Below are 52,015 nucleotides of genomic sequence, written 5' to 3' on the forward strand. Positions count from 1 at the left end.
GTGATCGGGAACAAGCGGTCATGGTCGTGGCTGAAAAGGGGCGTAGTTATACTAATCCAGACACCGGGGTCCGTTACCTTGTATTGGATAACGGTTATCGTTATGAAGGTAATCCTGGTGAGGCTGATTATCGCCAGATCCAGTTTCAGGAGTATGGCATCCGGTTACCCGAGCAAGAGAAAGTACAGCCGGTTAACGAACTATACTCTATCCCAACGGAAGCCTTAGTGGATGGTGATAATGCCGAGCGTGCCCAGCTTCATTGGCGTTTGTCACTGCCTGTATTGACACTGATTGTCGCGCTGTTGGCGGTGCCGCTGAGTAAAACGAATCCTCGTCAGGGACGTTATGCCAAGCTGATACCTTCGATTTTATTGTATATGGTCTATCTGTTGTTATTGACCAACGTGCGTAACTATCTTGAGAAAGATGGTGGCCATGTAGTATTGCTCTGGTTGGTACATTTGATGTTCTTCGGCATTGCGATGGGCATGCTGTTCTTTCAGGGGCGTTTGACACGCTTGCTGCGTCGACGGAGGCCTGAACATGCTGCTTAAACTGGATCGATACATTGGTAAGCAGGTTCTGCTCAGCATTCTGGTGGTGATGGTGATCGTTGTCGGCCTGGACTTTATGTTTCGGGTGATCGAAGAGTTACCCGAACTTAATGAGCGCTATACCACCTTGGTGATGCTGGGCTATTCAGCCCTGAATATGCCCGCAGCTTTCTATGAATTTCTGCCTTTGGGTTGCCTGGTGGGTTGTCTGATCGGTTTGGGTGGATTAGCCAGCGGCAGTGAGTTGACTGTTATGCGGGCCGCGGGTCTCTCTGTTTGGCAACTGGTACGGATGGTTCTAAAGCCGGTTATCGTGCTTTCGTTACTGGCATTGGTTATCGGTGAATATATCGCGCCATACGCGGGGGCCCTTTCTGAGAGTATTCGGGCGCAACACCTTAACCGGGGAACTGTTTCGGCCCGTACCGGCGTTTGGCATCGTGAGAGCGGTGAGTATATTCATATCAATGTTGTGACGCCTAAGGGTGAGACCCGAGGGATTACCCGCTTTGGTTTGGCGCCGGATAGCAGTCTCTCCTATAGCAGTTACGCAGAGAGTGGCCGTTATCAGAACGGTGCCTGGGAATTAAAAAACGTGACAGAAACCCGTTTTCTGGAAGAACGTACCCAGACGACGGTATACGGCACTCAGATCTGGGAGATAGAGCTGAACCCGCAGCGCTTGAAAGTTCTGATGGTCAAACCGAAAGAGATGTCGACCAGTGAGCTGTTTAATTACAGTCAGTATCTGGCGGAACAGGAGCTAGATAATGATCGCTTTATGCAAAGCTTCTGGCGCAAAGTGTTTCAGCCCTTAGCCATTATCGGGCTGGTATTAGTGGCCGTATCTTTTATCTTCGGTTCATTGCGCAGTGTTTCTACGGGGCAGCGGATTATTACCGGGGTGATCGTGGGGATGGTGTTCAAAATCAGCCAGGATATTCTCGCTCCGCTGAGTTCGCTCTATCAAGTAGCTCCGGTCTGGTCGGCACTAGTCCCCATTCTGATCTGCATGTTTTTAGGCGGATGGCTTATTAAACGGGCGGGATAGCTCGCAAAGAACGCGAGAGTGGCTAGAACGGAAGCTTTGCTTCCTGCTAGACGCGACTGCGTCGCTTGCTAGGAGCTAGAAAAAGCTAAGATCAAAAGAAAAAGCTATAACAGATTGACGCCTTCCTGAATGCTTTTTCTAGCAAGCGAAGCGTTCTAGCGTCTAGCCGTCGCGTAGCGACGTTCTTATATATTTCGAAGCGATAAGCTTTTTATTAGCTCCGATGGGTGCTTTTTACTTCTTCTTTTCGAGCAAGACAATCTGCGTCTCAGAAAAGCTGTCGTGCCAGGTGGCTTTGTTGGCTGAGAAGAGCATCCAGAAGAAGCCCAGGCCGAAGCAGGCGAATGATAGGATTGCGGTCATAAAGCGGATAAGGGCCTGACGCAGGCTGATATGTTTGCCGTCTATGGTTTGTACTCGGAGTTTCCAGGCTTGCATCCCCAGCGTTTGTCCCAAGCGTACCCAAAAGTAGGCGAAGAAGCCGAATGTCAGGAGGAATAGAACGGATTGAAACAGCGGGCCATCAACAACATTTCCGTTGTTCAGGCCGACGGCGGCAAAACCGGTGCACATCCAGATGGCAGCAACCAGAAATGCGTCGTAGATCATCGCTGCAAAACGGCGTAGCAGGCTAGGCTGTTGCAGTTCACCTTCAAATTCCGGAAAAGCTCTATTCATCTTGTTTGTTTCTGTCTCTGGCTTCAGATTTAGCATCTGGCTTTGTCCAGATGCATCGGTTTAACGTATAGGTTTAGCTTGATTAATTCGGCAGGTTGAACAGGGGGCGAAGTCGGGTTCCTAAGAGGCTTCCGGCAAAGGCCGCCATCAGCCATAGCCAGCCATGCAAACTGCCGGAGACTATACCACCAAAATAGGCGCCGATGTTACAGCCAAAAGAGATAGTTGCGCCGTAGCCCAGCATCACTCCGCCCAGCGTCGCAGCGAACCACTGAACAGCCGGTATTTGCCATTGCCAGCTAAATCTTCCGGCCAATGTAGCGGCCAGGAAAGCGCCCAGAATAATACCCATATTCATCACTGATACGGTATCGCTTAGCAGCGGTTCCATAAGCGCTTCTTCCCGGCCGGGCTGAAGCCAGTATGCCCAGAAATCTAATTCTAAATCTAACCCCAGCGTGAAGGTCTCTTCCAGCCAGAGATAGGCTTTAGCGCCCCAAAGGGGGTAAGCAACTGCAACAGACCAGGGGCGACCTGTTTCAGCCAGTACGATAAAGTTGAGCAGCGCCAATACCACGCCGCCCCAGATAAATGGCCAGGGGCCCTGAAGTAGGTTTTTCAGGTTAAAGCGTTGCTGGCGTAGATCCTGTTCAATCGTACCGTGGTGGCGTTTTTCCAGCCAGATAGATGCGCCGGCGATGGCTGCAAAAATTGCTAAATTAACCGCAATGGCTAAGCCAGTACCCAGTGATTCAATCATAGCTACCGGTGCAAACTGGGGCAGAGTAGTCCACCATTCGTAGTCAGCACTGGCCCACAAACCACCAACCATAAAACCGATCATGCTGGGAATCGCTCTAATCTGTCCGCCGCCTACATGATAGAGATTGCCAGAAGCGCAACCATTGCCTAGCTGCATGCCGATGCCGAAGATAAAGGCTCCGAATACTACAGACCAGCCTAATGGGCGAGTGTAACCTGCAACGTCATTGCCCAGCAGGGTGCCGCTGGAAAGTGCCGGAAAAAAAAGGCAAACGGCGACTGCCAGCATCAGCATCTGAGCCCGTATGCCTCGTCCACGACGATTGACTATCAGGTTGCGCCAGGCTGAGGTAAAACCAAAGGATGCATGAAACAGGGAAAGCCCGAGGGCTGCGCCAAGGATGAGTAGCAGCGCCTGGTGACTATCATGTTCCTGGATCAGATAGAGAGACCCAGTGACCAATAGCAGCAGTGCCAGTGACAGGTTACGCAAACGGTTAAATCGTGCCGTGAGGGGCAGGGTTTCACTTTGATTCATGGAGGTATCAGGCAGACAGCTGGTTAAAAGTTCGCCACTATAGCACTCTTCGATAAGAAATGGAGTTAGACGCAGGTATAAAAAAACCGGACACTTAGCCCGGCTTTTCTAATTGTCAGCGCCGTTTACTTGAATGGCGTTACATATTTGCTCTGGTAGTCCGCTGCTAATAACTTAGCTTGTTCCAGCTCTGCATCAGACAGTTTCATGACAATTCTTGATTGAATAGCTCTGGCGGTTGGGTTACCCAGCTCCAGCGCATTTTGCAGCCAAGCGTATGCGGTGATATTTGTCTGTTGGCCGGCATCGGAGCCGTGACTGTTGGAATACATAGCTCCCAGAAAGAACATTGCATCCATATGTCCCTGCTCAGCTGCTTTACGGTACCATTTCTCAGCTTGAGAAAAGTCCTGCTGAACACCGGAACCAAAGTTATAAGCTCGTCCCAGGTTATGTTGAGCTACTACCAGCCCCTGATCGGCCGCCATCAAATACCAGTTTAGTGCAGCAGAGGTATCGCGGCTGACGCCATAACCAAATTCATACATCTCGCCTAAGCGGTTTTGCGAGGCCGCGTCCCCGGATTCTGCAGCGGGTTCAACTGTTTTCAGCTCGACTTTATACGCTTTGTCTTTATACGTACGACGGCTGTTTACACACCCCAGATGGCCCTGATCGCCACAGCGATTGTATAGGCTTAGAGCTTTCTCGATATCAGCGTCAACGCCCCAGCCGAATTCGTGCATCTGACCAACCATATTCATGGCGTCTAAATTGTTTTCACCAATCAGCGGCTCCAGTTCAGACATCGCTGTGCTGTAATCTTGTGCTTCAAAGGCTTTGATGCCTTTTGCCAGACTAGCTGAAAATGCAGAGGCTGTGTTGAGAGTCAGTAGCAGACCGGTGGCGGCCAGTAGTAGTTTCTTACCCATCGAGATGCGCCCGTATAATTTAAAATAAAAATTTGGCGCCTATTATAGCGGCCCACTTTGCTGTCTTGATAGGGACAAAACAGAAGTTTTTGACCGGGACTCTTGGCGCAGATCACTTAATTGCTTAATTAGCAAGATCTAATGTTGGGCGTATTCTACAGGATCAATCTTAAAAATACAGGGTTTTGCTTAATTTCCCAAAAGCTCGATCATATAGCCGTCCGGATCGCGGACAAAAGCCAGAATGGTTGAACCATGCATCATCGGGCCGGGTTCGCGAACAACCAGGCCTCCATGTGACTTGATTTTTTCACAGGCGGCATATACATCTTCAACTTCGATGGCGATATGGCCGTAGGCGTTGCCCATATCATAGTCAGTTGTTTCCCAGTTATGAGTGAGTTCCAGTACGGTTGTTTCTGACTCAGGACCGTAGCCAAGAAAAGCCAGGGTAAACTTCCCATCGGGGAAGTCTTTACGGCGTAATAGCTTCATTTCCAGAATGTCAGTATAAAAAGATATCGACTTCTGAAGGTCTGTGACTCTGAGCATTGTATGTAAAAGTCGCATTTTGGGCTCTCCGGGTTTGTGGCCTTATAGCGATTCATCGTAAACTATCCCCAAGACAGATCAAATAAAGGAAGGTGCGAATAAGTCCAATGTCTTCTCTGCGGGTAATAGAACGGTCAGATGCGCGCAAGACAGCGCAGCGAAATGTCTGGACCTTTTTAAGCGGTCTGGCAAAGCAAATGGCCGTTATAGTGCCCGCCCTTCGGGGCTTTTAGAGAAGTCGGATATCAGTGTTAACAATTTTCGACGTACAGCTAGTATGTCTGTAATTGTTGCCTCGATCTCCAACTTCTCTTTAAAGCCAGAGGCGCATGAGACTTGTTCGAACCTTCCCAAATCATCGGGTATTCTGTTATCTGTATTGGGAAGTAAGGTGCATATATGTTTCAAGATATGTCTAAAGCCCTAAGCCAGTCTATGGGGCCATTTAAAGAGCTGGTGAATATTCAAACGAAGATGCTGGAAGAGCTGACACGCCAACAGATGGCCTGTACTAAAGCCTGCATTGACGCAACTGTAGCGCAAACCCGCCAGATGCAGGAGTGTAACTCTCCTGAAGAGCTGGTAAAGCTTCAGCGGGATTACGCTAAACAGTTGGAAGAGTCTCTAAAAGAGGCGAATGACAATAATATGAAAGCGTTGAACAGTGCTTGCGAATCTGTTGAGCAGTTGGCAAATGATTCTTTTGATGTATTTGCCCCTAAAACATAATTTTGTTTTTCTGGTTCAACCACTAAGTGAGTTTTGATGAGTAAGGAAATAGGTCTTTTTTACGGTTCGACTACCGGTAATACCGAGAGCTGCGCTGAGCTGATAGCTACCCGGATTGGTATGGAACGGGTTGAGTTACGAGAACTGGCAAACGATGGGTTGGAAGCGATTTCAGATTACAGTTATCTGATTTTGGGTATGCCAACCTGGGATTATGGTGAGCTGCAGGAAGACTGGTCAGATGTTTGGGCTGAGTTGGATGAGATCGATTTTAGCGGTGTTAACTGTGCTCTGTTTGGGCTGGGTGATCAGGTAGGCTATGGAGAATGGTTCCTGGATGCCATGGGAGCCCTGCATGATAAACTGGTTAGTCGGGGGGCTATTATGACCGGCTATTGGCCTATCGAGGGTTATCGCTTCGATGCCTCCAAGGCTCTCATCGAAGATCAGAGTCATTTTGTTGGTTTGGCGCTGGATGAAGACAGTCAAAGTGATCTGACAGCAGAGCGGGTTGAACGTTGGGTGCCGCAGGTTTTGACGTCCTTTGGTCTTTAATATTTAGAACCGGATCAACTACCGTTGATCCATAGGTGGGCTGCGATACTGAGAATGTACCCCAGCCCGATCGCCCAGCTCCATTTCAGGTGGCTGTAAAAAGTATAAACTCCCTGTGCCTGTCCCATTAGCGCGATTCCCGCTGCAGATCCGATGGATAGTAATGACCCGCCAACCCCCGCAGTCAGCGTGACTAATAGCCACTGGTTCATTGACATGTCAGGCTGCATTGTTAGTACGGCGAACATCACAGGAATATTATCCACCAGTGCCGACAGTAAACCGATCAGGCTGTTCGACAGGGTTGGTCCCAGGTTGTTGTAAACCAGATCAGACAGCAGTGTCAGATATCCCAGAGTTGAAAGCCCTCCTACTGCCATGACCACACCGTAAAAGAACATCAGCGTATCCCAGGAGGAGCGTTCTACCACCTTGAATATGTCGAAGCGTCTAATGACATCGGTATGATCGCCTTTCATCTTACTGATGTCTGCCAGGTTTTCTGAGTGATGGTTATGGATATGCCCGGTATCGCGGAGGTCGGTTTCAAATCGGCTTAGGTAATAGCCATACAGTTTGAGGACACCAAGCCCTGTCATCATGCCTAGTACCGGCGGTAGATGCAGCAAGCCGTGGCTGCTGATTGCCAGTAAAATAGTCAGAAGAAAGAGAATTAAAATGGGTATGGCGCCGGGCTTCATATGACGAGACTGACCGCGCCTATCCGGCAGGGGTTTAACCCGCTCAATAGCCATGCACATTATGCAGGCAGGTACCAACCAGTTGATCAGAGAGGGGATAAAGAGGTTGAAAAAACCACTAAAAGTGATCATCCCTTTTTGCCAGACCATCAGTGTTGTTATGTCGCCAAACGGGCTGAAGGCTCCGCCAGCATTGGCTGCGACAACAACATTGATACAACCTACGGTTACGAATTTAACGTTATTGTGGCCTACGGCCATCACTACGGCACCCATTAAAAGAGCGGTAGATAGGTTATCGGCGATGGGAGAGAGAAAGAAAGCCATCAGGCCGGTAGCCCAGTATATCTGAATCAGAGTAAGTTCACGGGCTATGAGCCATGCCCTTAAAGCCGCAAATACCAGGCGCTCTTCCAGAGTTGTGATAAATGACATCGCCGCCAGCAGGAAGAAGAATAGCTCAGCATAATCCAGTAGGTTGTGGCGAAATGCCTGGGCGGCGGTTTGGGTGTCTCCATCGAGCGTAAAGGCGAGCCCAACTAATAACCAGATCAGGCCGGCCGCAACAATTACCGGCTTGGATTTACGCAGGTGAAAGAATTCCTCACCGAGAACAAACAGATAGCTGATTAGGAAAATAATGACGCAGGTGATGCCGATAAAGCTACCGGTGTATGGGCTGCCACTTTCGGTGGCGGCGAGAACGGGCGAGGATAGTAACGCCAGAGATGAGCAGCATAGGATCAGCAGAGTATGCATTTTGTGTCAGTTATCTCGCGGTTCCCTTCGTTAGCTTCAATTCTTGCTGATAAAGGGGGTGAAAGTCGAGTTTTTTCAGTGCTTTTGATACACAGAGGCAGGTGAATCGGGTAAAATGTGCTGCTTTTTTAAACGCCCATTTTCCTTTACCGGTTCATTTTACGGATTCATCTTAGTTACTGGTACCTAGAAGCAGAGAGTTAAGCGAACACGATGGAAATCAATCCGATCACCAACAGCCTGAAAGATATCTCCGAACGTACGGAAGTTTTGCGTACCTACCTGGAATACCCAGAGAAGCAGGAGCGTTTGGAAGAGGTTACCCGGGAACTGGAAGATCCGGCTATCTGGAGCGAACCTGAGCGTGCTCAGGCCTTAGGTAAAGAGCGAGCTATGCTGGAAGGCGTGGTAAAAACCATCGATGATCTGACCGCCGGTGTTGGCGATGCCCGTGACCTGCTGGATATGGCCGTTGAAGAGGATGATGAGGATACCGTCGAGGAAGTGCGTGCTGAAGTTGGCGGCCTTGAAGAGCTACTGAATCAGTTGGAATTTCGCCGTATGTTTTCCGGTGAAGCGGACGGCAACAATGCCTTCCTGGACATTCAGTCCGGCTCCGGTGGTACTGAAGCTCAGGATTGGGCTGAGATGATGTTGCGTATGTATTTGCGCTGGGGAGAAGATAAAGGCTTCAAAACTGAACTGTTGGAATGTTCCGCTGGCGATGTGGCAGGTATTAAGTCTGCTACTATTAGTTTCCAGGGTGCTTATGCGTTTGGTTGGTTACGAACCGAGACCGGTGTTCATCGTCTGGTACGTAAATCGCCGTTTGATTCCGGTGGTCGCCGTCATACCTCGTTCTCCTCGGTGTTTGTGTCCCCAGAGATCGACGACAATATTGAGATCGACATTAACCCGGCGGATCTGCGAGTTGATGTATACCGCGCATCCGGTGCTGGTGGTCAGCACGTTAACCGGACCGAATCAGCCGTACGTATCACCCATGAACCTTCCGGTGTGGTAGTACAGAGTCAGAGTCAGCGCTCTCAGCACCAGAACAAAGATACCTGTATGAAGCAGCTGCGGGCGAAGCTTTATGAGCTGGAGATGCTGAAGCGCTCCGAAGCCGCGCAGGAACAGGAAGATAATAAAGCCGATATCGGTTGGGGCAGCCAGATCCGCTCTTATGTATTGGATGATCAGCGGATTAAAGACCTGCGTACCGGTGTGCAGAGCAGTAACTGCGATAAGGTGTTGGATGGCGATCTGGATCAGTTTATCGAAGCCAGTCTCAAAGCAGGCCTTTAAGCTACTGCGCTCGATATTACGGCGTTAAAAGTTGGTTCAGAATGCTCACTTAGTAAACTAAGCTCCGCTTCTTCACCAATTTTTGCCTTGTTCTATCTTCGCTCGTAACGCTTAAAGATTTGGTTGTAACGTAATAAATATCTGATTTGGTTAATGTAAAAGTGACCAGATCTCCGAGAATTAAAGATTTAACCATTAAAGGTTCCACAGAAAATGTCTGATAACACTCAGCTAGATGAAAACCGCCTGATTGCGGAGCGTCGTGAAAAACTTAACGGCTTGCGGGAAGCGGGTAATGCTTTTCCAAACAAATTCCGTCGTGATAGCTATGCTCAGGATCTGCAGGATCAGTATGGCGATAAAACCAAGGAAGAGTTAGCTGAAGCAGAGATCACCGTGAGCATTGCCGGTCGTGTCATGCTGAACCGTGGCGCCTTTGGTGTTATTCAGGATATGTCGGGTCGGATTCAGTTTTATGTGAATAAAGAAGCCCGTCCATTCGCTAAGTCACTGGACCTGGGCGATATCATCGGTGTAACCGGTATCCTGCATAAGTCAGGTAAGGGTGATCTGTACGTTGATTTGGGTGAGTATGAACTGCTGACTAAGAGTCTGCGTCCGCTGCCTGATAAACATAAAGGCCTGCAGGATACAGAGACCCGTTACCGCCAGCGTTACGTTGATCTGATTATGAATGAAGACTCACGTACAGTGTTTCAGATGCGTTCTAAGATTGTATCTGGCATCCGCAACTACCTGTCTGAGCGTCGTTTTATGGAAGTTGAAACGCCAATGCTGCAGGTGATTCCGGGCGGTGCTACGGCGCGTCCATTTATCACTCACCACAATGCACTGGACCGGGATATGTTTTTGCGCATCGCGCCGGAGCTGTATCTGAAACGCCTGGTTGTGGGTGGCTTTGATCGTGTCTTTGAGATCAATCGTAGTTTCCGTAATGAAGGCCTTTCTACACGCCATAATCCAGAATTTACAATGATTGAATTCTATCAGGCCTATGCAGATTACAAGGATCTGATGGACCTGACTGAAGATATGCTGCGGACTGTCGCACAGGATGTAATGGGTAGCACCACCATTATCAATACTGTTCGTAATGATGCAGGCGAAGTGCTGGAAACCTTTGAGTACGATCTGGAGAAGCCGTTCACTCGCCTGAGTGTCTTTGATTCTATCTTACAATATAACGACGATATTACTGCTGAAGCACTGGCAGATGACCATGCTGCCCGCCAGATAGCTGAACGTATGGATATCGATGTGAAAGATGGATGGGGTCTGGGTAAGGTTCAGATCGAGATCTTCGAAAAAACTGTTGAGCATCGTTTGCATCAACCGACGTTCATCACTGAATACCCTACCGAGGTTTCACCGCTGGCCCGTCGTAGTGATGCTAACCCGTTTGTAACGGACCGTTTCGAATTCTTCGTTGCAGGTCGTGAACTGGCGAATGGTTTCTCCGAGTTGAATGACTCCGAAGATCAGGATCAGCGTTTCAAAGACCAGGTAGCTGAGAAGGATGCCGGTGATGACGAGGCGATGCATTATGACGCGGATTACATCAACGCGCTGGAATACGGTCTGCCGCCGACTGCGGGTGAGGGTATCGGTATCGACCGTTTGGTGATGTTGTTTACCGATTCTCCGTCAATTCGTGATGTGATTTTATTTCCGGCGATGCGTCCAAGAGGCTAATGCGCCCTTGAACAGAACAAGCTAATCTAAGGGCTGCCTCCGGGTAGCCCTTTTTTGTCTTCAGGAAAGTCTCTATGAGTTGGTTAATACCGCAGCAGAAACGACATTTACCCGGAAAACGCTGGATCAGTATTATTCTGCGCTCTGTGCATCTGGTGGGCATTGCAGGGCTTGCTGGGGCCTATCTGTTTAATCAGCCACAATCGGTATGGTTTCCCTATTTGATTGTGGGAGTGGGCAGTGGTGTCTTGATGGTGGCCAAAGAACTCTATGTTGACTCTATCTGGCTGTATCAGTTGCGGGGTCAGCTGGTGCTGTTCAAACTATTGCTACTGGCTGCCGGGATTTATTGGTTTGCCCATCCTCAAGCCTGGATCTATATTCTGGTTATTCTGATTTCCGGCGTCATTTCTCATGCACCGGGTAAAGTACGCTATTACTCCTTTATCTATGGCAAAACACTCACTCGTGATGTGTGGTTAGGAAAGAGTAAGCCTAAGATTAGAGACTGTGGCGATAATTAATATAAAGAGTTAAGAGTATGAGAATTAACTGATAGTGTTGGAAAACGCACCGAGTTGGCAGCCATGGCTGGCCCCTGAATTTGATGCGCCTTATATGCAGAAGCTGCAAGCGTTCCTGCAGCGGGAGCGATTAGCGGGTAAAACTATTTATCCTGCATCAGAGAGCTGGTTTTACGCTTTGGAGGTTACACCTCTGGACCAGGTGAAAGTGGTGATTATCGGACAAGACCCCTACCATCAGCCGGATCAGGCTCATGGATTGAGTTTTTCCGTGCGTCCAGGTATCAAAACGCCCCCCTCACTGGTGAATATCTACAAAGAGCTGGAAACAGATCTGGGAATTCCCCGTGCCACTCATGGTTATCTTGAAAGCTGGGCCCAACAGGGCGTATTGCTACTAAACGCTGTGCTCACGGTTGAAGACTCTAAAGCCGCTTCTCATCAGAAACAAGGCTGGGAGGCGTTTACCGATCAGGTCATCGCCACCGTAAATGAACAGTGCGAGAATGTCGTTTTTATGCTCTGGGGAAGCTATGCCCAGAAAAAAGGCGCAAAGATAGATCTTCACCGGCATCTTGTACTTGAGTCTGTTCATCCATCCCCCTTGGCTGCTTACCGAGGGTTCTTTGGCTGTAAGCATTTCAGTCAGGCGAATGGTTATCTCTCGGCTAAAGGCCGAAGCCCGATTGACTGGCAGCTTCCGGAGATAATATAAGTAGCTAGACGCGACTGCGTCGCTTGCTAGAACGGCGCTGCGCGCCTGCTAGTGGCTAGGAGATCAAGAGCCTGCGGCCTAAGGTTAGTATTGTTGCTATGTTCGCAGGAAAAAACTAAAACAGTAAATTACTGATTGTGTTACGCTTTTTCGAGCCACGAAAGCGGAAGCTTTCCGCTCTGTCGACTGAAAGGAGACGCCCTATGCCCGATACGGTTCGTTTGAAAGTGTTCCATCTGGACTCTGATGCACAGGAATCTCTTTCTCAACTGTTTGATCTGCGGTTGGATGAGATCTGGGCGGGCGGTCTGCATACCTGTCTGGGCCAGGATATCAACCGGGCCTGTTGGTTGCGTTTTCGGTTGGGTGATGAGCAATGGATCGAGGTCAGTGTTGCCCGGCATCAGTTTAAAGATGGTTTTACCGTTGGCAGTTTAGCTGTTCAGATGGTTGAGGCTATCGTACCCAGTCCGGATCAATGTAGCTGGATTAGTTTACCCGTTGCCGCCCGACTGGAGTCTATCGATATTTATTCGCAGCGCGAATTGATCGATATTGTTGCTCCCGATCTGAATATTCCCTCTGAAGCACTTAACTATGACTCTTTGCTGGTTCTTCATCTGGATAATGGTTCGGCTATTATGTTGGGTATGGAGCAAGACTTTGTTGATGGAGAGCTGGTGGTTTTGCAGGCAGATCAGCCTGAGCTCCAGATAGGCGATAATTTGCGACTGCGCAGAAGCTTGACGGTTGAGAATGGTTCAGGGTAGTCAGAGCGCTGCTTGCTAGAATAAAAAAACCGCCTAAATAGGCGGTTTTTTTGTTTATACGATATTGATCAGGCGCGGCCGGTAAACTTACGATCTTCTACATTGACTTTGACGCGGTCACCGGTGGATATGTGCTCGGGTACCTGAATCATCAGTCCGGTAGACAGTTTGGCTGGCTTAGTCCGGGCTGTGGCTGAACCACCTTTGATCGATGGGTCTGTTTCGATGATCTCAAGCTCAACAACTCCGGGCAGATCCAAGGCAACCGGTGCGTCGTTGACGATCACAACATGCAGTCCCTGGGAGTCATCAGTAATGAACTGCAGTTCATCCTCGATGGACTCTTTGTTCAGGCTGTATGAACTGTAATCTTCGCTGTCCATAAATACATACTCATCACCGTCAGAGTATGAAAAAGTGACAGCGCGTCGAATAAGGTCCGCCAGAGTCAATATGTCTGAATCTTTAAAGGTTTCATCTATCTTGTGGTTGGTAGACACATTGTACATACGCATGCGATAGAGACTGCCGCCGGCACGGCCCTGCGGTACCGAACGCTCTATATCGCGAATAATATAGGCTTCACCGTTAATGTCGACTGCGGCATTTCTTTTTATTTCACTGGCTTTAGGCATCTTGTCTGGTCCCGGGGTAAAAATGTAAGGGTAATCTAATTATAAGTAGTTATTCATGTGCAAAACTAGGCTGTTGGTTGTTTTTCCTAGCGAGCATCGAGTCTAACTACTAGCAGAAGCCGAAGACTCTGTTCTAGTGACTACATCGTCTTTCGTTCAAACAGTTCTGGATCTAGCGCGTATGGCAGATCTAGTCGTTCCAAAGGCTGAGCATTGTCTTCCAGTGTCAAAGCCACTGTGGTGTCATCAAAACTGGTTTTCAGAATTACGGCCAGTAGTTCGCCGCTGTTCTCAGAAACCGGACTCATGGCAGAGCTGACTACGGTGCCGACTCCTGCGCGATCCGGAGTATTGATTTTAGTGCCAGGTACGGGCATGTTGCTGGCGTTGAATTTCAGGCGGTACATGGGGCGGTTAAGTTTGCCCCGATGTTGCAAGCGAGTAACGACCTCCTGACCGGTATAGCAGCCTTTAGTAAAGCTTACCCCGTCAAATGTCTGAAGGTTGGTCATCTGCGGAATAAAGCTTTCCAGTGTTTGGCTGCTCAGGGAAGGGATGCCGTAACGGATCTCTTCTGATAGCCATTGGTTGGTATCACCAAAAGCGGCATTTTTTAATAATGTCGGCAGTAACGCTTCAGCTTTTTCAATGTTGAGCCATAACTCGAAACGCTCTCCAGGAACCTTAATTAATAGGCCATCTTGGCCCTGGCTGAACTGCTCGGTTTCTTCGGGTATTGTAAATCCGGCTGCTTTCAGAAGGTCTGCAGCTGGTTTTCCTGCAAAGCCGAGACCGATAATAGTGTCAGACAGATCACAACTCTCTGCTTTGGAGAAGATCATATACTTCTTCAGGTTGGTCATCGCCGCGTCCAGTATTTGGCGTTCGGTGCGCAACCAGAAGCCATCCTCAGCGGGCATTAACCGGCTCAGGCTGATCATGCCGCCTTTGATGTTACAGTGGGCGCCAAGCAAGCTTCTGCCTGCGCTGACTTCTGCGACATCGCAGGAAAGTTGTCCCTGCAAGAATTTTTCAGCATCAGGGCCGACAACGTCAAACAGACCCAGATGAGTCAGAGGGGTTATTGTTGTCGAAGAGCTGTCCTCTACAGGTTCAGAAACCTGACAATGACCCAGCTCATCAACCTGAACACCCAGTGCGTTAAGTGTGTCTAACCAACTCATAATAAAACCTGAATAAATGTATGTAAGTACCCGCAAACCTGCAGGTTCTTTAATATTAAGCTCTTAAGCTTTTTCTAGCCACTCGCAAACGGTGAAACCGCGTCCGGCGAGTCGCGTCGGTCTGAGGTAGCTCGCTTACGAACTGCTGATAGCCTGCCCCAAACGAACCGGATCTTCAGCCTTTAGCGATTCTGACCATTCAATGGCATCTTTGCCAAATAACAGAACGACGGTAGAGCCAAGTTTGAATCGACCCATCTCTTCGCCCTGTTGAAGTATAACGGGCTCTGCTGGTGTCTGGTGGTCAACGCGCCAGCCTTTGTTTTGTGGTGGAGCCACCTGACCGCCCCAGACCGTTTCGATGCCGGCGACTATCATGGCGCCGACAAGAATCATCGCCATCGGTCCCTGTTCGGTATCAAATATAGCAATCAGACGTTCATTTCTGGCGAACAGATTATCAACGCCTTGCGCAGTAGTCTGGTTGACTGAGTACAGGTCACCGGGGACGTAAAGAGTTTCCCGTAGCGTACCGGTAACTGGCATATGTACCCGATGATAGTCACTGGGAGATAGATAGATAGTGGCGAAACGACCATTGATAAACAGTTCTGCCAGATCAGCCTGGCCGCCTAACAGTGTACTCAGTCCGTAGCCACGACCTTTTGCTTGAAGTATACGGCCATAATTAATAGGCCCTATCTGACTAATAGCTCCGTCTGCAGGTGATACAACAGCGGCCTCATCAAGAGGGCGCATGCCTGGCTTCAGTTCGCGGGTAAAGAAGGCATTAAAGTTTTCAAACTGCTCCAGGTCTTCTATGACCGCTTCAGACATATTGACCTTGTACTGTTTGGCAAATGTCTTAATAAAAGGGCGTCTTATCCAGTTACAGCGGCTTTCTGCAAGGTAGCCAACGGCGCGGGAGAGCAAGTGCTGCGGCAATAGATGTTGCAGCAGAATAAACAGAGAATCTTTCACAGTCAGTTTTCCGAAAATTATTTCGATCGATATTGGATAGTATTAAAAAAGTCAGGACTCAACCGGAGTATCTTCCCGGTTACCCCATTCAAACCAGGAGCCATCGTAGCAGCGTACCTTGTCGAACCCAAGGTGTTTTGTAAACAGATAGCTTAGCCCTGAGCGACGGTGAGTCTGGCAATGGGTAATAACTGTTTTGTCCGGGGTGACCCCAAGCGCGGCTAACTCAGCCCGAATTTCTTCAGCAGGGCGCAGTTCCGGATAATCCGTGGATATCAGTGCACGGGTCCATTCATAATTGACCGCACCTGGAATATGTCCGCCCCGTTTCACGTTGATTATTTTCTCACCGCTGAATTCAGCAGCTGAGCGAACGTCGAGCACGATATGATCCGGATCACCAAGGTGCTCGGTAATATAGGGAATGTCGGCGAGATAACCGGGTTTCTGTGTAACCGGATATTGACTGGGTATTGCTTCATTCTCTGTGGTTTCCACAGGGAATCCTGCCGTAGTCCATGCGGTCAGGTGACCGTTAAGAAAAGAGCACTTATTATGACCGATACCGTGAAGCGTCCAGATCATCCGTCCAGCCCAGGGGCCCATCTGATCGTCATAGACAACGATATGACGGTCTGGCGTAAGACCTAGTTCACTGAGCAGGGCGCTTATCTGGTCAGGTAGCGGGATTTTATTGCTAATATCGCCGCTGCCCCGTAACAGTTTCGCCGGGTCCATATGGATAGCACTGGGAATATGACCGCTTTGATAGTGCTTTGAAGATGACAGATCAACCACTAGTACGTCATGTTGATTCAGTGCGTCTGAGAGTTGTTGTGGTGATATCACCAGTGGCAGGTTCATTTACGGGCTCCGGCTCGCGTTTTGTATACTTCTTTCAGACAAAGCCCGGCGGCAGTGCTGAGGTACTTGAATTTTTCTTGGTGAAAGTTCTGAACGCCATCATGCTGACCTTCCCGGTCGGCATAGAGGATAGCAATAGGTTTGCTACCCGCAAATAGCGACATCATCAGGTAGTTCTGGTCGCTGACATAGCGACTGTAACTACCGGGGAGCATTGATTTTATCCGTTGGCGATTCTCTTTAGTCACCAAGATGCACGCTTGTTTTTCATACAGGCGGAAGAACAGACTGTTAGCAGCCAGTGGATGACTTGAAAGAAGTAAGGGGTGTCCATCTTCAAAACCGACCCCCTTAACGACTTTGATAGTGCCGCTTTTTGGCGGAATGATATTTAAGGCTAGCCGCTTAAGCCCCAAACCTTCTGTAAGCCCTCTGAGCAAATCATCCAACACCTGAGTGCCTTGCGTGTATTGGTCTGCCCGTTTAATAAAGCGCTCGGCGTACATCTCGTATATATCCTGATTCAGAAAATCAAACTCTGGCTCTTGCTCGGATATATCTAGAGGCTTTTTATCATCTTGCGCTAAAGTCGGTTCGTTATTTCCGACAAGAATGCTGTTGTTGTCTTTAGTTCTATTTTTACTTTCCTGATTATCCGTGCCGTCTGCCGCGTCATTAGCCCGTTTACTTTTAACCTTGTTGATCTGTAAAGCGGGGTTTGGAGACTGTTCGCCAAACAACTTTTTATCTGCATTGGTCAATCGGTATGCCGGATGTAGATCTGAAGGCAGCATTATCATCTCAGCGGCGGGGGCCAGAGTGCCTGCTACATGATAGTTCTGGGCCGCTACAGCGCAGTTCTTATGTAGCAGTGCCTGAGTTTGATTCAGTTCTGATCGCAGGTAATCATTGATGATATCGGTTATCTGTAGTGATGCTTCACTGCCCCAGTCATAGGAAGAAGCATGGGCCAGCCAGATGCTAAGCTTCACCGGGAAAAACTTCTGTTGGGTCAGATGATTAAGCTGGCGTAGATTATCACCATGTAAACGGGGGTCTCCCAGCGCTCGTTGGTGCAGCTGGGTGATCATCTGCCGGTTAAGGGTAAAATCCTGTTCCAGGGCTATTCGACCAAGTTGAGATACTGGCCATATATTTAGTAGTTGTTTAGAGATCGCTTCAAGGGTGCAGCCTAGCACCTGGGTTTCTGCAAGATCAGGGCTGATACCTTTATCCCGAATTAGAAACTGGATTTTGGACATATGAGATGGCGCTTCAAGCCAGAGCAACCAGTGTCCTATGTCATAGAATAAAGCTGCTTGATAGCTCTCTTCGGCAAACATGCTTCCGCGGGCTTGTTTAAGCCAGCTACGCACTTGAATGGCAGCATGCTGGCTGTTGGCGATGGAACGAAAATACATCTTCTGAGCGGTACTGGCGGGATTGAGGCGGATGCTGGGTAAACTTTTTACCAGTATTGAGATTTTCTGTAACCCAAGCGAGCCGATAGCGTGATCGATACTGGTGACTTCAGATTTTTTCTCATCGTGAAGCTTGCTTGCTTCCAATGCAGCGTGAAAGCAAAGCAAGGGGTCAGCTTTTATCAAGCGGCTGATATCGACAACTGAGCAATCTTTCTCACTCAGTTTTTTCTCTAACCGTTTGATTATGCTGAGTCTTACCGGCGGTCGTTTGTTATTTAGGAAACCACACCACTGTTCAGCATTTTGAGGGTTTTGTTGTTCGGTCATCAGCCCTGACTGTCCCCGCCTGTTTCAGTCCTGACTCAATGAATTCAGGATGTGTTTGTAACTATTTACTCGTTGTTCGCTGATCTTACCCTCTTCTATAGCTGTTTTGATAGCGCAGCCGGGTTCCCGTTCATGGTTGCAGTCTCTGAATTTGCAATAACCGAGGAAAGGAGTGAATTCTCGAAACCCATCAAGCAGGTTGTGTTCATTGATATGCCAGAGTCCAAACTCACGTATTCCGGGTGAGTCGATCAGGTCGCCCCCTTCAGGGAAATGGAAAAGTCTGGCGGTGGTAGTGGTATGAGTACCTTTGCGGGTGGATTCAGATAATGCCCCCACTTTGAGGTCTATTCCTGGTAACAGTGCGTTAATCAGCGATGATTTACCCACGCCAGACTGACCGACAAATACGCTAATTCTATTGTTAAGCTGTTCCTGGAGAGGTGCGAGGCCTTGTTGATCCGTTGAGGAAACGGTCATAACCTGGTAGCCAATAGAGCGATATAGCTCAATCATGGTCTCGGCACGGGAACGGTTTTCATCGTTCAACAGGTCCGTTTTGTTCAGCAGAATAATAGGTTCGATACCGCTCAGTTCAGACGCAACCAGATAGCGATCTATAAGGTTGTAATGGGCTAGAGGTTCAACCGCAATAGTAATAACAATCTGATCAATATTAGCGGCTACTGGCTTGAGTTCGCCATGATTATTGGGCCGTTGCAGAATGGTTGTGCGTGGTTGGTTGGCAACGACAACGCCATACTCAGTCCCAGCGCGCCAGATTACATTGTCGCCGGTAACCAGGACGTCGAGGTTGGTACGCATATAACAGCGGAAAATCTGACCGGCGGCTTCGCCTTCCAATGCTTCAACATCAACCTGACGGCCAAAGTGAGAGATTATCTGGCCGTGTTGCTCCGGACCCAGGTCTCCTCCCTCTAGTTGCTGATCTATATCCGAGTCTTTGCGGGCCGCCCGTTGGGTGCGCTCGTCCTGGATTTTTTGTACGCGCCAGGTCTGGCGTCGGTTAAGCTTTCGTTTCGACATTTGTCAGCTAAATCTGCTTTGGGGGTGAATTTGTACAGCCTGCTAAGGTATTCTATTCAGCAACAAATTTATAGTACTGACGTTAAGGAATACCAATATGTCACGGCAGAGTAATCTGATCTGGATCGATCTTGAGATGACCGGTCTGAATCCTGAGCATGACAGGATAATTGAAATCGCGACTATCGTAACAGATTCGCAACTGAATATTCTTGCTGAGGGCCCTAACCTGGTGATTCACCAGTCAGATCAATTGCTCGACAGTATGGATGAATGGTGTACGACGCAGCATGGGCAATCCGGGTTGACTCAGGGCGTAAAAGATTCGGACATTAGTGAACGTCAGGCTGAGCAGAATACGATCGATTTTATTGCCAGCTATGTGGATAAAGGCGCTTCGCCTATCTGCGGTAACTCAATTGGTCAGGATCGCCGTTTCCTAGTGAAGTATATGCCGGAACTTGAAGCGTTTTTTCACTACCGCAATCTCGATGTGAGTACGATTAAAGAGTTGGCCCGTCGCTGGGCTCCTGAAGTGCTTGATGGGGTGGTGAAGAAAGGCTCGCACTTAGCGCTGGACGATATTAAAGACTCAATTAATGAGCTGGAACATTATCGGAGAGCTTTTTTTAATGTCTGATGTGTGGTTATCAACCATACTTTCATAATGGGAGGTTCAATTGCAGTTCCCATACGCTCTATCTGGTCATGCGATCTATACTAGTATTTGGCGGTTGTAGATAGAAAAACGTACATATAAGCCCTTAGGGTTATTGGTAACGGGTATTGCATGACTGATTCAACCAGTATTAAAAACCTATTGGAACATCAGCAGGCCTCTGATGAGATGCTGGCGATGTCTGTTGAAGAGCTGGATCAAATTCTACGTTTGCAGCAGGCCATATTTTCTCAGGTTGCCAGTAATATTGCCTGTATTGATGTGCTGTCGGCTCTTTGTCATATGGCAGAGAAGCTATTGCCAAACTCAGTGGCCTCGGTGATGTTACGTGATGATCAGACAGGACTTTTGAATGTACTGGTTGCGCCTAGTGTACCGCAGGTGGGTATTGATGCATTGACAGGATTGGTCCCCGGGCCAGGTGGTGGCTCTTGTGGTAATGCGGTCATGCGTAATGAGCCGGTGTTTGTCAGAGATACGTTTACCGATCCTCGATGGGAAGACCTGAGACAGTTGGCGATTGATTTTAACCTCTGTGCCTGTTGGTCGATGCCCATCCGCAATAATGATGGCAAGGTGATAGGCTCATTTGCTTTGTCTTCGTTTGAGAACCGGTCCCCTTCAGGGTTTCATACCCGGTTGTTGGATGTGGGTGCTTCAATGGTCAATATTGTGCTGGCGAAGCAGTCTCAGGAAGAGGCAATGGAGGAGCAGCGGCAGCAGCTGATAACGGCGCTTGAGTTTGATTCTCTGACGGCACTGCCGAATCAGGCAAAACTGAAGATGGAACTCGATCTCTGTATTGCAGAGCAATCACTGCTGCTCGTTAATCTGGATAACTTTCGCTTTATTAATACCGCATATGGGCCGGAATTTGGTGATCAGTTTCTCTGTAAGGTGGCCGAACTGCTTACCCAGCAGTTTCCAGATGCGGAATTACACCGGATAAATGCTGATGAGTTTGCGCTTTATTATCGCGAAACAGTTGATCTGCAACAGCAGATAGAAGCGTTTAAAAAATATCTGTTCAGTCAGTCTGTCCAGATTGATAATCAGAGTTTCAGTATTACTTTTACTGCGGGGGGAGCGATCGGCAGAAGAAGCTTGCTTGAGCATGCTGTACAGGCGATGAGCCAGGCGAAAGCGCGGGGTAAAAATCAGTATCATATCTATAACGCAGAACTGGATGAGCCAGACCAGACACTTCGTCGGCAGTATATTAGTTGGAATGCCAAGCTTCATAATGCCCTCAATGATGGGCGTGTGACGCCTTTCTTTCAAGGCATCAGAGATAATGCCACCGGGCTTATTGTCAGTTATGAGGCGTTAGTAAGGTTGGAAGTGGATGGGGCTTTCTTTACCCCCTATCACTTTCTTAATGCGGCTCGGTTGTCGGGGTTGCTGCCAACGATTACCCGGGTTGTTGTCGATAAAGGGTTGGCGAAAATTGCAGGCACTAACCTGACTCTCTCAATCAATATCACTGAGGATGATCTGCTGCAGGAGTTTCTGGAAGAGTATCTTACGGAAAAAACCGCGGAATATGATGTTGATCCTCAGCAGATTGTGCTGGAAATTCTTGAAGGGATCAGTGCCACAGGTAAGAATAATCATATTGCTCAGCTAAGCCGGCTAAAACAGCTGGGTTATAAGCTGGCGATTGATGATTTTGGTACGGAATATTCCAATTTTGAGCGGATTGTCGAACTGCATGTGGATATTGTCAAAATCGATGCAAAATATATCAAACATATCGATACCGACAGCAAGAGCTATGAAATTACCCGGGCGATAGTTTTCTTTGCTCGCAATGCGGGAATTAAAACCGTGGCTGAGTTTGTCCATAATGAGGCGGTTCAGCATGTGGTTGAGTCATTAGGGATTGATTTCTCCCAGGGCTATTTGTTCAGTGAGCCCTCGCCTGATCTGCCTATGAGTAGTAATGATTAATAGTAAAATTTAATCAATACTACCTCTCTTAAACACTGTTTGTTTTCAGGTCAGCCTTGCTTTAGTCGGGTAGTTTATCCACACGGGGGTGGTCCAGAATAGGAGTGCTATTGGCTGTTGCGCCTGCATCTAGGTGGTTCAGCGCCCAAAGAGCGTGTTCGCTAACTAAAGGGTCGCCAGCGTCAACTAACTTCTTCAACGCCTGTATGACCGGTTCGCCGCCACGGCTGTTGCCCAGCGCTACAGCGATATTACGTTGCCAGCCACTGAAACCCGTACGTCGGATTGCGGACCCTTCGGTACGTTTTAGAAAGGTTGCTTCATCCCATTCCAGTAGTTCAAGCAGGGAGATTTTGTCGAGCTGATGGCGAGGTGTAAAGTCCATTTCGTCGCTGGCCTGTGCAAAACGGTTCCAGGGGCAGATCAGTTGGCAGTCATCACAACCAAATATTCGATTGCCTATCAGGGGTCTGAATTCCTCTGGAATCGAGCCTTTTAATTCAATCGTTAGATAGGATATGCAGCGTCGTGCGTCCAATTGATAAGGTGCTACGATCGCCTGTGTAGGACAGATATCGATACAAGCCTTGCACTGCCCACAGTGCTCTTCCGTGTAGGGCGGATCGATTGGCAGGGGGAGATTGACAAACAGCTCGCCTAGCAGAAACCAGGAGCCTGCTTCCCGGTTGAGAATTAAGGTGTGTTTTCCCTGCCAGCCGAGACCACTATTTCGAGCCAGAGAGCGTTCCAGAACCGGGGCGCTATCGACAAAGGGGCGATAACCAAACTCACCGATCAGCGCTTCAATTTCTTTACCCAGTCGGGTTAGTTTCTTGCGCATTACTTTGTGATAATCCCGTCCCATGGTGTAACGGGAGATATAAGCCTGATCCGGATTTTTAAGAATTTTGATTGTGTCGGTATCCGGGGGCAGGCAGTTCATGCGCACACAGATAATTCGCTGGGTGCCTTCGGTTAACAGGGCAGGGTTAATTCGCTTATCAAAATTATTTTCCAGATAACTCATCTCTCCCTGGTAGCCTTTGTCCAACCAGTCCTGCAGTGCATCAGCTTCTGCGCTGAGGTCGGTGCCGGTGATTCCGCACTGTTGAAAACCCAGAGAAATTGCTCTTTCTTTGATCAGATTCGCGAGGCTTTGCAATGTTTCGGGGTCGTATTGAGTCATTGGCGCTATATAATGTAGTTAGAATTAGGTTTCCAGAGAGTATGTTATGCCACATTCTGAATTGCCGGCCTCATTATACACAGCGGAGCAGACCCGCGCGCTGGATCAAGCTGCGATCAATAGCGGCGTTCCCGGATTTAAGCTGATGCAGCGGGCGGGACATGCCGCTTTTGATCGATTGCGTCATTGTTGGCCTGATCTGCGCAGGATTACAGTGTTGTGCGGTGGAGGGAATAACGGTGGAGATGGTTTTGTCGTTGCCGTTTTAGCTCAGAGACTCGGGTTACAGGTGCAGTTGCTCTGTGTTGGTGATGAACATTTTGTTGAAGGCTTAACGGGTGAGGCTTTACAGGCCTGGAACGGGTTGCGAGAGGAATCTATACCCTATCAGATTTTCGCCGGCCAGCCTTTTACCGGTGAATTGATTGTTGATGCCTTGCTGGGTACAGGCATTACCGGATCGGTACGTGAGCCATTCCTTACCGCTATTTTACAAGTTAACCGGTCAGGCCTTCCTGTGGTGGCTTTAGATATTCCATCCGGTTTGTGCAGTGATACGGGCGCTGTATTGGGTGTGGCGATTCGGGCAGATATGACAGTCACCTTTATCGGTGTTAAGCGTGGGCTGTTGACGCACCAGGGCCCAGAGCATGTAGGTGAATTGTTTTTTGATAGCCTACGGGTTGGTGATGATGTTTATGAATCCGTAGAAGTGGCCGGATTTATTACCGGGGCGGATGATGTCAGCCACCTGTTGCCTCCCAGAGATAGGGCGACACATAAAGGCAGTTGTGGTCATGTGTTGGTGGTCGGCGGGGATTTCGGTATGGGAGGGGCGGCCATTATGGCGGCCCAGGCGGCCGGTCGTTGTGGTGCAGGTTTGGTGACAGTGGCTACCCGGGCAGAGCATCTGTCTGCTCTGCTTACTCGCTATCCTGAAGCGATGGCGGTTGGGGTTCGCTCAGGCACCGAATTAGAGCCTTATATTGAAAAAGCAGATGTACTGGTGGTGGGGCCTGGCCTGGGTAAAAATGCATGGGGTGAGCAGCTATTGATGAAAGCACTGAGTAGTGGCAAACCGCTGGTTTTAGATGCGGATGCTCTTAATCTTATCAATCATCGGGGGGGCTTTGGTCAGCTTAAGGGTAGTAATTGGGTGATCACCCCTCATCCAGGTGAAGCGGCGCGTTTGCTGGAATGTTCTGTGGCTGACGTACAGGCTGACAGGTTTTCTTCTGTTGTCGCCTTACAGTCTGCTTTTGATGGGGTCGCATTGTTAAAAGGGCCAGGAACGCTGAGTTTTGATGGGGATGCTATCCATCTGAATCCGACCGGTAATCCGGGTATGGCCAGTGGCGGTATGGGGGATATGCTCAGTGGCGTTATTGGTGCGTTGATGGCTCAGGGGTTGTCCTCTGGCGATGCCACTCGATTAGGGGCATGGTTGCATGGCGCTGCTGCAGATCGGAATGCAGAACTAAATGGTGCCCGAGGTATGCAAGCGACTGATCTGTTGGCACAATTGCGTTTGTTAGTTAATGGTATGTAAGGGTGGGCAGAGTGCCGTTAGAGAGTGAGAATAGTGTTTTCGTTGCCGATGAGGCCGCGATGGTTGCCTTTGGAAGAGCATTGGCGCAGTTTGCTGAAGGGGGAGAAGTTATCTTTCTCAACGGTGATCTGGGTATGGGGAAAACAACTTTGAGCCGTGGGGTATTGCGGGGATTTGGTCATCAAGGTTCTGTTAAGAGTCCTACTTATACACTGGTTGAACCTTATGAATTAGGTGATCGGACGGTATTTCATTTTGACCTCTACCGTCTGGGTGATCCCGAAGAATTGGAATATTTGGGAATTCGGGACTATTTCACTGATGATAGTATTTGCCTGATTGAGTGGCCTGAACGGGGTGAAGGCGTGTTGCCGGTGGCTGATTTGTTACTGAATATTTCGGTTGAACAGTTAGGGCGAAGAATAAACTGGCAGCCGCAGACTGTAAAAGGCCGACAACTGGCCGATAAGCTAAAAACTGACTGATAATTAAAGCGATAATGGTGTTGGCTGTCTATGTGTTGTAACGGATTCAGGTTTTAATCGCGTGATGATAAACAGAGTAATGCGACGTTCAGGTGTTCTCGCGGTGCTGCTTAGCTGCTGGTTGTTGGCGGCGAATAGTTACGCGATGGAGGTGCATAATGTGCGGGTCTGGATCGCGCCGGATCATGCTCGTCTGGTATTTGATCTTTCTGGAGCGGTTCAGCATAAACTCTTTACGCTGAAAAAACCTGATCGCATTGTGCTGGATCTGTCCGGAGCAAAGCTATTATCGGATCTGGCCGCAGTCGACCTGAGTAAGAGCCCTATTTCTATCATGCGATCTGGCTCTCGTAATAGCGGTAAAGATCTGCGTATCGTGCTTGATTTGAAAGAGGCGGTGAAACCAAAGAGCTTTGCGCTTAAACCCAATGATCAGTACGGCCATCGCTTGGTACTTGATCTGTATCGTGATGTTGCGGAAAAGGCCCCACAGAAAACAGCTATAGCGGTATCAAACGACCCGACAACCTTGCGGGATATTATTATCGCTATTGATGCCGGGCACGGCGGTGAAGACCCTGGCGCGATCGGTCCGGGCCGGGTTAAAGAGAAGACCGTTGTACTGGGCATCGCCCGGGAACTCAAAGCTTTGCTGGAAAAAGAACGGGGTTTTAAGCCCAAGCTAACCCGGGATGGAGACTACTATATTAGTCTTCGAAGCCGTACCCAGCGGGCCCGAAAGATGAATGCGGATATGTTTGTCTCAATTCACGCCGATGGTTTTAAAGATAAACGAGCTAAAGGTGCGTCTGTGTGGGTCTTGTCTCCCCGGGGGGCCAGTAGTGAGATGGGTCGATGGCTGGCGCAAAAAGAGAACAGTGCAGACCTGATTGGCGGCGTGGGCAGTGTAAGCCTTGAAGATAAAGATGATGTGCTCGCTAAAGTATTGCTGGATATGTCGATGACGGCCAGTCGCAGCGATAGTCGTCAGATTGCGCACAGTATTCACAGAAATCTGGGGCGTTTTGCCAAGATGCATAAAAAACAGGTCGAACAGGCCGGTTTTGTGGTGCTTAAATCGCCTGATATTCCATCGATTCTTGTCGAAACGGGGTTTATTACTAACCACGATGAGGCTGCTAAGCTTAAATCGAAAAGCTATCAGCGTAAGATGGCCAAGGCTATTTTTACCGGGATCAAAGCGCATTTTTCAGCCAAACCGCCGGCGTTAACCTGGTTGGCTTGGCAGAAAGAGGGGCGGGGAAGTTCTAAGTCGATCCCCTCCCGTTACAAGGTAATGAGAGGGGATACGCTCTCTGTTATTGCCAGCAGGAACGGTGTATCGTTGACCGCTCTGCGAAAGGTAAACGGACTCAGAAATGCTGACCATATTCAGATAGGTCAGGTGCTGAAAATTCCGGCCAGCTAACTATTTATACTTATACGAAACTCATAAATTTATGTCCCGAATACATCTGCTAACACCGCGGCTGGCGAACCAGATCGCTGCTGGTGAAGTTGTTGAACGCCCCGCTTCAGTGGTTAAAGAGATACTGGAGAATAGTCTTGATGCGGGGGCAAGCCGAATTGAACTGGATGTCGAGCAGGGCGGGGTTAAACTGATCCGGCTGCGGGATGATGGTCAGGGTATCGAAAAAGATGATCTGTCATTAGCGCTGAGTCGACATGCAACCAGTAAGATACGTAATCTGGATGATCTTGAAGCAGTGCAGAGCCTTGGGTTTCGTGGTGAGGCGCTGGCTTCAGTGAGTTCTGTGTCTCGCCTGACGTTGACTTCAAGAACCGCAGATCAGGATGCTGGCTGGCAGGTGCTGACCGAAGGTCGGGATATGATCGCTGAAGTATCACCGGCGGCTCATCCACAGGGTTCGACCGTTGAAGTACGAGATCTGTTCTTTAATACTCCGGCCAGACGTAAATTTCTTAAAACAGAAAAAACTGAGTTTAAGCACCTGGAAGAGGTAGTTAAACGGATGGCGCTTAGCCGATTTGATGTCGGTTTTACGCTGCGTCATAACCAGAAAGTGATTCATCAGCTGCGGCCTGCAGTTACAGATGCTGAGCAGGAGCGGCGTATAGCCTCCCTGTTGTCTCCTGCGTTTATTGAAAACGCGATGAAAGTGGATGTCAGTGCTGAGGCATCGGGGTTGAGATTGTGGGGCTGGGTTGGATTGCCGACATTCTCACGAAGTCAGGCCGACCTGCAGTATTTTTTTGTAAATGGCCGGATTATCCGCGATAAGGTGGTAGCGCATGCATTGCGTCAGGCGTATCAGGATGTTCTTTATCACGGTCGTCATCCCGCTTATGTTTTGTATATGGAACTGGATCCGAAGCTGGTGGATGTTAACGTGCATCCGACCAAGCACGAGGTGCGCTTTCGCGAGACTCGTCTTGTCCATGACTTTATTTTCCGTACCACTCATCGAGTGATTGCCGATATTCGCCCGGAGCAGGGGCTTGAACCTGCAATTTCTGGTGCGGCAGCCGGTGCGATGTTGAGCGCAGCACCCGGGCAAGCGGTGTCACAGCAAAATTTTGAGCAGAGTCGAATGCCGCTGCACCAGTTACAGCGGGATGTAGGAAGTGCTGCTGGCTCAGGTTTTTCGACCCACAATAGCTACTCGTCTGACCGTCCTTCGGTGGGGCAGGTTCGTGAGCAGATCTCGGGGTATGCTGCGTTGCATCCGCAACAGAATTCGGGATTAGAGGGGGCGAGCGGATCGCTTGCCGAGACGGATAATGCGGAATGTCCTCCTTTAGGCTACGCCATTGCTCAACTACATGGGGTGTTTATTCTGGCGCAGAATGATGCTGGGTTAGTCGTAGTTGATATGCACGCAGCCCATGAGCGGGTGGTTTATGAACGTATGAAACTGGCTTATGAGGCTGAAGGCGTGCGCAGTCAACCGTTGTTGGTACCGGTGAGTATGGCGGTCAGTTCTGCGGAAGCGGACTGTGCCGAAGAACGGGCTGAGGTTTTCGCTAAACTGGGATTTGAAATAGCCCGGATGGGCGAAGAAACGTTGGTGATTCGACAGTTGCCTGTCTCTCTTGCTAGTGCCGATGTCAGTAAGCTGATCCTTGATGTGCTGGGGGATATGGTGCAGTTTGGCACCAGTCAGAAAATTCAGGAACATACTAATGAGTTGCTGGCGACTATGGCCTGCCATGGATCCGTCCGGGCCAATCGACAATTAAGCATCCCTGAGATGAATGCTTTGTTGCGTGATATGGAGCAGACCGAGCGTAGTGGTCAGTGTAACCACGGCCGTCCTACCTGGACTCAGATGTCGATGAACGACCTCGATGGTCTGTTTATGCGGGGTCAATAATTTGAATAATCAGCAACATCCTCCCGCTATATTTCTAATGGGACCTACTGCTTCGGGTAAAACCGATCTGGCAATGGATCTTTATGATCGCCTGCCCTGTGAGATTATCAGCGTTGATTCGGCGATGATCTATCGGGATATGAATATCGGGACAGCGACGCCTGATACTGAATTTCTTTCCCGCTATCCTCACAAACTGGTGGATATACTTGATCCAGCTGAAAGTTACTCTGCGGCAGATTTTCGTGCGGATGCTCTGCGTGAGATGGCTGACATTAGCGCTGCCGGTAAAATTCCATTGTTGGTCGGCGGCACTATGCTGTATTACCAGGCGCTGTTAAAGGGGTTAGCAACACTGCCCCAGGCGAATCAGGCAGTCCGTGATCGGTTGGTTGACGAAGCGGAGCTGCATGGCTGGGACAGTTTGCATAAAAGATTGGAGCAGGTAGATCCTGTTGCCGCACAACGAATACATCCGAATGATCCACAGCGGATGCAGCGAGCGCTTGAAGTTTACGAGCTGACCGGCCGTTCAATGACTGAACTGTGGCAGGAACAGCAAAAACAGCAGCTGCCTTATAATGTTAGTCAGATATGCGTTATGCCGCAGGAGCGTAAAACAATCCATGAACGGATTGAAAAACGTTTTCAGATTATGCTTGAACAGGGATTTGAAGAAGAAGTGAGGGCGCTTTGGAATCGGGGCGACCTGAATCTGCAGATGCCTTCTGTTCGTTGCGTTGGTTATCGACAGATGTGGGAATTTTTTGAAGGGACCTGGGATTACGCCACGATGATTGAAAAATCTGTCATAGCAACGCGGCAGCTGGCTAAAAGACAGATTACCTGGCTGCGTAGTTGGGATAATCTGCACCATTTTGAATCCACTGACCCGAATTTAACCAATAATGCCTTGAAATTGTTGGAAGGGACCATTATATAATGCAATACTGATTTTATTTTTTGGGCTGCACGACTTTTTGGTGGCAGCATTTTGTATTGCGGTGTTATTCGTTTTAGCAGTTCTGCAGTGCATCACTTACTCTTAGGAAGGAGCTTCCAATGTCAAAAGGGCAATCGTTACAAGACCCTTATCTGAACGTACTGCGTAAAGAACGGGTACCCGTTTCCATTTTCTTGGTAAACGGTATCAAGTTACAGGGACAGATTGAATCGTTCGACCAGTTCGTTATTCTACTGAAGAATACGGTCAGTCAAATGGTATATAAACACGCTATTTCTACTGTGGTCCCGGCTCGTCCGGTGAAGCTTCCACAGGCCGACGAATCTGCTGACTGAGGTTTTCATTGTTCTTTGAGCGTCCCGAGTCTGGCGAATGCGCCATTCTGATTCATATCGATATGGCAGATGAGGTGGACCGGGAAAGTCCTAAAGAGCTAGAAGAGCTCGCCCTATCTGCTGGTGCTGATCCGGTTGCCTTTTTAACCGGGTCACGAAGTCTCCCTAGTCCTAAAACTTTTATTGGCTCTGGTAAAGTTGAAGAGTTGAAGGATCTTGTTCGTCTGCACGAAGCTGAACTGGTTATCTTCAATCACTCACTCAGTCCAAGTCAGGAACGAAATCTTGAACATGAGATTGAGTGTCGGGTTCTGGATCGTACCGGTTTGATTCTTGATATCTTTGCTCAGCGAGCGCGTACCCACGAAGGTAAGCTTCAAGTGGAGCTGGCTCAGTTAGAGCATATGTCTACCCGACTGATTCGTGGCTGGACCCACCTTGAGCGACAGAAGGGTGGTATCGGTCTGCGTGGTCCCGGTGAAACACAGCTGGAAACCGATCGCCGATTATTGCGAGCGCGGATAAAAAGCATTCTTAAACGTTTAGATAAAGTGCGTAAGCAGCGTGAACAGGGTCGTCGTGCCCGAAGTCGCTCTGAGATACCTACTGTGTCACTGGTGGGTTATACCAACGCAGGAAAATCTACCCTGTTTAATAATATTACTGATGCTGAGGTATATGCTGCTGATAAGTTGTTTGCGACCCTCGACCCGACTTTGAGAAGAGTGGAGCTGGATGATGTGGGTCCGGCGATTCTGGCGGATACCGTAGGTTTTATTCGCCATCTTCCGCATAAACTGGTTGAAGCGTTTCGGGCAACGTTGCAGGAAACTATTGAAGCGGATCTGTTACTGCATGTTATCGATGCTTATGACGATGAGCGTCAGTCGCATATGGATGAAGTGCATTCGGTACTGGGAGAAATTGGTGCTGATGAAGTGCCGGTTTTAGAGGTTTACAATAAGATCGATATGCTCGAACGGGCCGAAGCTCGGATCGACCGTAATGACGAAGGTAAACCGGTCAGGGTTTGGTTGTCTGCGGTAACTGGAGAAGGCGTTGATCTGTTGTTTCAGGCGGTATCAGAACTACTGTCTGACGATATCTTTCATGAACAGCTAAGCTTAAATCCGGAGGAGGGTGGTTTACGTGCCCAATTCTATGCATTAGGTGCCGTGCTAAGTGAAAGTGTTGATGAGCTGGGGCAGATTAGTCTTGAAGTGCGTATTCAAAGAAAAGATCTGATGCAGTTGCTCAGTCGTATGAAAGTAGCTCCAGAACGATATTTGGGTGCTAATGTTAACAAGCCGGAGTGGTTGCATAGTTAAGGCAGCCTTCTTACACTTTTTTAATCGTTTAAATAGTTATGTAAGCGGAGAATAATATGGCTTGGAATGAGCCTGGTGGTAACGGGAATAATCAGGACCCCTGGAATAGTGGCGGCGACCGTAAAGGTGGCGGCGGAGGCGGTAAAGATCAGGGGCCGCCTGATCTGGATGAAGCGCTGCAAAAGCTGCAAGAAAAGCTTAACGGCATTTTCGGCAAAAAAGGTGGCGGTGGTAATAGCGGTGGCGGCTCTGGTCCTTCATCTGCATCAACCGGAGGCTTCTTTGGCGTTATAGCGCTGGTTGTGCTGATTGGTTGGGCTGCGATGGGCGTGTATACCGTCGACCAGCAGGAGCGTGGTGTTGTGCTGCGTTTAGGTAAGTATTACGAAACAGTAATGCCCGGTCTCCAGTGGAATCCGCCATTGGTCGATGATGTGATGACGGTGAACGTGACTCGAGTAAGTGCATACGAACATCGTTCTCTGATGCTGACTGAAGATGAGAACATCGTTGATGTCAGTATGACGGTTCAGTACGTTGTCTCTGATCCTGTCGCGTTTAAGCTGAAAGTGCGTGATCCGGAGGTTAGTTTGGGTCATGCGTCTGAATCAGCTTTGCGTCATACCGTAGGTTCATCCGAGATGAACTCAATCCTGACCGAAGGTCGTGAGGTTGTTGGTGATGACGTTCAGTTACGTCTCCAGGGCTATATGGATGATTATGAGACCGGTTTGCGTATTACTCAGGTCAATATAAAGGAAGCGAAAGCGCCTTCTCAGGTTCAGGATGCGTTTGATGACGTGATCAAGGCCCGTGAGGATGAACAGCGTTCCATGAACCAGTCTGAGTCTTACCGTAACGGTATTATTCCTGAAGCGCGGGGTATTGCTCAGCGTATGAAGGAAGAAGCTAATGGTTACCGGGAGCGGGTTGTCGCTCAGGCAGATGGTGACGCGCAGCGTTTCACCGCATTGTTGACCGAGTATACGAAATCGCCTGAAGTGACCCGTGAACGTCTGTATCTTGATGCTATGGAAGCGGTGTATGCCAATAGCTCAAAAGTGTTGGTTGATGTTGAAGGTGGTAACAATATGATGTATCTGCCACTGGATAAACTGGTAGAGAATCGTCCAAGGGCTTCAATTAGCAGCGGAGGAGGGAGTTTGAACAACTCTGATCTTAGTACAATAACTGATCAGGTGGTTGAACAGCTTCGTCAGCGTCAACAATCTACAGGTAGGGAGGCACGCTAATGTCAGGTAAATCAATGACGGCGCTGGTGATCGCGCTATTGCTGCTAATGGTTAGCTTTAACTCTCTCTATATTATTAAAGAGACTGATCGGGCGGTATTGCTGAAATTTGGTGAGATCGTTAACGCGGATATCCAGCCAGGTCTGCATATTATGTGGCCGGTTGTTAATAAGGTGCGTAAATTTGATGGGCGGGTTTTGACCCTGGATGCGCAACCACAAGCGTATCTGACTATTGAAAAGAAGCGTCTTATCGTCGACTCTTTCATCAAATGGCGAGTAGTTGATCCGCAGAAATACTACACCGCTACATCCGGTGATCAGTATAAAGCGGCAGATCTTCTCTTCCCTAACGTGGATGCGGGTCTGCGAAATCAGTTTGGTGAGCGTACGCTGACTGAAGTGGTATCCGGCGAACGTGATGAGCTGATGTCTGAGCTGGTTGAACAGCTGAGTATTCAGACCATAGATGAGCTAGGTATTGAGATGATCGATATTCGGATTAAGAAAATCGACCTCCCTCAGGAAGTATCTGCCTCGGTTTATGAGCGGATGAGAACTGAACGAGAGCGGGAAGCGCGTGAGTTGCGTTCGCGTGGTAAGGAGTTTGCTGAAGGTATTCGGGCTGATGCAGATCGTCAGAAAGCCGTACTTGAAGCTAATGCCTATCGTGATGCTCAGGAAGTGCGTGGTGAAGGTGATGCGCTGGCGGCTAAGATTTACGCTGATGCATACAACAAAGATGCTGAGTTTTACTCCTTCTACCGTAGTCTGAATGCCTATAAAGAGGCCTTTGGTCAGCAGGGCGATATCATGGTGTTAAAGCCTGATAGTGAGTTCTTCCGTTATCTGGGTAACCCCAACGGAAAGTGATCTGTATTCGCTAATTGTTGTATAAAAAATACGCGGAATAGGCTGCACTAAAGCGCCTATTTCGTGGTAATATTCCGAACCGGGTTTTAACCCGGTTTTTTTATGTGGCGGCTATGTCGTTGTGTTGAGGTAGGTAATGAATTCTGATTTATGGCATCAGTTACTGATAGGTTTCTGTCTGATGTTGGTGTTAGAAGGCATAGTACCTTTTCTCTATCCACAGCGCTGGCGAAACCTTGTGCATCAGTTAGCGCTGGTGAGTAATCAAGGGCTGCGCATAACAGGTTTTATAAGCATGGTGGCTGGGGCCATCCTGCTGTATATATTTAACTGATTCACTGTATTTCGGAGAGTTGCATGACGTTGGCAGAACGCTGGTTGTTACCAGACGGCGTCAAAGAGGTGCTACCGCCTCAGGCACAACAGGTAGAGTCGGCGCGCCGCCGGTTATTGAATCTGTACGATAGCTGGGGTTATGAGTTAGTCATGACGCCGCTGATTGAGCATCTTGATTCTTTATTGGTAGGTGTAGGTCGCGATCTGGAACTGAATACTTTTAAAGTGACAGACCAGTTAACGGGGCGGATGTTGGGTGTTCGTGCTGATATTACGCAGCAGGTTGCTCGTATTGATGCAAATCGTTTGACCCATCAAGGGCCTGTTCGTTTTTGTTACTGTAGTACGGTATTGCATACTCTTCCGGCAAATCCCCTGGCTTCGCGTAATCCGCTGCAGGTGGGTGCTGAGCTGTTTGGTCATTCTGGTGTTGCCAGCGATGTTGAAATCATCTCGCTGATGGTTGAAACCCTGAATGCGATGCAGGTGAATCGGGAGCTGAGTCTGGATCTAGGTCATGTGGGCATATATCGCGGCTTGATCGGTGGCGCTGCTTTGAGTGCGGATCAGGAAGCAGAGTATTTTGAGCTACTGCAGCGTAAGGATCTGCCAGAGATTGCGTTTTTTCTGGAGCAGTCCGATCTGACAGATGTTGTTAAGACTTATTTGGCGGTATTGCCAACATTGCATGGTGGTCGTGAAGTGCTGCAGCAGGCGCGTGACTGCTTTGCTGATGTTGATGAATCGATTATTGAAGCGCTGGATTATCTTGATGCCCTGGCTGCACGGATTTCTAGTCGCTACCCGCAACTGGATCTTTATTTCGATCTGAGTGAGCTGCGGGGCTATAACTATCACACCGGTGTTGTGTTTGCCGCTTATGTTCCTGCATTTGGGCAAGCGGTGGCTAAGGGTGGTCGTTATGATGAAGTGGGGCGTGACTTTGGTCGTGCCCGTCCGGCAACCGGGTTTAGTGCGGATCTGAAAACTCTAGTGGAGTTGTCTGTTTCTAAGGAAGAGTCGGCGCGTAAGAACGTGCTGGTGCCGGTTACTGATAATGCAGCAGCAATGGACGCTGTGGCTGAATTGAGAGCTCAGGGTGAGCGTGTTGTCCAGTTGTTGGATGAGGCTGTTGTGGAAGATCAGCAGCAGTTTACTCATCAGTTGGTGCAGCAGGATGGAGCTTGGGTTCTCGAGAGCCTGTAAATTTTTAAGTTAGATTAAGAGTCAGAGACAACCAATGGGCAAAAACGTAGTTGTTTTAGGAACGCAGTGGGGCGACGAAGGTAAAGGTAAGATCGTCGACTTGTTAACTGATCAGGCGTCTGTAGTGGCGCGCTTTCAGGGTGGTCACAATGCTGGTCATACGCTGGTAATTGACGGTGAAAAAACCGTACTACACCTGATTCCATCCGGCGTACTGCGTGAAAACGTGCTGTGCCTGATTGGTAACGGTGTAGTGCTGTCACCGGAAGCGCTGTTGAAAGAGATTAAAGAGCTGGAAGATAAGGGTGTGCCAGTACGTGAACGTCTGCGTCTGAGTCCGGCTTGTCCGCTGATCTTGCCATACCATGTTGCGTTGGATGTTGCGCGTGAGACGGCGCGTGGTAATGCGAAAATCGGTACTACCGGCCGCGGTATTGGTCCTGCTTATGAAGATAAGGTGGCGCGTCGCGGTTTGCGTCTGGATGATCTGATGAATCCGGAGCGTTTTGCGGTGAAGCTGAAAGAAGTGATGGAATATCACAACTTCATGCTGCAAAACTACTATCAGGCTGAGCCGGTTAGCTATGATGAGGTGCTGAAAGAAGCGCTGGAAATGGCTGAGGTGATGCGTCCGATGGTAGCTGATGTTACTGCGATGCTACACGGCTATCGTGAGCGTGGTGAAAGCATAATGTTTGAGGGTGCTCAAGGTTCGTTGCTGGATATCGATCACGGTACCTATCCATTTGTTACCTCTTCTAATACCACAGCGGGTGGAGCATCGACCGGTAGTGGTTTTGGTCCGCTTTACCTGGATTATATTCTGGGTATTACTAAGGCTTATACGACACGTGTTGGCTCTGGTCCGTTCCCGACTCAGTTGGATTGCGCAATTGGCGAGCGTCTGGCTCAACGTGGTCACGAATTTGGTGCGACTACTGGTCGTGCTCGTCGTTGTGGTTGGTTTGACGCGGTAGCGCTGAAGCATGCGATTCAGATTAACTCAGTATCCGGTGTTTGTCTGACTAAGTTGGATGTTCTGGATGGCCTGGAAACTATAGAAATTTGCGTCGGCTATAAAGATGCGCAGGGTAATGTTGTAACTTCCCTTAGTGGTAGTGAAGATTATGACGCAGTTCAGCCTGTTTATGAATCAATGCCGGGCTGGACGGAGACTACTCTGGGTGCGCAAACTCTGGAAGCGTTGCCAGCGGCAGCGGTTGCCTATATTAAGCGTCTTGAAGAGTTGGTTGGTGCGCCGATTGATATCATCTCAACAGGTCCTGATCGAGTTGAGACAATTGTTCTGCGTCATCCGTTTGATGCCTGAGTCCTGGGTTTAGTATAACGGAAAGAGAAAGCCCGGCCTGGTGCCGGGTTTTTTTGTGCCGTTTTTTCTTCGTGAGAATAAAAAAAAACCGGGCATAGCCCGGTTTTTGTCTTGATATGTGCTGTAGTTTTTACTGAGATTTATTGCTCATGGCAGGGCGAATATTCTGCAGTAGGGCTTTTAGTATTTTCGGATTGCCTGCTACCAGGTTACCTGATGACTTGAAATTATTGTCGCCGGTGAAGTCTGCTAGTAGTCCGCCGGCTTCCTGAATCATCAGGATGCCTGCTTCCATTTCCCATTGATTCAGGCCGAACTGGAAGAAGCCGTCCAGGCGTCCTGCTGCCGTGTATGCCAGGTTCAATGCTGGTGAGCCACCGCTGTAAATGCTGCCGCTTTCCAGTGTGATGCTTTTGAAGATCTGCTGGAAGTTGTCCAGGTTCTCTTTATCACTGCTGCGACCAAAGAATCCGCTGCCGATCAGGGAGCCGTCAAGCAACTTACGATTGCTGACGCGCAAGCGTTTGCCATTCATCTGTGCGCCTCTGCCGCGACTCGCCGTAAACTCTTCGCCCGTGATGGGGTTGAGAATAATGGCGTGTTCAAGCTTGCCGCGCTGATGACAGGCTAGGCTTAAAGCAAAGACTGGCAGAGCGTTAGAGAAGTTTGAAATGCTGTCGATAGGATTAACTGTCCAGATTACATCGCAAACCCTGTCTTCAGGTTTATGGGTGCCGGTGTATTCACAGTTGATCTGATGATCGGGGTACGCCTTATGGATCGTGTTAACGATAATGCGTTCAGCTTGTGTGCAAGTGTCTTCGAGATATTCGCTAACACTTGCTTGCTCAGATTTGATCAGATCAAGTCGTTCTACTGAACGGGTGATCTGTTCACCTGCGGCGCGAGCTCCGCGCAGGGCGATATTAACCATCGGTTGCATCTGTAAAATACCAATAAGGGAACCAAAGCGGGCATTATACAAAACAGTTGCCATATAAAGAACCGTTCGGGATTAATAGTTGGTAATTATCTGGTAAAATAGCGGCCTTTTTTAATGCGGGCGAGTTAAAGATGCTGAAAAACATCCGAATTGTACTGGTTAACACCTCTCATCCAGGCAATATTGGTGCGGCGGCCAGGGCGATGAAAAACATGGGTTTGTCTGATCTGTGTTTGGTTGAGCCGAGAAAGTTTCCACATCGGGATGCTGATGCCCGTGCGGCTGGTGCTACAGATGTTCTGGAAAACGCGCAAGTGGTTGATAATCTAGATCAGGCGTTGAGTGATTGCCAGTTAGTTGTCGGGGCCAGTGCTCGCAGCCGAACGATTCCATGGCCGATCGTTAATCCGCGAGAACTTGCGGCTATTGTTGAGCCGTTGTCTGAGGATGTCCGCGTTGCGGTGCTCTTTGGTCGGGAGGATCGAGGGTTAACTAATGATGAGCTGCAGCGGTGTCATCATCATGTTCATATTCCGGTTAATGAGGAGTTTAGTTCGCTCAATATTGCGGCAGCCGTTCAGGTGATTACTTATGAGCTTCGGATGTCTAAGGTATTGGGGGCTGATGAGGCAAGGCCTCAGTGGGGAACGGAATGGGATGTTGAGCTGGCAGATAATGGTGAGCTTGAGCGGTTGTTTGATCATCTTGAAGAAACTTTGACTGATGTGGAGTTTCTTGATCCGGAAAAACCAAGAAACTTAATGCCCAGATTGCGTCGGCTTTTCTTAAGAGCGCTCCCGGATAAAATTGAGGTTAATATTCTGCGAGGAATGCTGACTGCAATTCAGAAGTGTAATCGTCGCTGATTCGGTACTATTCGAGATTGGTGTGGACGAAGTAACATTGTTTATTATGGGGTTATAAAGTTGACTGTTTTAGTTGGTTAAATAGTTGACCAAAAAGGTTGGTTATTGCATAATGCTTGCAGCTTCGTCGCAGGACGAAAAAGATAAAGAGGCTAAGCGATGCGATTAACAACAAAAGGCCGGTATGCGGTAACAGCGATGCTCGATCTGGCAATACATGCTGGTAACGGGCCGGTAAGTCTGGCAGATATCTCCGAGAGACAGGGTATCTCCCTTTCCTATCTCGAGCAGTTGTTTGCAAAACTGCGCCGTAATGAACTGGTACGAAGTGTACGTGGACCTGGTGGTGGATACCAGCTTAACCGCGAGCAGCAAGATATAGATGTAGCTCAGGTGATCGATGCGGTCAATGAATCAGTTGATGCCACTGGCTGTGGGCACACGGGTAGTTGTCAGGATGGTAATATATGTCTTACCCATCACTTGTGGTGCGACCTGAGTAGTCAGATTCATGATTTTTTAAGTAAGATAAGTCTGGCTGACCTTATGGCGAGAAAAGATGTTCGATCTGTGGCAGAGCGTCAGAATCGTGGGCATAATGCGTCGTTTGAAGATTCATTGATTTCAGCAAAAGTAACCGTCTGACCTTTTGGTTCAGTTTTTTGGAGAAGTATAGATAATGAAATTACCAATCTACTTTGATTATTCCGCAACGACCCCGGTTGATCCTCGGGTTGCGGAAAAGATGATTGAGTGTCTCACAATGGACGGTAATTTCGGTAACCCGGCATCCCGTTCACACCTGTATGGCTGGAAAGCTGAAGAAGCTGTTGAAACAGCTCGTCGCCAGGTTGCTGATTTGCTTAATGCTGATCCACGCGAGATCGTCTGGACCTCCGGTGCGACAGAGTCTGATAACCTGGCTATTAAAGGTGTTGCTCACTTCTATCAAAAGAAGGGTAAGCACATCATTACGTCCAAGATTGAGCATAAGGCGGTACTGGATACCTGTCGTCAGTTAGAGCGTGAAGGTTTTGAGGTGACTTATCTGGACCCGGATAAGGATGGCATTATACAGCCTCAGGCAATTGCTGATGCGCTGCGTGATGACACTATTCTGGTTTCAGTAATGCACGTGAATAACGAAATTGGTGTGATCAATGATATCGCAGCTATCGGTGAGATTACCCGGGCTAAAGGTGTCTTGTTCCATGTCGATGCAGCGCAGAGTGCTGGCAAAGTAGAGATTGATATTGCGGCAATGAAAGTTGATCTGCTCTCTCTTTCTGCTCATAAGATGTATGGCCCGAAAGGTATGGGGGTGCTTTACGTACGTCGTAAGCCGCGGGTACGTCTGGAAGCGCAGATGCATGGTGGTGGTCATGAGCGTGGTATGCGTTCTGGCACACTCGCGACACATCAGATAGTTGGTATGGGCGAAGCTGCTGCAATCGCTAAGGCTGAGATGCATCAAGAGCATGAACGCATTACTACTCTGCGGAAACGTTTTTGGGATGGTCTTACTGGTATGGAAGAGATCTTTCTGAACGGTTCTGAGGGGCAGCGCTATATTGGCAATATGAATGTCAGCTTTAACTATGTTGAAGGCGAGTCATTGCTGATGTCTTTGAAAGATCTGGCGGTCTCATCGGGTTCTGCCTGTACATCGGCGAGCCTTGAGCCTTCCTATGTGTTGCGAGCGTTAGGGTTGAGTGATGAGATGGCGCATAGTTCTATTCGCTTCTCCATTGGTCGCTTTACGACAGAGCAGGATATTGATGAAGCTGTTGCTGAGATTCGCACAGCAGTAAGTAAGCTCCGTGAGCTATCTCCGTTGTGGGATATGTTTAAAGACGGTGTGGATTTAAGCAAAGTTGAATGGGTTCACCACTAAATATTTAGTGGGGAAACCGCTTTAGGAGGTCGTTATGGCTTATAGTGAACAAGTTATCGATCATTACGAGAACCCTCGTAATGTCGGCAAGATGAATGATTCAGATGAAAATGTTGGTACCGGTATGGTGGGAGCGCCTGCCTGTGGTGATGTTATGCGTCTGCAGATTAAAGTCAGTGATGAGGGTATCATTGAAGATGCTAAGTTCAAGACCTACGGCTGCGGTTCAGCAATAGCTTCAAGCTCGCTGGTAACAGAGTGGGTTAAGGGTATGAGTCTTGATGAAGCCCAAGAGCTAAAGAATACTACAATTGCAGAAGAACTGGCGTTGCCGCCGGTTAAGATTCACTGCTCGGTTTTGGCAGAAGATGCTATTAAAGCAGCGGTTGCTGACTATAAAGAGAAGCGGGCTAAGAAGTAATAACTGAGCTCAGGGCTCAACGGAGTAAGCGGATTCATGGCAATTACAATGACACCTGCTGCGTCTCAGCATGTTAGCAAATATTTACAGTCCAGAGGGCATGGGCTGGGTATACGTTTGGGTGTGCGTACTTCAGGCTGCTCAGGCATGGCTTATGTGCTGGAATTTGTTGACGACACCCAGGATGAAGATGAGGTGTTTGAGACCGAAGGTGTTAAAGTGATTATTGATCCGAAAAGTCTTCTATATCTTGATGGTACAGAATTAGACTTTGTTAAAGAGGGTCTTAACGAAGGGTTTAAATTTATTAATCCTAACGTTAAAAATGAGTGCGGATGCGGCGAAAGCTTTAACATTTGAGTTCCTATCTTCTTTATCTGCTGGCTATATGATGGATATTACCCAGAACTATTTCGAATTTTTAGCTCTGCCGGTGACTTACCAGCTAGATCTACAATCGTTATCTGAACGAAGCCGGGAGCTGCAAAAAACGCTGCACCCGGATCGTTTTGCTCATCTTTCGGATCGGGAGCGCAGGCTCTCGGTGCAATATACTGCTTATCTTAATGAAGCGGTGTCTACTCTGAAAAGTCCCCTGACTCGTGCTCAGTATTTGTTGAAAATGGAAGGTATTGATACTTTCTCTGAAACGCAGGTTCAACTTGAGCCGATGTTTTTGATGCAGCAGATGGAGCTTAGAGAAGGGCTTGAATCTGTTCGCGAGGCGTCAGATCCTGATGCTGAGCTGATGGCCTTGCAAGCGACGGTTGATGGTGAGATGAAAGGGTTGCGTAGTCAGTTTGATGGTTTCTATCAACAATCCACTCCAACCTCCCTTGATGCTGCCGCTGTCTGTGTCAGAAAAATGCAGTTTATTGATAAACTGGGCCGTGAAATTGAGGCTCTGGAAGATCAACTTTTCGATGAATAAATAAATATGGCGTTATTGCAGATTGCAGAACCGGGACAGAGTCCTGAGCCCCATCAGCGAAAGCTGGCGGTAGGCATTGATTTAGGTACAACTAATTCGCTTGTTGCTTCCGTCCGCAGTGGCGAGGCAGCCACTTTGCCGGATGAAGGGGGTAGTCACCTGTTGCCCTCTGTTGTGCGTTATACCGATCAGGGGGTTGTTGTTGGGCAGGCTGCTTTGGCGCAAGCTTCGGTTGACCCTTTCAATACCATTATGTCCGTTAAGCGATTGATGGGCCGTGGCGCGGTAGATCTGAAGGGCCTACAGGGTGAGGCGGTCTACCGTTTTGCTGATACTGACGGTGGTATGCCTTATCTGCAGACGGTTGCCGGTGATAAAAGTCCTGTAGAAATCTCAGCGGAGATTCTTAAAACGCTTAAGGCCCGTGCCCGGGCTTCTCTGGAAGGAGAGTTGGAGGGCGCGGTGATTACCGTGCCGGCTTATTTTGATGATGCTCAGCGCCAGGCAACTAAAGATGCGGCCCAGCTTGCTGGAATAAAAGTACTGCGTCTGCTGAATGAGCCGACTGCCGCAGCAGTGGCCTACGGTTTGGATCAGGGTGCTGAGGGTGTTATCGCCGTTTATGACTTAGGTGGTGGTACTTTTGATATATCCGTTTTGCGGCTCAATAAAGGTGTTTTTGAAGTTCTTTCTACCGGAGGTGATAGTGCCTTGGGGGGGGATGATTTTGATCTGGCGCTTGCGCAGTGGTTTTTGCAGCAACTAGGCGGCGCTGAAGTGATTGCTGGTGAGTCTCGTTACCTGACTGAGAAGGCGCGCTGGACTAAAGAGCGTCTGACTGAGAATGAAACGGTGGTTGTGGATCTGGACCACGCGGGTCAGAAAGTTTCTTTGGAAGTAACCCGGGAGTTGTTTGATGGGTTAGTGGAACCGCTGGTCAATAAAACCGTCAGAGCTTGTCGTCGCGCGTTGAGAGATGCTGGCGTGAGTACTGATGAAGTGCTCGAAGTTGTAATGGTTGGCGGTAGTACCCGGATGCCGGTTGTTCGCGCTCGGGTGGAGCAGTTTTTTGAGCGTCAGCCGCATATTGATATTGATCCGGATCGCGTTGTAGCGGTGGGTGCTGCGATTCAGGCAGATGTGCTGGCGGGAAATAAACCTGACAGTGAGATGCTGCTGTTGGATGTGCTGCCGCTGTCTTTAGGTCTCGAGACTATGGGTGGATTGGCTGAGAAAGTTATTCACCGCAATACATCGATACCTGTTGCACGTGCTCAAGAGTTTACAACTTACCAGGACGGTCAGACCGCAATGATGGTTCATGTTGTGCAGGGTGAGCGTGAATTGGTTGATGATTGTCGCTCTCTGGCGCAATTTGTTTTGCGCGGGATTCCTCCGATGGCTGCTGGTGCGGCTAAAATTCGGGTTGCGTTTCAGGTAGATGCCGATGGTCTGTTGAGTGTTTCTGCGAAAGAGCTGTCGACAGGTATTGAAAGTGAAATTCAGGTGAAGCCTTCTTATGGTTTGGCTGATAATGAGATTGCTGAGATGCTTAAGGCGTCTTACAGTTGTGCTGAAGGAGATATGGCTGCGCGTAACCTGCGTGAACAGCAGGTGGAAGCTGATCGCTTGCTTCACTCACTTGAACAGGCTATTTCAGCAGATGGCACGCAATTGTTATCTGAAGAAGAGTTAGTTCACCTGCAAGAACAGATGGTTGTTTTGTTTAGCCTTCGTAATGGTACAGATTCCGCTTTGATTGAGCAGGGTGTGAAGGTGTTAGCTCAGGTTAGCGACTTCTTTGCTGCTCGACGTATGGATCTGAGTATTAAGAATGCCCTTAAAGGGCACAGTATTGATGAGATCGAGGGAGATTCCTGATGCCACAGATTATTATTTTGCCCCATGAAGAGCTTTGTCCGGACGGTATGGTGATCGAAGCAGAGGCGGGCGAGACTATCTGTGATGCTGCTTTGCGTGAAGGGATAGAGATAGAGCATGCCTGTGAAAAGTCCTGTGCATGTACTACCTGTCATGTGGTTGTGCGTGAAGGGTTTGGTTCGTTAGAAGAGTCCGATGAGCTGGAAGACGATATGCTGGATAAGGCCTGGGGGCTGGAGCCTGAATCACGCTTAAGTTGTCAGGCGGTGGTTGCTGATGAAGATATTGTGGTGGAAATACCTAAGTACACCATCAATCAAGTTTCTGAAAGACATTAGCTTAGCGCTGAAATCGTTGGTAGGAGATCGCTATGAAGTGGGTAGATGTTTACGATATTGCTATCGAGCTTGATGAAAAGTATCCGGATACTGATCCGTTGACTGTGAGTTTTCCCGATCTTTATGAGTGGGTTATGGCTCTTGAAGGTTTTGATGATGACCCTGATCGGTGTGGAGAGAAGGTGTTGGAAGGAATTCAAATGGCCTGGATCGAAGAACGTCAGTGAATGATTGTGAAAAAGCCCGCTAATGCGGGCTTTTTCATCTCTGGGAGTGCTGTTAAGTGAGCAGGCCTTAGCGTATAATTGCGCGTTTTCTTTTTCTAAGAAGCCTGAGACTTTAGTCTGTGGGCTTCGTAATGCCCTGAACTTTATACTGAGGATGAATAGCACATGGCTATCGAACGTACTTTTTCTATCATTAAGCCTGATGCAGTAGCAAAAAATGTTATTGGTAAAATCGTTTCTCGCTTTGAGTCTAACAGCTTAAAAATTGTTGAGATGCAGCTGAAGCAGTTGTCTCGTGAAGAAGCTGAAGGTTTCTACGCTGAGCATAAAGAACGCCCTTTCTTTGGTGATTTGGTTGAGTTCATGACCTCTGGTCCTGTTGTTGTTCAAGTGCTGGAAGGTGAGAACGCAATCGCCCTGAACCGCGAGCTGATGGGTGCTACTAACCCACAGGAAGCTGCTGAAGGTACTATTCGCCGTGATTTCGCTCAGTCAATTGATGCAAATGCTGTACACGGTTCTGACTCTGCTGCGTCTGCAGAGCGCGAGATTGCTTACTTCTTCGGTAAGTAATCCCTGCGGGCCGCTATTTGGCGGCCCGTCATTTCATGAAAGTTGAGGCCGTTATGACCGAATCCATCAAAAAAACTAACCTGCTAGGGTTCTCGCCAAAGAAATTGGAAGAGTTCTTTGTCAGCATTGGCGAAAAGCCTTTCCGCTCGACACAGGTGCTGAAATGGATTCATCAGTTTGGTGCTAGCAGCTTTGATGAAATGACTAATATCAGTAAGGCATTGCGCGAGAAGTTGAGTGAGGTGTCTGAAATTCGTGAACCTGAAGTGTTGGTTCAGAATATCTCTAAAGACGGTACTCGTAAGTGGGTTATACAGCTGGATGGCGGTTCTGCTGTCGAGGCAGTATTGATTCCTGAAAATGGACGGGCGACCCTCTGTGTTTCTTCTCAGATTGGTTGTTCTCTGAATTGTAGTTTCTGTTCGACCGGTAAGCAGGGTTTCAATCGAAATCTGAGTGCTGCCGAAATCATTGGCCAGGTTCGGGTTGCTATTCGCTCCTTCGGGCCCTTTGATCCCTCTGGTAATCGCCGGGTAACCAATGTCGTTTTGATGGGAATGGGTGAGCCGTTGATGAACTTCGATAATGTTGTCGATGCGATTCACTTGATGATGGAAGATAATGCCTACGGTTTATCTAAGCGTCGGGTAACCCTGAGTACCGCCGGTGTCGTTCCGCAAATTGATAAGCTGGGAGAGGTTACAGATGTGTCTTTGGCTATCTCTCTGCATGCCCCAAATGATGAGTTGCGGGATCAGTTAGTTCCGATAAACAAGCGCTATCCAATTAACGAATTGGTTGATGCATGTAATCGTTACATGGACGGTTTAAACGATAAACGAGTGATTACGGTCGAATATACTATGATGGCCGGGATTAATGATCACCCAAGTCAAGCAAAACAGTTGGTTAAGGTGTTAAAGCGTTTACCCTGCAAGCTAAACCTAATACCATTTAATCCGTTTCCTAACTCTGGCTATGAGCGCCCGGATGACGATACTATTCAAGCCTTTAAAATGGTGATGGTCAAAGCTGGAATTATAACGACAGTGAGACGTACCCGGGGTGATGATGTTGATGCCGCTTGTGGTCAGCTGGTTGGCCAGGTAATAGACCGAACCCGCCGCAGTGAAAAGTATATACCGTTAAAAGATGCGACAGGGGTGCAGCAGGAGCCCTCTCGTTAATTGATAGAATGTAAAGCTATCTCGCCAGGAGTAAATAAGATTGAAAGGTTATCTGATAATACTGATTAGTCTGATTATCTCGGGTTGTGCGAGTCAGGAAGTTACAACGTCTGAACAAAATGCTCCACAAGCGTCGCAGGCCTATAGTTCTTTGGGTATGCAATATTTAAGCAGTGGCGATACTGCAAATGCTAAAGTCGCTTTTCAGCGTGCGATTGCAATCAATTCTGATGGCGCTGAGGCCTATAACGGTTTGGCGATGGTGTTTCAGATAGAAGATGAGCCAGAACTGGCTGAAAGCTATTTTCAAAAAGCTATCTCTGCAGAGCCTGATAGCGCCATGATGCATAATAACTACGGTGCTTTTTTATTCAGCTTAGAGCGCTATTCCCAAGCCTGTAAAGAATTGGCTCGTGCCACAGAAGATCCCTTTTACAATCAGCGAAGTCAGGCGTTTGAAAACCTGGGGCGCTGCTACCTGCTGATTGAGCGTCTCGATGCTGCAGAGCATGCGTTTAAGCGCAGTTTGAAGCTTAATCCTAATCGTCCCACAGCGCTGTTGCAGTTATCAGACGTACTGATTCAAAAAGATGAGTTAGAAGCGTCTGTTAGTTACTTCGAGCAGTTCAGAGCGATGGTTGATGATAAGAGGGTGCAGCATAGTGCTCAGAGCCTCTGGTTAGGTGTGCAAATATCCCGATTGCAGAACCTCGGTGTGAACGCTGCTACCTATGGTTTGATTCTTAAAAATATGTTTCCTGAGTCAGAAGAGTATCGTCAGTATAAGGAGTCGACTCTGTGAGTAATGATCAGTCGCTGAATCAAGATGGTGAAGGGCAGGTGTTTCCAACTGCTGAGCTTATTGCTGCAAGAGAGCAGGAGGGTTTGTCTCAGAAGGATGTTGCCCATGAGTTGAGATTATCAGATAAATACATTGATTCTCTAGAACGTGCTGCGTTTGAAGAGTTACCGAGTTTGGTCTTTGCCCGGGGTTATATTCGTTCCTATACCAAATTACTGAAGCTGGATGAAGAACGCTTTCTGATCCACTTCGATGCGATGTACGGTCGTTCGAAGTCCGCGCCTAATATTCGTTCTGCTCCTGGTATGCAATCATCAGCCCGTCTGAGTGATCCGATGATTAAGTGGTCAACCTGGATCTTTTTATTAGTGATCATCGCTGCAACTGTTTGGTGGTGGAAAACTCAACAAGGGGTTGATCAGTCTTTATCTCAACTGCCTGTGACGCAGTCGGTAGAGGTAGAGTCAACGGATGGAACTACTCTGATTGTGCAGCCTGTTCAGATAGAAAAACCGGTTGAGGCATCAGGGAGTGGAGAGCTGTCTGTTGTTGGAGAGTCTGAGATACTGCCTTCAGGTGAGATATCAATACCTCTGACGGTTACTGAAGCGGCGCTAGTAGATACGCAGGTTACAGATGTGGTTGCTGAGCAGCCGGTTGAATTAAAGCCAGTAGAGACGATAAAGCAGCAAGCGGGCAGTGCTGAAGGAGCACTACGTATCACTTTCGTAGATGAGTGCTGGGTAAGCGTAGAAGATAGTACCGGAGAGGTGCTTGCAATGCGGGTTAAGCCTGCAGGAAGTGAGCTGTCTGTTTCGGGTGTAACGCCGCTTAAAGTGTTGCTGGGAAGAGCGAATGCTGTGGGCGATGTGATTTTTGATGGAAAATCTGTGAAATTTGACCGTAATATCCGCTCCGGTGTGGTGCGTTTAAATTTGCCGCAAAGTTAATATAGAATTAGTCGATTAGGTATTAAACATTGGCCAAAATAAAAGCCATTCGTGGAATGAACGATATTCTGCCAGACCAGACGCCGGTGTGGCAGTTTCTGGAAAATAGTGTGAAATCAGTGCTCAGCGCTTATGGATATTCAGAAATTCGTATGCCTATCGTCGAGCAAACAGATCTTTTTAAGCGTTCTATCGGGGAAGTTACTGATATCGTAGAGAAAGAGATGTATACCTTTGATGACCGCAACGGTGAAAGTCTGACTCTTCGTCCGGAAGGTACCGCCAGCTGTGTTCGTGCTGGTGAAGAGCATGGTTTACTCTTTAATCAGACGCAACGGTTATGGTATCAAGGGCCGATGTTCCGCTATGAAAAACCTCAAAAAGGTCGTTATCGCCAGTTCCATCAGATCGGAGTAGAAACCTTCGGTATGGCTAGTGCCGATATTGACGCTGAAGTCATTATGCTCAGCGCAAGGCTATGGAAGGAGTTAGGGGTTCTTGATTCGGTTACTCTCCAGCTTAACTCGCTGGGGAGTAATGAAGCTCGGGCAGAGTATAAAGATGCCCTGGTTGCTTATCTGACTGAGCGTAAAGATAAGCTTGATGAGGATAGTCAGCGCAGATTAACCACTAATCCATTGAGAGTGTTGGATAGTAAAGATCCTCAAACTCAATCGTTGCTTGATGATGCGCCTTCTTTAGCCGATTATCTTGATGACGAATCTCGTGAACACTTCGCTGATCTGTGTGGCATGCTGGATCAGGCGGGAATAACTTATGAGCTAAATCCGCGATTAGTCCGTGGTCTGGATTATTACTGTAAAACGGTTTTTGAATGGGTGACCGATAAATTGGGTGCTCAGGGTACCGTTTGTGCAGGTGGGCGCTATGATGGCCTGGTAAAGCAATTGGGTGGCAGGCCTACGCCAGCCGTCGGCTTTGCCATGGGTATAGAAAGATTGATTCTGCTGTTGGAAACTCTGGAGGTCGTGCCGGAAACTCTAAGGCAGCCATTTGACCTTTATCTGGCAGCAGAGCATAAAGGATTGCAGAACCGGTTAATGGTACTGGCTGACCAGTTACGGGACAAGTTGCCTGGGATGCGAATTCGGGTACACTGCAGCGGTCTTAAGAATATAAGTAGTAAGGCGAGACAGACAGGTGCTCCCTGGGTAGTGTTGATTCGTGAAGAAAACGACTCTCTGCTTGCCAACCTGTGGTATAACTCTGAACCAATTTATGACATTCAGGTCGATAACCTGAGTGGGTTGCTGCAGCAGCAGTGGCAGGCATAATTAGCAATACAATAAGCGAATACGATTAGGAGCGAGCTGTGTCGGAAATGCGCACTGAAGAAGAACAGGTTGAGGCGTTAAAAGGCTGGTGGAAAGAGAACGGTAAGTCTCTTCTATTAGGGGTTGCGCTGGCGCTGGCCATTGTATTCGGCTGGAAAGGCTGGGAAAGTAATCAGCGTGTTACTGCAGAGAACGCGGCAACTGTTTACCAGAGTTTGGTGCAGGCTGTAGCGTTGGCAAGCGGCCCGCAGTCAACGGATGAGCAGCGAACAACGGCCTCTCATCTGGCTAAAAGCCTGAAGGAAGATTACAGTGATACCGCCTATGCGCACTTTGGTGCTTTGTTTGCGGCTCGTCTTTCTGTTGATGCAGGTGATTATGCGGCAGCCATCAGTGAGCTTGACTGGGTTTTGGGTCAATCTCAAGATAGCGTCATGAAAACTGTAGCGACTATGCGTAAAGCACGGGTAATGGCGGCTATGGGTAATGCAGGTGATGCTATCTCTCTTCTGGATGCGCTTAAAGAATCAAGTTTCAGCGTTAGCCTGGCAGAGTTGAAGGGCGATCTTTATCTACAGCAGGGTGAGCTTGATAAAGCACGTAGTGCTTACCAATCTGCAGCAGCAGATGCGCCTCAGGGTGCTCGGCCTCTCCTGGATATTAAGCTTGAAAGTTTGGCTGCAGAAGGGAATTAACAGATGAAACAGTTATGTCGACTTGCACTGATCTCAATTAGCGTTCTCAGCCTTTCCGCTTGCGGTTGGTGGGGCGGTGAAGTTGAAATCGAGCCTGCTGAACTGGTGAGCTTTGACGCTGAAAAGAAGGTAGAGGTTCTTTGGAAAACTTCCGTAGGCGCTGGATTGGGTGAGAAGTTTAATAAGCTTAGTTTGGCGGTTAACGAGAACGTTATCTATGCTGCGGATGTCGAGGGTAAAGTTTATGCCGTCGACCGTGCTGATGGCAAAGTGATCTGGAATATTGATCTTGAATCGACTATTGCCGGTGGCGTAGGTGTTGGTCCGGCTCATGTTGCGGTGACTACCGAGCCAGGTGAAGTGATTATGCTAAATGCTGTTGATGGGACAGAAATGTGGCGTCAGCAGTTAAGTAGTGAAACCCTTAGTCCGGTTCAGATGAATACTGATCTGGCTGTTGCTCAGTTGCAGAATGGCAAACTGGTTGCTATGGATCTGAATACCGGTGAGCGTCGCTGGACTTATGATAGCCAAATTCCTCGTTTAACGTTGCGCGGAACTAGTGCCCCGATAGTAGCTTCAAATGTGACTATTGCAGGCTTTGCAAATGGTAAGTTGATAGCTGTTCGAAATGATACCGGGCTTGAGCTATGGCAGCGTCGTATTACTGTTGCTGAAGGTAAAACGGAATTAGAGCGGCTAATCGATATCGATGCCCGCCCACTGTATATTGATGGCGTGATCTATATTGTTAGTTACCAGGGGAAACTGGTTGCTGTTAGCGCTGCAGATGCTCAGATCTTATGGTCTCAGAAGGCTTCTAGTTATCAAAGTTTGTCGGCAGGTTTTGGTAACATATATGTGAGCGAAGAGAATGGTTTTCTTCAGGCATTCGATCAAAGCAGTAGCGCCAGTGTTTGGCGTCAGTCTGCATTAGAATATCGCCAAATTACGGCACCTGCTGTGCTAGGTAATACTGTCGTTGTAGGTGATTTTGAAGGTTACCTGCACTTTATGTCTCAGGTGGATGGACACTTTGTTGCGCGTTATCAGGCTGACTCAGCTGGTGTTCGTGGAGATATGGCTGTTGAGGGTAATGTTTTGTACGTGTTGGGCAACAGTGGTCGCCTGAGTGCATTACAGCTTAATTAACTTATGCGCTAGAAATCGGGCGGCTACCTGCTATATCAGGTAGCCGCCATTTTGCTTTATGTAATAACGCTTTTTTATATAATTGGTAACTAAATATGCTTCCGGTAATTGCTCTCGTTGGTCGCCCAAATGTGGGTAAATCGACACTGTTTAACAGGCTGACAAGAAGTCGCGACGCGCTCGTTGCTGATTTGTCGGGTCTGACTCGTGACCGGAAGTATGGTGAAGGTCGTCTGGGAGAGCGGGATTACATGGTGGTAGACACCGGGGGTATTTCCGGTGATGAAGATGGTATTGATTATAAGATGGCTGAGCAGTCACTGTTAGCTATTGATGAAGCTGATATCGTGCTATTTCTGGTTGATGGTCGTGCAGGGCTCAGTCCTGCTGATGAGATGATTGCTGATCATCTGCGTCGTTGTGAAAAAGAAAGTCATGTTGTCGTCAATAAGACCGATGGTCTTGATCCTGATGTAGCGATGGCAGATTTTTACGGACTAGGTTTATCTGAACCGTTGCCAATTGCGGCATCCCATGGACGTGGTGTGACTCAGTTAATCGAGCATGTTTTGCAGGATATTCCTTTGCGGGAAGAGACTGAAGAAGATGAAGAGTGGCTGCGTCAAAAGAAAATAGCGATCGTTGGGCGCCCAAATGTGGGTAAGTCGACGTTGGTTAACCGTATTTTGGGCGAAGACCGTGTAGTTGTATTCGATGAGGCAGGAACTACGCGGGATAGTATCTATATTCCTTTTGAGCGTGATGGAGAGCCGTACACATTAATCGACACCGCGGGTATACGTCGGCGTAAGAATGTGACCGAAGCAGTAGAGAAGTTTTCAATTATTAAAACGCTTCGGGCGATCAAAGATGCCAATGTCGTGGTGCTGGTCATTGACGCTCAGGAAGGTGTGTCCGACCAGGATCTGCATATGTTGGGTTATGTGCTTGATGCGGGTCGTTCATTGGTAATAGCTCTGAATAAATGGGATGGCATGACCGGCGAAGATAAAGAGGTTGTGCGAGAGCAGTTACGTCGTCGCCTTGAGTTTGTTTCTTTTGCTCGAATGCATTTTATCTCTGCTTTACATGGCAGTGGCGTAGGCAACCTGTTTGGCTCGGTTGATGAAGCGTATGGCTTCGCCATGATGAAATGGCCAACAAACAAGCTTACGCGGATGTTGGAAGATATCGTTGCTGACCATCAGCCGCCATTGGTAAATGGTAATCGCATCAAGCTGCGTTATGCTCACCAGGGTGGCTCTAATCCGCCGGTTATTGTAATTCACGGTAACCAGACCAACTCGCTACCGGGTTCCTATAAACGTTATTTGGAAAATAAGTTCACAAAAGTGTTGGGTATCAAGGGAACGCCGTTGCGCTTTGAATTCAAAAGCAGCGAAAACCCATTCAAAGATAAAAAGAATGAGCTTTCTAAACGGCAGGTGATGAAAAAACTGCGCCAGAAGCTTCATAATGACAAGCAGAAGAAAAAAGGAAAGAAGAGATAAAAATCTTGAGTAGCAAGACGCGACTGCGTCGCTTGCTAGGATTTAGATACTTCGTTCGCTAGAACAAATATAGAACCGCCGTTAGGCGGTTTTTTTGTTTGAAGGTCGGAGCTTCTCCAGCAGGTTTCTCTTACAGTGTCCGTTGTCACACCGCCTCTTAAAAAGGCTCTCCTAGCTACGAGCAAGCGGCGAAGCCGCGTCTAGCCAGTCGCGA

53 protein-coding genes (1 of these 53 running past the window's edge) are annotated in these 52,015 nt (G+C 48.5%); 40 read left to right on the top strand and 13 right to left on the bottom strand.

Annotated elements, in window-relative coordinates:
• Both lptF and lptG read left to right on the top strand, forming a co-directional pair.
• Positions 1-557: the 3' portion of an LPS export ABC transporter permease LptF gene (lptF, locus tag QZZ54_RS08265; protein ID WP_290701440.1), read on the top strand. Its footprint begins 547 nt before the window's first position; only the last 557 of its 1,104 coding nucleotides appear in the window; the start codon falls outside the window, past its left edge; the stop codon is at positions 555-557.
• On the top strand, positions 547-1,608 hold the full coding sequence (gene lptG / locus QZZ54_RS08270) for an LPS export ABC transporter permease LptG (RefSeq protein WP_290701443.1): 1,062 nt from the start codon (positions 547-549) through the stop codon (positions 1,606-1,608). The genes lptF and lptG overlap by 11 nt, the downstream gene beginning before the upstream one ends.
• A gap of 234 nt (positions 1,609-1,842) precedes the next feature.
• Here the strand turns inward: lptG and QZZ54_RS08275 are convergent, their stop codons facing one another.
• The 4 genes from QZZ54_RS08275 to gloA form a co-directional block, all read right to left on the bottom strand.
• Positions 1,843-2,322 (bottom strand): RDD family protein, encoded by a 480-nt coding sequence (locus tag QZZ54_RS08275; protein ID WP_290701446.1) that lies wholly within the window; start codon positions 2,320-2,322, stop codon positions 1,843-1,845.
• A 46-nt stretch (positions 2,323-2,368) separates the two neighbouring features.
• Positions 2,369-3,586: a YeeE/YedE family protein gene (locus tag QZZ54_RS08280; RefSeq protein WP_290701448.1), complete on the bottom strand. Its 1,218-nt coding sequence runs from the start codon at positions 3,584-3,586 to the stop codon at positions 2,369-2,371.
• A gap of 125 nt (positions 3,587-3,711) precedes the next feature.
• Positions 3,712-4,518, bottom strand: a complete 807-nt coding sequence (locus tag QZZ54_RS08285; protein WP_290701451.1) for a tetratricopeptide repeat protein — start codon at positions 4,516-4,518, stop codon at positions 3,712-3,714.
• Between the two features lie 189 nt (positions 4,519-4,707).
• Complete coding sequence (gene gloA / locus QZZ54_RS08290; protein ID WP_290701453.1) at positions 4,708-5,088, bottom strand: lactoylglutathione lyase; 381 nt, start codon at positions 5,086-5,088, stop codon at positions 4,708-4,710.
• A gap of 381 nt (positions 5,089-5,469) precedes the next feature.
• On the opposite strand from gloA, the gene QZZ54_RS08295 reads away from it, so the two are divergent.
• The gene (locus QZZ54_RS08295) at positions 5,470-5,799 is read left to right on the top strand and encodes a phasin family protein (RefSeq protein ID WP_290701455.1); all 330 of its coding nucleotides are present in this window, start codon (positions 5,470-5,472) and stop codon (positions 5,797-5,799) included.
• Between the two features lie 36 nt (positions 5,800-5,835).
• The gene (fldB, locus tag QZZ54_RS08300) at positions 5,836-6,354 is read left to right on the top strand and encodes a flavodoxin FldB (protein ID WP_290701457.1); all 519 of its coding nucleotides are present in this window, start codon (positions 5,836-5,838) and stop codon (positions 6,352-6,354) included.
• 14 nt (positions 6,355-6,368) lie between these two features.
• Here the strand turns inward: fldB and nhaD are convergent, their stop codons facing one another.
• Positions 6,369-7,814 carry a sodium:proton antiporter NhaD gene (nhaD, locus tag QZZ54_RS08305; protein WP_290701460.1) on the bottom strand — a complete coding sequence of 482 codons (1,446 nt, stop codon included), beginning with the start codon at positions 7,812-7,814 and terminating at the stop codon, positions 6,369-6,371.
• Between the two features lie 213 nt (positions 7,815-8,027).
• Between nhaD and prfB the strand changes: the two genes are divergently transcribed.
• The 5 genes from prfB to QZZ54_RS08330 all read left to right on the top strand — a co-directional run bounded on the left by prfB (position 8,028) and on the right by QZZ54_RS08330 (position 12,844).
• Positions 8,028-9,122 carry a peptide chain release factor 2 gene (gene prfB, locus QZZ54_RS08310; RefSeq protein ID WP_290701463.1) on the top strand — a complete coding sequence of 365 codons (1,095 nt, stop codon included), beginning with the start codon at positions 8,028-8,030 and terminating at the stop codon, positions 9,120-9,122.
• Positions 9,123-9,335: 213 nt separating this feature from the next.
• A complete protein-coding gene (lysS, locus tag QZZ54_RS08315; protein ID WP_290701466.1) occupies positions 9,336-10,835 on the top strand; it encodes a lysine--tRNA ligase in 1,500 nt (499 codons plus the stop codon).
• 74 nt (positions 10,836-10,909) lie between these two features.
• Complete coding sequence (locus QZZ54_RS08320; protein WP_290701469.1) at positions 10,910-11,359, top strand: hypothetical protein; 450 nt, start codon at positions 10,910-10,912, stop codon at positions 11,357-11,359.
• A 31-nt stretch (positions 11,360-11,390) separates the two neighbouring features.
• The gene (gene ung / locus QZZ54_RS08325; protein ID WP_290701579.1) at positions 11,391-12,074 is read left to right on the top strand and encodes a uracil-DNA glycosylase; all 684 of its coding nucleotides are present in this window, start codon (positions 11,391-11,393) and stop codon (positions 12,072-12,074) included.
• 203 nt (positions 12,075-12,277) lie between these two features.
• Positions 12,278-12,844 carry a hypothetical protein gene (locus tag QZZ54_RS08330; RefSeq protein ID WP_290701472.1) on the top strand — a complete coding sequence of 189 codons (567 nt, stop codon included), beginning with the start codon at positions 12,278-12,280 and terminating at the stop codon, positions 12,842-12,844.
• Positions 12,845-12,912: 68 nt separating this feature from the next.
• On the opposite strand, the gene yeiP is transcribed toward QZZ54_RS08330, so the two are convergent.
• The 6 genes from yeiP to rsgA form a co-directional block, all read right to left on the bottom strand.
• A complete protein-coding gene (gene yeiP, locus QZZ54_RS08335; RefSeq protein ID WP_290701474.1) occupies positions 12,913-13,479 on the bottom strand; it encodes an elongation factor P-like protein YeiP in 567 nt (188 codons plus the stop codon).
• 140 nt (positions 13,480-13,619) lie between these two features.
• Positions 13,620-14,663, bottom strand: coding sequence for a folate-binding protein (locus QZZ54_RS08340; protein WP_290701477.1), 1,044 nt, complete (start codon positions 14,661-14,663; stop codon positions 13,620-13,622).
• 135 nt (positions 14,664-14,798) lie between these two features.
• Positions 14,799-15,644, bottom strand: a complete 846-nt coding sequence (gene asd / locus QZZ54_RS08345) for an archaetidylserine decarboxylase (RefSeq protein WP_290701480.1) — start codon at positions 15,642-15,644, stop codon at positions 14,799-14,801.
• Between the two features lie 51 nt (positions 15,645-15,695).
• Positions 15,696-16,508, bottom strand: a complete 813-nt coding sequence (locus tag QZZ54_RS08350) for a sulfurtransferase (protein WP_290701483.1) — start codon at positions 16,506-16,508, stop codon at positions 15,696-15,698.
• Positions 16,505-18,259, bottom strand: coding sequence for an HDOD domain-containing protein (locus QZZ54_RS08355; protein WP_290701486.1), 1,755 nt, complete (start codon positions 18,257-18,259; stop codon positions 16,505-16,507). The genes QZZ54_RS08350 and QZZ54_RS08355 overlap by 4 nt, the downstream gene beginning before the upstream one ends.
• A gap of 24 nt (positions 18,260-18,283) precedes the next feature.
• Positions 18,284-19,306 carry a small ribosomal subunit biogenesis GTPase RsgA gene (rsgA, locus tag QZZ54_RS08360; RefSeq protein ID WP_290701490.1) on the bottom strand — a complete coding sequence of 341 codons (1,023 nt, stop codon included), beginning with the start codon at positions 19,304-19,306 and terminating at the stop codon, positions 18,284-18,286.
• Between the two features lie 97 nt (positions 19,307-19,403).
• Between rsgA and orn the strand changes: the two genes are divergently transcribed.
• Together orn and QZZ54_RS08370 are read left to right on the top strand one after the other, a co-directional pair.
• Positions 19,404-19,946, top strand: a complete 543-nt coding sequence (orn, locus tag QZZ54_RS08365; protein ID WP_290701493.1) for an oligoribonuclease — start codon at positions 19,404-19,406, stop codon at positions 19,944-19,946.
• 150 nt (positions 19,947-20,096) lie between these two features.
• Positions 20,097-21,935 carry a GGDEF domain-containing protein gene (locus QZZ54_RS08370; RefSeq protein ID WP_290701496.1) on the top strand — a complete coding sequence of 613 codons (1,839 nt, stop codon included), beginning with the start codon at positions 20,097-20,099 and terminating at the stop codon, positions 21,933-21,935.
• A 61-nt stretch (positions 21,936-21,996) separates the two neighbouring features.
• Here QZZ54_RS08370 and queG read toward each other — a convergent pair whose 3' ends face one another.
• Entirely contained in the window at positions 21,997-23,121 is a 1,125-nt protein-coding gene (gene queG / locus QZZ54_RS08375; protein WP_290701499.1) for a tRNA epoxyqueuosine(34) reductase QueG, read from the bottom strand.
• Between the two features lie 46 nt (positions 23,122-23,167).
• On the opposite strand from queG, the gene QZZ54_RS08380 reads away from it, so the two are divergent.
• The 12 genes from QZZ54_RS08380 to QZZ54_RS08435 all read left to right on the top strand — a co-directional run bounded on the left by QZZ54_RS08380 (position 23,168) and on the right by QZZ54_RS08435 (position 36,135).
• Positions 23,168-24,670, top strand: a complete 1,503-nt coding sequence (locus QZZ54_RS08380) for an NAD(P)H-hydrate dehydratase (protein ID WP_290701501.1) — start codon at positions 23,168-23,170, stop codon at positions 24,668-24,670.
• Positions 24,671-24,681: 11 nt separating this feature from the next.
• Positions 24,682-25,155, top strand: a complete 474-nt coding sequence (gene tsaE / locus QZZ54_RS08385) for a tRNA (adenosine(37)-N6)-threonylcarbamoyltransferase complex ATPase subunit type 1 TsaE (RefSeq protein WP_290701504.1) — start codon at positions 24,682-24,684, stop codon at positions 25,153-25,155.
• Between the two features lie 64 nt (positions 25,156-25,219).
• Complete coding sequence (locus tag QZZ54_RS08390; protein WP_290701582.1) at positions 25,220-26,584, top strand: N-acetylmuramoyl-L-alanine amidase; 1,365 nt, start codon at positions 25,220-25,222, stop codon at positions 26,582-26,584.
• Positions 26,585-26,615: 31 nt separating this feature from the next.
• On the top strand, positions 26,616-28,511 hold the full coding sequence (gene mutL / locus QZZ54_RS08395; RefSeq protein WP_290701507.1) for a DNA mismatch repair endonuclease MutL: 1,896 nt from the start codon (positions 26,616-26,618) through the stop codon (positions 28,509-28,511).
• Between the two features lie 37 nt (positions 28,512-28,548).
• Positions 28,549-29,454, top strand: coding sequence for a tRNA (adenosine(37)-N6)-dimethylallyltransferase MiaA (gene miaA, locus QZZ54_RS08400; RefSeq protein ID WP_290701585.1), 906 nt, complete (start codon positions 28,549-28,551; stop codon positions 29,452-29,454).
• Positions 29,455-29,573: 119 nt separating this feature from the next.
• Positions 29,574-29,810 (top strand): RNA chaperone Hfq, encoded by a 237-nt coding sequence (gene hfq, locus QZZ54_RS08405; protein WP_290701510.1) that lies wholly within the window; start codon positions 29,574-29,576, stop codon positions 29,808-29,810.
• A gap of 8 nt (positions 29,811-29,818) precedes the next feature.
• On the top strand, positions 29,819-31,138 hold the full coding sequence (gene hflX / locus QZZ54_RS08410) for a ribosome rescue GTPase HflX (RefSeq protein WP_290701513.1): 1,320 nt from the start codon (positions 29,819-29,821) through the stop codon (positions 31,136-31,138).
• Between the two features lie 56 nt (positions 31,139-31,194).
• The gene (gene hflK, locus QZZ54_RS08415; RefSeq protein ID WP_290701518.1) at positions 31,195-32,391 is read left to right on the top strand and encodes an FtsH protease activity modulator HflK; all 1,197 of its coding nucleotides are present in this window, start codon (positions 31,195-31,197) and stop codon (positions 32,389-32,391) included.
• Positions 32,391-33,263: a protease modulator HflC gene (gene hflC, locus QZZ54_RS08420; protein WP_290701521.1), complete on the top strand. Its 873-nt coding sequence runs from the start codon at positions 32,391-32,393 to the stop codon at positions 33,261-33,263. Before hflK ends, hflC begins: the two co-directional genes overlap by 1 nt.
• Positions 33,264-33,399: 136 nt before the next feature.
• Complete coding sequence (locus QZZ54_RS08425) at positions 33,400-33,597, top strand: DUF2065 domain-containing protein (protein WP_290701523.1); 198 nt, start codon at positions 33,400-33,402, stop codon at positions 33,595-33,597.
• Between the two features lie 23 nt (positions 33,598-33,620).
• Positions 33,621-34,805, top strand: a complete 1,185-nt coding sequence (locus QZZ54_RS08430; protein WP_290701526.1) for an ATP phosphoribosyltransferase regulatory subunit — start codon at positions 33,621-33,623, stop codon at positions 34,803-34,805.
• 34 nt (positions 34,806-34,839) lie between these two features.
• Positions 34,840-36,135 (top strand): adenylosuccinate synthase, encoded by a 1,296-nt coding sequence (locus QZZ54_RS08435; RefSeq protein WP_290701529.1) that lies wholly within the window; start codon positions 34,840-34,842, stop codon positions 36,133-36,135.
• Positions 36,136-36,265: 130 nt separating this feature from the next.
• Here QZZ54_RS08435 and QZZ54_RS08440 read toward each other — a convergent pair whose 3' ends face one another.
• A complete protein-coding gene (locus QZZ54_RS08440; protein WP_290701531.1) occupies positions 36,266-37,132 on the bottom strand; it encodes an inositol monophosphatase family protein in 867 nt (288 codons plus the stop codon).
• Positions 37,133-37,209: 77 nt separating this feature from the next.
• Here QZZ54_RS08440 and trmJ point away from each other — a divergent pair, with 77 nt between their 5' ends.
• The 17 genes from trmJ to der all read left to right on the top strand — a co-directional run bounded on the left by trmJ (position 37,210) and on the right by der (position 51,801).
• On the top strand, positions 37,210-37,944 hold the full coding sequence (trmJ, locus tag QZZ54_RS08445) for a tRNA (cytosine(32)/uridine(32)-2'-O)-methyltransferase TrmJ (protein ID WP_290701534.1): 735 nt from the start codon (positions 37,210-37,212) through the stop codon (positions 37,942-37,944).
• A gap of 159 nt (positions 37,945-38,103) precedes the next feature.
• Positions 38,104-38,589, top strand: a complete 486-nt coding sequence (iscR, locus tag QZZ54_RS08450) for a Fe-S cluster assembly transcriptional regulator IscR (protein ID WP_290701537.1) — start codon at positions 38,104-38,106, stop codon at positions 38,587-38,589.
• A 34-nt stretch (positions 38,590-38,623) separates the two neighbouring features.
• Positions 38,624-39,838: an IscS subfamily cysteine desulfurase gene (locus tag QZZ54_RS08455; protein WP_290701540.1), complete on the top strand. Its 1,215-nt coding sequence runs from the start codon at positions 38,624-38,626 to the stop codon at positions 39,836-39,838.
• A 34-nt stretch (positions 39,839-39,872) separates the two neighbouring features.
• On the top strand, positions 39,873-40,259 hold the full coding sequence (gene iscU, locus QZZ54_RS08460; protein ID WP_290701542.1) for a Fe-S cluster assembly scaffold IscU: 387 nt from the start codon (positions 39,873-39,875) through the stop codon (positions 40,257-40,259).
• Positions 40,260-40,295: 36 nt separating this feature from the next.
• A complete protein-coding gene (gene iscA, locus QZZ54_RS08465; RefSeq protein ID WP_290701544.1) occupies positions 40,296-40,619 on the top strand; it encodes an iron-sulfur cluster assembly protein IscA in 324 nt (107 codons plus the stop codon).
• A 28-nt stretch (positions 40,620-40,647) separates the two neighbouring features.
• Positions 40,648-41,190: a Fe-S protein assembly co-chaperone HscB gene (gene hscB / locus QZZ54_RS08470; protein ID WP_290701547.1), complete on the top strand. Its 543-nt coding sequence runs from the start codon at positions 40,648-40,650 to the stop codon at positions 41,188-41,190.
• 6 nt (positions 41,191-41,196) lie between these two features.
• Positions 41,197-43,071 carry a Fe-S protein assembly chaperone HscA gene (gene hscA, locus QZZ54_RS08475; protein WP_290701549.1) on the top strand — a complete coding sequence of 625 codons (1,875 nt, stop codon included), beginning with the start codon at positions 41,197-41,199 and terminating at the stop codon, positions 43,069-43,071.
• On the top strand, positions 43,071-43,409 hold the full coding sequence (fdx, locus tag QZZ54_RS08480; RefSeq protein ID WP_290701552.1) for an ISC system 2Fe-2S type ferredoxin: 339 nt from the start codon (positions 43,071-43,073) through the stop codon (positions 43,407-43,409). The genes hscA and fdx overlap by 1 nt, the downstream gene beginning before the upstream one ends.
• Before the next feature lie 26 nt (positions 43,410-43,435).
• Positions 43,436-43,636, top strand: a complete 201-nt coding sequence (gene iscX / locus QZZ54_RS08485) for a Fe-S cluster assembly protein IscX (protein ID WP_366645318.1) — start codon at positions 43,436-43,438, stop codon at positions 43,634-43,636.
• A 165-nt stretch (positions 43,637-43,801) separates the two neighbouring features.
• Positions 43,802-44,209: a nucleoside-diphosphate kinase gene (gene ndk / locus QZZ54_RS08490; protein ID WP_290701558.1), complete on the top strand. Its 408-nt coding sequence runs from the start codon at positions 43,802-43,804 to the stop codon at positions 44,207-44,209.
• 53 nt (positions 44,210-44,262) lie between these two features.
• Complete coding sequence (gene rlmN / locus QZZ54_RS08495; RefSeq protein ID WP_290701562.1) at positions 44,263-45,396, top strand: 23S rRNA (adenine(2503)-C(2))-methyltransferase RlmN; 1,134 nt, start codon at positions 44,263-44,265, stop codon at positions 45,394-45,396.
• Between the two features lie 40 nt (positions 45,397-45,436).
• Positions 45,437-46,198: a type IV pilus biogenesis/stability protein PilW gene (pilW, locus tag QZZ54_RS08500; RefSeq protein WP_290701564.1), complete on the top strand. Its 762-nt coding sequence runs from the start codon at positions 45,437-45,439 to the stop codon at positions 46,196-46,198.
• On the top strand, positions 46,195-47,148 hold the full coding sequence (locus QZZ54_RS08505) for a RodZ domain-containing protein (protein WP_290701566.1): 954 nt from the start codon (positions 46,195-46,197) through the stop codon (positions 47,146-47,148). Before pilW ends, QZZ54_RS08505 begins: the two co-directional genes overlap by 4 nt.
• A gap of 29 nt (positions 47,149-47,177) precedes the next feature.
• On the top strand, positions 47,178-48,443 hold the full coding sequence (gene hisS, locus QZZ54_RS08510; RefSeq protein WP_290701568.1) for a histidine--tRNA ligase: 1,266 nt from the start codon (positions 47,178-47,180) through the stop codon (positions 48,441-48,443).
• 47 nt (positions 48,444-48,490) lie between these two features.
• Positions 48,491-49,138, top strand: a complete 648-nt coding sequence (locus tag QZZ54_RS08515) for a tetratricopeptide repeat protein (protein ID WP_290701588.1) — start codon at positions 48,491-48,493, stop codon at positions 49,136-49,138.
• A gap of 3 nt (positions 49,139-49,141) precedes the next feature.
• Positions 49,142-50,290 (top strand): outer membrane protein assembly factor BamB, encoded by a 1,149-nt coding sequence (gene bamB, locus QZZ54_RS08520; RefSeq protein WP_290701570.1) that lies wholly within the window; start codon positions 49,142-49,144, stop codon positions 50,288-50,290.
• A gap of 95 nt (positions 50,291-50,385) precedes the next feature.
• Complete coding sequence (gene der / locus QZZ54_RS08525; protein ID WP_290701573.1) at positions 50,386-51,801, top strand: ribosome biogenesis GTPase Der; 1,416 nt, start codon at positions 50,386-50,388, stop codon at positions 51,799-51,801.
• Positions 51,802-52,015 lie beyond the last annotated feature (214 nt).

Source organism: Amphritea sp. (assembly GCF_016744155.1).
Classification (GTDB): domain Bacteria; phylum Pseudomonadota; class Gammaproteobacteria; order Pseudomonadales; family Balneatricaceae; genus Amphritea.

Excerpts from the sequence above, each read along its gene's own strand:
- QZZ54_RS08320 (WP_290701469.1), top strand. The coding sequence starts at position 10,910 with ATGAGTTGGTTAATACCGCAGCAGAAACGACATTTACCCGGAAAACGC.
- QZZ54_RS08515 (WP_290701588.1), top strand. The coding sequence starts at position 48,491 with ATGCGCACTGAAGAAGAACAGGTTGAGGCGTTAAAAGGCTGGTGGAAA.
- prfB (WP_290701463.1), top strand. The coding sequence starts at position 8,028 with ATGGAAATCAATCCGATCACCAACAGCCTGAAAGATATCTCCGAACGT.
- fldB (WP_290701457.1), top strand. The coding sequence starts at position 5,836 with ATGAGTAAGGAAATAGGTCTTTTTTACGGTTCGACTACCGGTAATACC.
- QZZ54_RS08370 (WP_290701496.1), top strand. The coding sequence starts at position 20,097 with ATGACTGATTCAACCAGTATTAAAAACCTATTGGAACATCAGCAGGCC.
- lptG (WP_290701443.1), top strand. The coding sequence starts at position 547 with ATGCTGCTTAAACTGGATCGATACATTGGTAAGCAGGTTCTGCTCAGC.
- queG (WP_290701499.1), bottom strand. The coding sequence starts at position 23,121 with ATGACTCAATACGACCCCGAAACATTGCAAAGCCTCGCGAATCTGATC.
- QZZ54_RS08440 (WP_290701531.1), bottom strand. The coding sequence starts at position 37,132 with ATGGCAACTGTTTTGTATAATGCCCGCTTTGGTTCCCTTATTGGTATT.
- miaA (WP_290701585.1), top strand. The coding sequence starts at position 28,549 with ATGGGACCTACTGCTTCGGGTAAAACCGATCTGGCAATGGATCTTTAT.
- mutL (WP_290701507.1), top strand. The coding sequence starts at position 26,616 with ATGTCCCGAATACATCTGCTAACACCGCGGCTGGCGAACCAGATCGCT.
- QZZ54_RS08350 (WP_290701483.1), bottom strand. The coding sequence starts at position 16,508 with ATGAACCTGCCACTGGTGATATCACCACAACAACTCTCAGACGCACTG.
- ndk (WP_290701558.1), top strand. The coding sequence starts at position 43,802 with ATGGCTATCGAACGTACTTTTTCTATCATTAAGCCTGATGCAGTAGCA.
- iscA (WP_290701544.1), top strand. The coding sequence starts at position 40,296 with ATGGCAATTACAATGACACCTGCTGCGTCTCAGCATGTTAGCAAATAT.
- QZZ54_RS08330 (WP_290701472.1), top strand. The coding sequence starts at position 12,278 with ATGCCCGATACGGTTCGTTTGAAAGTGTTCCATCTGGACTCTGATGCA.
- QZZ54_RS08455 (WP_290701540.1), top strand. The coding sequence starts at position 38,624 with ATGAAATTACCAATCTACTTTGATTATTCCGCAACGACCCCGGTTGAT.
- rsgA (WP_290701490.1), bottom strand. The coding sequence starts at position 19,306 with ATGTCGAAACGAAAGCTTAACCGACGCCAGACCTGGCGCGTACAAAAA.
- hfq (WP_290701510.1), top strand. The coding sequence starts at position 29,574 with ATGTCAAAAGGGCAATCGTTACAAGACCCTTATCTGAACGTACTGCGT.
- QZZ54_RS08285 (WP_290701451.1), bottom strand. The coding sequence starts at position 4,518 with ATGGGTAAGAAACTACTACTGGCCGCCACCGGTCTGCTACTGACTCTC.
- der (WP_290701573.1), top strand. The coding sequence starts at position 50,386 with ATGCTTCCGGTAATTGCTCTCGTTGGTCGCCCAAATGTGGGTAAATCG.
- QZZ54_RS08340 (WP_290701477.1), bottom strand. The coding sequence starts at position 14,663 with ATGAGTTGGTTAGACACACTTAACGCACTGGGTGTTCAGGTTGATGAG.
- bamB (WP_290701570.1), top strand. The coding sequence starts at position 49,142 with ATGAAACAGTTATGTCGACTTGCACTGATCTCAATTAGCGTTCTCAGC.
- iscR (WP_290701537.1), top strand. The coding sequence starts at position 38,104 with ATGCGATTAACAACAAAAGGCCGGTATGCGGTAACAGCGATGCTCGAT.
- QZZ54_RS08280 (WP_290701448.1), bottom strand. The coding sequence starts at position 3,586 with ATGAATCAAAGTGAAACCCTGCCCCTCACGGCACGATTTAACCGTTTG.
- QZZ54_RS08390 (WP_290701582.1), top strand. The coding sequence starts at position 25,220 with ATGATAAACAGAGTAATGCGACGTTCAGGTGTTCTCGCGGTGCTGCTT.
- QZZ54_RS08275 (WP_290701446.1), bottom strand. The coding sequence starts at position 2,322 with ATGCTAAATCTGAAGCCAGAGACAGAAACAAACAAGATGAATAGAGCT.
- lysS (WP_290701466.1), top strand. The coding sequence starts at position 9,336 with ATGTCTGATAACACTCAGCTAGATGAAAACCGCCTGATTGCGGAGCGT.
- iscU (WP_290701542.1), top strand. The coding sequence starts at position 39,873 with ATGGCTTATAGTGAACAAGTTATCGATCATTACGAGAACCCTCGTAAT.
- fdx (WP_290701552.1), top strand. The coding sequence starts at position 43,071 with ATGCCACAGATTATTATTTTGCCCCATGAAGAGCTTTGTCCGGACGGT.
- hscB (WP_290701547.1), top strand. The coding sequence starts at position 40,648 with ATGATGGATATTACCCAGAACTATTTCGAATTTTTAGCTCTGCCGGTG.
- QZZ54_RS08430 (WP_290701526.1), top strand. The coding sequence starts at position 33,621 with ATGACGTTGGCAGAACGCTGGTTGTTACCAGACGGCGTCAAAGAGGTG.
- trmJ (WP_290701534.1), top strand. The coding sequence starts at position 37,210 with ATGCTGAAAAACATCCGAATTGTACTGGTTAACACCTCTCATCCAGGC.
- nhaD (WP_290701460.1), bottom strand. The coding sequence starts at position 7,814 with ATGCATACTCTGCTGATCCTATGCTGCTCATCTCTGGCGTTACTATCC.
- hflK (WP_290701518.1), top strand. The coding sequence starts at position 31,195 with ATGGCTTGGAATGAGCCTGGTGGTAACGGGAATAATCAGGACCCCTGG.
- QZZ54_RS08380 (WP_290701501.1), top strand. The coding sequence starts at position 23,168 with ATGCCACATTCTGAATTGCCGGCCTCATTATACACAGCGGAGCAGACC.
- QZZ54_RS08355 (WP_290701486.1), bottom strand. The coding sequence starts at position 18,259 with ATGACCGAACAACAAAACCCTCAAAATGCTGAACAGTGGTGTGGTTTC.
- QZZ54_RS08295 (WP_290701455.1), top strand. The coding sequence starts at position 5,470 with ATGTTTCAAGATATGTCTAAAGCCCTAAGCCAGTCTATGGGGCCATTT.
- QZZ54_RS08425 (WP_290701523.1), top strand. The coding sequence starts at position 33,400 with ATGAATTCTGATTTATGGCATCAGTTACTGATAGGTTTCTGTCTGATG.
- orn (WP_290701493.1), top strand. The coding sequence starts at position 19,404 with ATGTCACGGCAGAGTAATCTGATCTGGATCGATCTTGAGATGACCGGT.
- gloA (WP_290701453.1), bottom strand. The coding sequence starts at position 5,088 with ATGCGACTTTTACATACAATGCTCAGAGTCACAGACCTTCAGAAGTCG.
- hflC (WP_290701521.1), top strand. The coding sequence starts at position 32,391 with ATGTCAGGTAAATCAATGACGGCGCTGGTGATCGCGCTATTGCTGCTA.
- QZZ54_RS08435 (WP_290701529.1), top strand. The coding sequence starts at position 34,840 with ATGGGCAAAAACGTAGTTGTTTTAGGAACGCAGTGGGGCGACGAAGGT.
- yeiP (WP_290701474.1), bottom strand. The coding sequence starts at position 13,479 with ATGCCTAAAGCCAGTGAAATAAAAAGAAATGCCGCAGTCGACATTAAC.
- hscA (WP_290701549.1), top strand. The coding sequence starts at position 41,197 with ATGGCGTTATTGCAGATTGCAGAACCGGGACAGAGTCCTGAGCCCCAT.
- rlmN (WP_290701562.1), top strand. The coding sequence starts at position 44,263 with ATGACCGAATCCATCAAAAAAACTAACCTGCTAGGGTTCTCGCCAAAG.